This window comes from Mesorhizobium metallidurans STM 2683 (assembly GCF_000350085.1).
Lineage (GTDB): Bacteria > Pseudomonadota > Alphaproteobacteria > Rhizobiales > Rhizobiaceae > Mesorhizobium > Mesorhizobium metallidurans.
Genome location: NZ_CAUM01000011.1, coordinates 1 through 57,671 on the forward strand (window position 1 = coordinate 1; position 57,671 = coordinate 57,671).

The 57,671-nt window shown below is 63.1% G+C and carries 50 protein-coding genes, 1 tRNA gene and 1 pseudogene (1 of these 52 running past the window's edge); 20 read left to right on the forward strand and 32 right to left on the reverse strand.

Annotated features, from left to right (window positions below; translation table 11 throughout):
• On the forward strand, positions 1-407 hold a 407-nt coding region (locus tag MESS2_RS02525; RefSeq protein WP_040591907.1), incomplete at its 5' end, for an SDR family oxidoreductase.
• A gap of 147 nt (positions 408-554) precedes the next feature.
• Here the strand turns inward: MESS2_RS02525 and MESS2_RS02530 are convergent.
• The 9 genes from MESS2_RS02530 to MESS2_RS02565 form a co-directional block, all read right to left on the reverse strand.
• Positions 555-1,994, reverse strand: coding sequence for an aldehyde dehydrogenase family protein (locus MESS2_RS02530; protein WP_008872491.1), 1,440 nt, complete (start codon positions 1,992-1,994; stop codon positions 555-557).
• Positions 1,995-2,288: 294 nt separating this feature from the next.
• Positions 2,289-2,774: a hypothetical protein gene (locus tag MESS2_RS02535; protein ID WP_008872492.1), complete on the reverse strand. Its 486-nt coding sequence runs from the start codon at positions 2,772-2,774 to the stop codon at positions 2,289-2,291.
• Positions 2,775-2,924: 150 nt separating this feature from the next.
• Positions 2,925-5,633, reverse strand: coding sequence for a nitrate reductase (locus tag MESS2_RS02540; protein ID WP_008872493.1), 2,709 nt, complete (start codon positions 5,631-5,633; stop codon positions 2,925-2,927).
• Positions 5,634-5,637: 4 nt separating this feature from the next.
• Positions 5,638-5,967, reverse strand: a complete 330-nt coding sequence (gene nirD, locus MESS2_RS02545) for a nitrite reductase small subunit NirD (protein ID WP_008872494.1) — start codon at positions 5,965-5,967, stop codon at positions 5,638-5,640.
• 211 nt (positions 5,968-6,178) lie between these two features.
• Positions 6,179-8,629 (reverse strand): nitrite reductase large subunit NirB, encoded by a 2,451-nt coding sequence (nirB, locus tag MESS2_RS02550; RefSeq protein WP_040591922.1) that lies wholly within the window; start codon positions 8,627-8,629, stop codon positions 6,179-6,181.
• A gap of 20 nt (positions 8,630-8,649) precedes the next feature.
• Positions 8,650-9,951 carry an MFS transporter gene (locus MESS2_RS02555; protein ID WP_040591909.1) on the reverse strand — a complete coding sequence of 434 codons (1,302 nt, stop codon included), beginning with the start codon at positions 9,949-9,951 and terminating at the stop codon, positions 8,650-8,652.
• A gap of 46 nt (positions 9,952-9,997) precedes the next feature.
• Complete coding sequence (locus MESS2_RS32650) at positions 9,998-10,174, reverse strand: hypothetical protein (protein WP_167332423.1); 177 nt, start codon at positions 10,172-10,174, stop codon at positions 9,998-10,000.
• A 357-nt stretch (positions 10,175-10,531) separates the two neighbouring features.
• Positions 10,532-11,770: a CmpA/NrtA family ABC transporter substrate-binding protein gene (locus MESS2_RS02560; protein WP_008872498.1), complete on the reverse strand. Its 1,239-nt coding sequence runs from the start codon at positions 11,768-11,770 to the stop codon at positions 10,532-10,534.
• Entirely contained in the window at positions 11,767-12,369 is a 603-nt protein-coding gene (locus tag MESS2_RS02565; protein ID WP_008872499.1) for an ANTAR domain-containing response regulator, read from the reverse strand. The genes MESS2_RS02560 and MESS2_RS02565 overlap by 4 nt, the downstream gene beginning before the upstream one ends.
• 362 nt (positions 12,370-12,731) lie before the next feature.
• On the opposite strand from MESS2_RS02565, the gene MESS2_RS32120 reads away from it, so the two are divergent.
• A complete protein-coding gene (locus MESS2_RS32120; protein ID WP_008872500.1) occupies positions 12,732-13,502 on the forward strand; it encodes a hypothetical protein in 771 nt (256 codons plus the stop codon).
• Positions 13,499-15,643 carry a hypothetical protein gene (locus tag MESS2_RS02570; RefSeq protein ID WP_008872501.1) on the forward strand — a complete coding sequence of 715 codons (2,145 nt, stop codon included), beginning with the start codon at positions 13,499-13,501 and terminating at the stop codon, positions 15,641-15,643. The genes MESS2_RS32120 and MESS2_RS02570 overlap by 4 nt, the downstream gene beginning before the upstream one ends.
• A gap of 116 nt (positions 15,644-15,759) precedes the next feature.
• On the opposite strand, the gene MESS2_RS02575 is transcribed toward MESS2_RS02570, so the two are convergent.
• The gene (locus tag MESS2_RS02575; protein WP_008872502.1) at positions 15,760-17,193 is read right to left on the reverse strand and encodes an aldehyde dehydrogenase family protein; all 1,434 of its coding nucleotides are present in this window, start codon (positions 17,191-17,193) and stop codon (positions 15,760-15,762) included.
• 200 nt (positions 17,194-17,393) lie between these two features.
• Between MESS2_RS02575 and MESS2_RS02580 the strand changes: the two genes are divergently transcribed.
• The gene (locus MESS2_RS02580) at positions 17,394-17,924 is read left to right on the forward strand and encodes an MgtC/SapB family protein (protein WP_008872503.1); all 531 of its coding nucleotides are present in this window, start codon (positions 17,394-17,396) and stop codon (positions 17,922-17,924) included.
• A 52-nt stretch (positions 17,925-17,976) separates the two neighbouring features.
• On the opposite strand, the gene betI is transcribed toward MESS2_RS02580, so the two are convergent.
• Positions 17,977-18,639 carry a transcriptional regulator BetI gene (gene betI, locus MESS2_RS02585; RefSeq protein WP_008872504.1) on the reverse strand — a complete coding sequence of 221 codons (663 nt, stop codon included), beginning with the start codon at positions 18,637-18,639 and terminating at the stop codon, positions 17,977-17,979.
• A gap of 118 nt (positions 18,640-18,757) precedes the next feature.
• On the opposite strand from betI, the gene choX reads away from it, so the two are divergent.
• Positions 18,758-19,687, forward strand: coding sequence for a choline ABC transporter substrate-binding protein (gene choX / locus MESS2_RS02590; protein ID WP_008872505.1), 930 nt, complete (start codon positions 18,758-18,760; stop codon positions 19,685-19,687).
• On the forward strand, positions 19,688-20,761 hold the full coding sequence (locus MESS2_RS02595; protein WP_008872506.1) for an alcohol dehydrogenase catalytic domain-containing protein: 1,074 nt from the start codon (positions 19,688-19,690) through the stop codon (positions 20,759-20,761).
• 68 nt (positions 20,762-20,829) lie between these two features.
• On the opposite strand, the gene MESS2_RS02600 is transcribed toward MESS2_RS02595, so the two are convergent.
• Entirely contained in the window at positions 20,830-21,480 is a 651-nt protein-coding gene (locus MESS2_RS02600) for a LysE family translocator (protein WP_008872507.1), read from the reverse strand.
• A 148-nt stretch (positions 21,481-21,628) separates the two neighbouring features.
• Here MESS2_RS02600 and MESS2_RS02605 point away from each other — a divergent pair, with 148 nt between their 5' ends.
• Positions 21,629-22,012 carry a hypothetical protein gene (locus tag MESS2_RS02605; protein ID WP_157357588.1) on the forward strand — a complete coding sequence of 128 codons (384 nt, stop codon included), beginning with the start codon at positions 21,629-21,631 and terminating at the stop codon, positions 22,010-22,012.
• A gap of 135 nt (positions 22,013-22,147) precedes the next feature.
• Entirely contained in the window at positions 22,148-22,405 is a 258-nt protein-coding gene (locus tag MESS2_RS02610) for a hypothetical protein (RefSeq protein ID WP_008872509.1), read from the forward strand.
• Positions 22,406-22,526: 121 nt separating this feature from the next.
• On the opposite strand, the gene MESS2_RS02615 is transcribed toward MESS2_RS02610, so the two are convergent.
• Together MESS2_RS02615 and MESS2_RS02620 are read right to left on the reverse strand one after the other, a co-directional pair.
• Positions 22,527-22,602: transfer RNA gene (locus MESS2_RS02615), tRNA-Ala, on the reverse strand.
• A 180-nt stretch (positions 22,603-22,782) separates the two neighbouring features.
• Entirely contained in the window at positions 22,783-23,175 is a 393-nt protein-coding gene (locus MESS2_RS02620; protein ID WP_008872510.1) for a TIGR02300 family protein, read from the reverse strand.
• Positions 23,176-23,368: 193 nt separating this feature from the next.
• Here MESS2_RS02620 and aroA point away from each other — a divergent pair, with 193 nt between their 5' ends.
• The 3 genes from aroA (at position 23,369) to rpsA (ending at position 27,560) form a co-directional block, all read left to right on the forward strand.
• A complete protein-coding gene (aroA, locus tag MESS2_RS02625; protein ID WP_008872511.1) occupies positions 23,369-24,727 on the forward strand; it encodes a 3-phosphoshikimate 1-carboxyvinyltransferase in 1,359 nt (452 codons plus the stop codon).
• Positions 24,728-25,004: 277 nt separating this feature from the next.
• Complete coding sequence (gene cmk / locus MESS2_RS02630) at positions 25,005-25,655, forward strand: (d)CMP kinase (protein WP_008872512.1); 651 nt, start codon at positions 25,005-25,007, stop codon at positions 25,653-25,655.
• A gap of 207 nt (positions 25,656-25,862) precedes the next feature.
• The gene (gene rpsA / locus MESS2_RS02635; protein WP_008872513.1) at positions 25,863-27,560 is read left to right on the forward strand and encodes a 30S ribosomal protein S1; all 1,698 of its coding nucleotides are present in this window, start codon (positions 25,863-25,865) and stop codon (positions 27,558-27,560) included.
• An 89-nt stretch (positions 27,561-27,649) separates the two neighbouring features.
• Here the strand turns inward: rpsA and MESS2_RS02640 are convergent, their stop codons facing one another.
• The 3 genes from MESS2_RS02640 to MESS2_RS02650 all read right to left on the reverse strand — a co-directional run bounded on the left by MESS2_RS02640 (position 27,650) and on the right by MESS2_RS02650 (position 30,992).
• A complete protein-coding gene (locus MESS2_RS02640; RefSeq protein WP_008872514.1) occupies positions 27,650-28,357 on the reverse strand; it encodes an SDR family NAD(P)-dependent oxidoreductase in 708 nt (235 codons plus the stop codon).
• 111 nt (positions 28,358-28,468) lie between these two features.
• On the reverse strand, positions 28,469-29,260 hold the full coding sequence (locus tag MESS2_RS30145) for a capsular polysaccharide synthesis protein (RefSeq protein ID WP_157357591.1): 792 nt from the start codon (positions 29,258-29,260) through the stop codon (positions 28,469-28,471).
• Positions 29,261-29,414: 154 nt separating this feature from the next.
• On the reverse strand, positions 29,415-30,992 hold the full coding sequence (locus MESS2_RS02650) for a 5-guanidino-2-oxopentanoate decarboxylase (RefSeq protein ID WP_008872516.1): 1,578 nt from the start codon (positions 30,990-30,992) through the stop codon (positions 29,415-29,417).
• Positions 30,993-31,241: 249 nt separating this feature from the next.
• Here MESS2_RS02650 and MESS2_RS02655 point away from each other — a divergent pair, with 249 nt between their 5' ends.
• The 7 genes from MESS2_RS02655 (at position 31,242) to MESS2_RS02685 (ending at position 37,669) form a co-directional block, all read left to right on the forward strand.
• Complete coding sequence (locus MESS2_RS02655) at positions 31,242-32,054, forward strand: ABC transporter ATP-binding protein (protein WP_008872517.1); 813 nt, start codon at positions 31,242-31,244, stop codon at positions 32,052-32,054.
• Between the two features lie 48 nt (positions 32,055-32,102).
• Positions 32,103-32,897 carry a transporter substrate-binding domain-containing protein gene (locus MESS2_RS02660; protein ID WP_008872518.1) on the forward strand — a complete coding sequence of 265 codons (795 nt, stop codon included), beginning with the start codon at positions 32,103-32,105 and terminating at the stop codon, positions 32,895-32,897.
• Between the two features lie 228 nt (positions 32,898-33,125).
• Positions 33,126-33,791, forward strand: a complete 666-nt coding sequence (locus MESS2_RS02665) for an ABC transporter permease (RefSeq protein WP_008872519.1) — start codon at positions 33,126-33,128, stop codon at positions 33,789-33,791.
• Entirely contained in the window at positions 33,791-34,600 is an 810-nt protein-coding gene (locus MESS2_RS02670) for an ABC transporter permease (RefSeq protein ID WP_008872520.1), read from the forward strand. Before MESS2_RS02665 ends, MESS2_RS02670 begins: the two co-directional genes overlap by 1 nt.
• A 95-nt stretch (positions 34,601-34,695) precedes the next feature.
• Positions 34,696-35,697 carry an Ldh family oxidoreductase gene (locus tag MESS2_RS02675; protein WP_008872521.1) on the forward strand — a complete coding sequence of 334 codons (1,002 nt, stop codon included), beginning with the start codon at positions 34,696-34,698 and terminating at the stop codon, positions 35,695-35,697.
• A gap of 432 nt (positions 35,698-36,129) precedes the next feature.
• Positions 36,130-36,582, forward strand: a complete 453-nt coding sequence (locus MESS2_RS02680; protein WP_008872523.1) for a DoxX family protein — start codon at positions 36,130-36,132, stop codon at positions 36,580-36,582.
• Positions 36,583-36,694: 112 nt separating this feature from the next.
• Positions 36,695-37,669: a complex I NDUFA9 subunit family protein gene (locus tag MESS2_RS02685; protein WP_008872524.1), complete on the forward strand. Its 975-nt coding sequence runs from the start codon at positions 36,695-36,697 to the stop codon at positions 37,667-37,669.
• Between the two features lie 20 nt (positions 37,670-37,689).
• Here the strand turns inward: MESS2_RS02685 and MESS2_RS02690 are convergent, their stop codons facing one another.
• The gene (locus MESS2_RS02690; RefSeq protein WP_008872525.1) at positions 37,690-39,063 is read right to left on the reverse strand and encodes a cytochrome P450; all 1,374 of its coding nucleotides are present in this window, start codon (positions 39,061-39,063) and stop codon (positions 37,690-37,692) included.
• A gap of 252 nt (positions 39,064-39,315) precedes the next feature.
• Here MESS2_RS02690 and gyrB point away from each other — a divergent pair, with 252 nt between their 5' ends.
• A complete protein-coding gene (gene gyrB / locus MESS2_RS02695; RefSeq protein ID WP_008872527.1) occupies positions 39,316-41,787 on the forward strand; it encodes a DNA topoisomerase (ATP-hydrolyzing) subunit B in 2,472 nt (823 codons plus the stop codon).
• Positions 41,788-41,801: 14 nt separating this feature from the next.
• On the opposite strand, the gene MESS2_RS02700 is transcribed toward gyrB, so the two are convergent.
• The 4 genes and pseudogenes from MESS2_RS02700 to MESS2_RS02715 all read right to left on the reverse strand — a co-directional run bounded on the left by MESS2_RS02700 (position 41,802) and on the right by MESS2_RS02715 (position 44,902).
• Positions 41,802-43,301 carry a hypothetical protein gene (locus MESS2_RS02700; RefSeq protein ID WP_008872528.1) on the reverse strand — a complete coding sequence of 500 codons (1,500 nt, stop codon included), beginning with the start codon at positions 43,299-43,301 and terminating at the stop codon, positions 41,802-41,804.
• A 272-nt stretch (positions 43,302-43,573) separates the two neighbouring features.
• A pseudogene (locus MESS2_RS32655) lies at positions 43,574-43,701 on the reverse strand (NAD(P)(+) transhydrogenase (Re/Si-specific) subunit beta); the annotation flags it as partial.
• A gap of 75 nt (positions 43,702-43,776) precedes the next feature.
• A complete protein-coding gene (locus tag MESS2_RS02710; RefSeq protein ID WP_209436075.1) occupies positions 43,777-44,070 on the reverse strand; it encodes a hypothetical protein in 294 nt (97 codons plus the stop codon).
• Position 44,071: 1 nt separating this feature from the next.
• Positions 44,072-44,902, reverse strand: a complete 831-nt coding sequence (locus tag MESS2_RS02715; protein WP_008872530.1) for an NAD(P)H-dependent oxidoreductase — start codon at positions 44,900-44,902, stop codon at positions 44,072-44,074.
• A 169-nt stretch (positions 44,903-45,071) separates the two neighbouring features.
• Here MESS2_RS02715 and MESS2_RS02720 point away from each other — a divergent pair, with 169 nt between their 5' ends.
• Positions 45,072-46,016 (forward strand): LysR family transcriptional regulator, encoded by a 945-nt coding sequence (locus MESS2_RS02720; RefSeq protein WP_008872531.1) that lies wholly within the window; start codon positions 45,072-45,074, stop codon positions 46,014-46,016.
• Positions 46,017-46,094: 78 nt separating this feature from the next.
• Here the strand turns inward: MESS2_RS02720 and MESS2_RS02725 are convergent, their stop codons facing one another.
• The 10 genes from MESS2_RS02725 to MESS2_RS02765 all read right to left on the reverse strand — a co-directional run.
• Positions 46,095-47,492 (reverse strand): NAD(P)(+) transhydrogenase (Re/Si-specific) subunit beta, encoded by a 1,398-nt coding sequence (locus MESS2_RS02725; RefSeq protein WP_040591916.1) that lies wholly within the window; start codon positions 47,490-47,492, stop codon positions 46,095-46,097.
• A gap of 7 nt (positions 47,493-47,499) precedes the next feature.
• Positions 47,500-47,922, reverse strand: a complete 423-nt coding sequence (locus MESS2_RS02730; RefSeq protein ID WP_008872532.1) for an NAD(P) transhydrogenase subunit alpha part 2 — start codon at positions 47,920-47,922, stop codon at positions 47,500-47,502.
• Positions 47,922-49,229 carry a Re/Si-specific NAD(P)(+) transhydrogenase subunit alpha gene (locus tag MESS2_RS02735; protein WP_008872533.1) on the reverse strand — a complete coding sequence of 436 codons (1,308 nt, stop codon included), beginning with the start codon at positions 49,227-49,229 and terminating at the stop codon, positions 47,922-47,924. The genes MESS2_RS02730 and MESS2_RS02735 overlap by 1 nt, the downstream gene beginning before the upstream one ends.
• 86 nt (positions 49,230-49,315) lie before the next feature.
• Entirely contained in the window at positions 49,316-49,540 is a 225-nt protein-coding gene (locus tag MESS2_RS02740) for an aa3-type cytochrome c oxidase subunit IV (protein ID WP_008872535.1), read from the reverse strand.
• 147 nt (positions 49,541-49,687) lie between these two features.
• Complete coding sequence (locus MESS2_RS30555; protein WP_008872536.1) at positions 49,688-49,837, reverse strand: DUF3096 domain-containing protein; 150 nt, start codon at positions 49,835-49,837, stop codon at positions 49,688-49,690.
• Positions 49,838-49,966: 129 nt separating this feature from the next.
• Entirely contained in the window at positions 49,967-50,749 is a 783-nt protein-coding gene (locus tag MESS2_RS02745; RefSeq protein ID WP_008872537.1) for an N-acyl amino acid synthase FeeM domain-containing protein, read from the reverse strand.
• 147 nt (positions 50,750-50,896) lie between these two features.
• On the reverse strand, positions 50,897-53,218 hold the full coding sequence (locus MESS2_RS02750) for a putative bifunctional diguanylate cyclase/phosphodiesterase (protein ID WP_008872538.1): 2,322 nt from the start codon (positions 53,216-53,218) through the stop codon (positions 50,897-50,899).
• 135 nt (positions 53,219-53,353) lie between these two features.
• The gene (locus MESS2_RS02755; RefSeq protein ID WP_008872539.1) at positions 53,354-56,833 is read right to left on the reverse strand and encodes an indolepyruvate ferredoxin oxidoreductase family protein; all 3,480 of its coding nucleotides are present in this window, start codon (positions 56,831-56,833) and stop codon (positions 53,354-53,356) included.
• A gap of 221 nt (positions 56,834-57,054) precedes the next feature.
• Entirely contained in the window at positions 57,055-57,594 is a 540-nt protein-coding gene (locus MESS2_RS02760; protein ID WP_008872540.1) for a hypothetical protein, read from the reverse strand.
• Positions 57,587-57,671: the 3' portion of a CGNR zinc finger domain-containing protein gene (locus tag MESS2_RS02765; protein WP_008872541.1), read on the reverse strand. 527 nt of this gene lie beyond the right edge of the window; the window shows 85 of its 612 coding nt (coding positions 528-612); the start codon falls outside the window, past its right edge — the gene reads right to left on this strand; the stop codon is at positions 57,587-57,589. Before MESS2_RS02765 ends, MESS2_RS02760 begins: the two co-directional genes overlap by 8 nt.

The window sequence follows — 57,671 nt, forward strand, 5'->3', positions numbered from 1 at the left end:
ACATCAACGGCGTCTTCTATTGCAACAGGGCGCTGGTCCCGCATATGCTCGAACGCAGTTACGGCAGGATCGTCAACATCGCCTCGATCGCCGGCAAGGAGGGAAATCCCAACGCGTCGGCCTACAGCACATCGAAGGCGGCGGTGATCGGCATGACCAAGTCGCTCGGCAAGGAGCTGGCCAAGACCAAGGTGACGGTGAACTGCGTCACGCCGGCCGCCGTGCGCACGGCGATCTTCCAGCAGATGAGCCAGCAGCATATCGACTTCATGCTGTCGAAAATACCGATGGCGCGCTTTGGCGAGGTCGAGGAGGTGGCGGCGCTGATCGCATGGATCGCTTCCGAGGAATGCTCCTTTACGACCGCCGCCGTCTTCGACGTTTCCGGCGGCCGCGCCACCTATTGAGGCAAGGCAGCGACCTCCCAAAGAATGCCTGGCCTTTGCCATGGTAACAATCAGGCGCCTGACAAAAGCGCTATTCGGCTAAAGAGGTCAGGCCGGCATGCCGGATGTCATCCGGGCCTGTTCGCCTGCCTGACTCTCTAAGTTTGATTAGCCGGCAAACGTATAGGCGGTTTTCACGGTGGTGTAGAATTCCGCCGCGTAGCGGCCCTGTTCGCGCGGGCCGAAGCTCGATCCCTTGCGCCCGCCGAAGGGGACATGGAAATCGACGCCTGCCGTCGGCAGGTTGACCATCACCATGCCGGCCTCCGAATTGCGCTTGAAATGCGTGGCGTGCTTGAGGCTCGACGTGCAGATGCCCGAGGTCAGCCCGAAAGGTGTGTCGTTGGCCACGGCGAGCGCCTCATCATAGTCCTTGACGCGGATGACGCTGGCGACGGGTCCGAAGATCTCCTCGCGTGAAATGCGCATCGTGTTGCTGGCTCCGGTGAACAGCGCCGGCTGCAGATAGAAGCCGGGCGTTTCGCGATCGAGCCGCTCGCCGCCGAAAGCGAGATCGGCACCCTCCTTGCGGCCGAGGGCGATGTAATCCTCGTCCTGCTTCAGCTGGCTATCGTCGACGACGGGGCCGATCTGGGTTTTCGCATCGAGGGCATCGCCGACGACCAGCTTGCCCATGCGGTCTTTCAGCGCCTCGACGAAGCGGTCATGAATGGCGTCGGTGACGACCAGCCGGGACGACGCCGTGCAACGCTGGCCGGTCGAGAAGAAGGCGCCGTTGAGCGCGCAGTCGACGGCAACGGCCAGGTCCGCATCGTCGAGCACGACGAGCGGGTTCTTGCCGCCCATTTCGAGCTGGAACTTGCGCATGTGCTCGACGCTTGCGGCGGCGACGCGCTTGCCGGTGCCGACCGAGCCGGTGAAGGTGATGGCGTTGAGGTCGGGACTGTCGAGCATGGCCTGACCGACCACCGATCCCTTGCCCATGACGAGGTTGAGCACGCCCTTGGGCAGGCCGGCGCGATGCAGGATGTCGACAATGGTCCAGGCGCTCTCGGGGACCAGCTCGGCAGGCTTGAAAACGATGGTGTTGCCGTGGGCAAGTGCTGGAGCGATCTTCCACGCCGGGATGGCGATGGGGAAATTCCATGGCGTGACGATGCCGACGACGCCGACCGCCTCGCGCGTGACCTCGACGCCGACTCCCGGCCGCACGCTCGGAACCAGTTCGCCCGACAGGCGCAGCGCCTCGCCGGCAAAGAAATCGAAGATCTGGGCGGCGCGCACGGTCTCGCCGATACCTTCGGCCAGCGTCTTGCCTTCCTCGCGCGCCAGGGACCGGCCGATTTCATCTTTCCGCGCGGTGATCTCGTCCGATGCCTTCCTCAGCACTGCATGGCGCGCCAGCGGGCCGGAACGCGACCATGCCGCAAACGCTGCTTTCGCCGCCGCGATGGCTTGCCGGGCCTGCTCGGCGCCAGCGGAAGCATATTCGCCAACCACATCGCCGGTGTTGGATGGATTGATGTTGCGGGAACCGGGCTCGCCCACCCACTCGCCATCGATGAGGTTCTTTCGAAACAGGGTCATGTCGCAGTCTTCCTAGCCGTTCGGTTGCCGTCTATCTGGACCACCGGCCACCACACCGCAAGACCACGTCGCGGCAAACCTCACCAGAAACCGACGGCCGACCTCAGCATCGCTCCAGGGCCAGCCGCTTCCCGGCATGTTTTGCGGAACCCGGTTCGTCCTGTTGCGCTGATCACATCATCGTCGATGTCGCGTAGAATGGTCTTCGCGTTGCGCCACCCGATCCGGAACTGAATTTTTCAGTTTCGCGCCGGACGTCGTTCGCGGACGGCGAGATCTGCCCGGTTCTTGTCGTCAGATCGCGAAAGACCCGAACAGGCAGGCCAGCGTCGCCGCGGCGAAAACGACAAAGAACAGGCTTCTCAGCAGGATATTGCGGCGCAGCTCGTTCATGAAGAGATGGCATGCCACGACGGCCGCGACGAACAGGAAGCGCCAGTTCAGCAGCGCCGTCAGGACGCCGGCCTGGCCGAAAGCCCATCTGGCGGCGAGGCCGCCGATGATGGTCGCGAACAACACGATCACCGTCCAGAAGATGGCATCCGCGGCATTTGTCAGAACGATGCCGGCCGCCCTGATGGGCAGGATCATCATCAGCAGCGCACTGAAAAAATACACCGCGGCAAGCGGGATGAAAATCCCGGCATCGGCAATGTCGTCGAGGCGTTTGGCGCCGATCGCACCAAAGGGATAGCCATGCCTGGCCACCGCCAGGCTCAGCGCCATCAGCAAAGCCGTCAGCACGGCAACCAGTGCGAATGAAGTGAGAGCCTTGCTCATGCCTTGTCCCCGACGAATCGAACAGGAATGTTGGTAGCCCACCGTCTGTAAATGGCTGGTAAGCGTCAAGGAAGCGCGGTGACCAGGCTTTCGGGAATTGCCTTCACGGCAGAACCGTTCCCCGCCGCGGGAAGTTCAACGGCAGGCGCCTTACTCCGCCGCCTGAAGGCGGCGCGCGTCGATGATGGTCCTGATCTCGGCGCGGCAGGAGCCGCAATTGGTGCCAGCACCCAGAACGGCGCCGATCGCCGCGACGCTGGCGCAGCCGCCGCGCACCGCTTCCGCGATCTGATTGGCGCCAGTGCCGAAACAGGAACAGACGATGGCGCCGCGGTTGACGCCGTTGCCGCCCGGCCGTCCGGCGACGATCGCCAGCCGCCCGCGCCGGTCGGCATGGTCCGCGCCCAACTGCTCCACGGCCCAGCTGCGCGACACCGCGACCGGCACGGGCGCCAGATAGAGCGCGCCGACCAGCCGGCTGCCTGTGAAGCGGGCAAAGCGATAGTGCCCGCCGGCAGCGTCATGATAGGCGAGCGTCTCGCTCTGCGCGTCGGCGCCGAGGAGCGAGGCCGCGAAAGCTGTCCAGTCCCGGCCGGCTTGCAGCGCAAGCTCGAGCCGCCAGCCGGCGGCGCAGCGGGCGAGGCTCCAGTAATCGGCGTCGATCGAGGCCGGCCGTTCTGCAAGCACCGCGAAGCCGAAGGCAGCGGCAGCGAAGCGTTCCAGGCGCGCGGCGCCGTTCTTCGAGGCCGGCTGGCCTGAAATCGCATCGGTGATCGGCGCCACCAGCGCATCGACGCGGGCGCGGGCGGCGAACTGATCCGTCCAGTGCATCGGCACGAACACCGAGCCCGGCCGCTGCCGCGCTGTCACCAGCGCGCGCAGTAGCGCTTCGCCATGCACGGTCGAGACCCGCACGATATCGGCGTCGCCGATGCCGAAGCGCTGCGCATCCGCCGGGTGGATTTCGGCGAAGGGCTCAGCGATGTGCTGGGACAGGCGCGAGCTTTTTCCCGTCCGCGTCATGGTGTGCCAGTGGTCGCGGACACGGCCGGTGTTGAGGATCAGCGGATAGTCCGGGCTGGTGCGGGTTTCGACGGTTGGGCGGACGGCGATGAAACGCGCCTTGCCATCGGGCGTGTAGAAGTTACCGTTGGCGAAGAAGCGAACAGGGCCCTCCGGTCGCCGAGCCCAGGCATCCCCCTCTGGCGGCCAGAGGGGGGCGCCTGGGCTCGGCGCTGGCCACTGGAAAGGCTCGAGTGCGTCATAAGCTTGCGCGTCGACAGCGGCATAAGCGCCAATATCGAAATCCCGCGCGCCGTCATTCTCGAAGCCCGACAGCGCTGCATGCTCAGCAAACAGCTCCGTCGGCGACACATGCGAAAACGCCTCGGTAAAACCCATCCGTCTGGCCACTTCGGCGACAATCCACCAGTCGGGTCGTGCCTCGCCTGGCATCGCCATGAACGCCCGCTGGCGCGAGATGCGGCGTTCCGAATTGGTGACGGTGCCGTCCTTTTCGCCCCAGGCGGCGGCGGGCAGCCGGACATGGGCGTGGCGGACCGTATCGGTGCTTGCCAGCACGTCCGATACCACGACGAAGGGGCAGGCCTTGATTGCCGCCTCGACGGCATCGGCATCGGGCATCGAATCGACCGGGTTGGTAGCCATGATCCACAGCGCCTTGATGCGCCCGTCGGCCACCGCCTTGAACATGTCGACCGCTTTCAGGCCGGGCTTTTCGGCGATATCGGGCGCCTTCCAGAAGCGCTGCACGCGGTCGCGATGCTCGGGGTTTTCGATCTCCATATGGGCGGCCAGCATATTGGCCATGCCACCAACCTCGCGACCGCCCATGGCGTTGGGCTGGCCGGTCACCGAAAATGGGCCGGCGCCGGGTTTGCCGATGCGGCCAGTGGCGAGATGGCAGTTGATGATGGCGTTGACCTTGTCGGTACCCGAGGACGACTGGTTCACGCCCTGGCTGTAGACGGTGACGGTCTTCGCGGTTGCCGCAAACAGGCTGTAGAAGCGGACAAGCTCGTCCTCGCTCAGGCCGGTGGCGGCGGCGATGCCGGCGAGGTCGAGCTTCGAGGCGGCGAAAAGGGCTTGCCCGAAGCCGGTCGTATGCGCCGTGATATAGGCGCGGTCCAGCGCGTTATGCTGGCCAAGATACGCAAGCAGCCCCATGAACAGCGCGACGTCACCGTCCGGCGCGATCGCCAGATGCAGGTCGGCGATGTCAGATGTCATGGTGCGGCGCGGATCGACCAGCACCACCTTCATCTCCGGCCGTTTTTCCCGTGCCGCCGCGATGCGCTGGTAGAGTACGGGATGGCACCAGGCGAGATTGGAGCCGACCAGCACGATCAGGTCGGCAAGTTCCAGATCCTCGTAATTGCCTGGTACGGTGTCCGAGCCGAAGGCGCGGCGGTGACCGGCGACCGAAGAGGCCATGCACAGGCGCGAATTGGTGTCGATATTGGCCGAGCCGATGAACCCTTTCATCAGCTTGTTGGCGACATAATAGTCCTCGGTCAGCAACTGGCCGGAGACGTAGAAGGCGACCGCGTCGGGGCCGTGCTCGGCGATGGTTTGCGAAAAGGTCGAGGCGACGCGATCGAGCGCCTCGTCCCAGCCGGTTTGGCGGCCGTGGATTTCGGGATGGAGCAGCCTGCCGTCAAGGTCGATGGTCTCGGCAAGTGCGGAACCCTTGGAGCAAAGCCGGCCGAAATTCGCGGGATGATCGGGGTCGCCGCGGACGGTTACTTGCCCGTCCGCGGCGACCTTCGCCAGCACGCCGCAACCCACCCCGCAATAGGGGCAGGTGGTCCTCACCTCGCGCGCTTCGTCAATCTGCATGTGTTCAGGCCGCGCGGCTGGCCAGCGCTTCGAGCGCCAGGAACAGCCGCTCGCCGTCGACCTTCACGGGGATCGTGCGTACCGTACCTTCGTCGGCGCCGAGCGCCTTGCCGGTTTCCAGCGAGATCACCCAATTGTGCAAGGGGCACGTCACCGCCACGCCATGGACGATGCCCTGGCTGAGCGGCCCGCCCTTGTGCGGGCAATGGTCATCGATGGCGTAGACCTGATCGTCCGCCGTGCGGAAGACGGCGATTTTCCCCTCAGGAGTGTCGACGCAGCGCGCGCCACGGCGGGGGATGTCGGAGATGGAGCCGATGGCGATCCAGGTCATTGGGGCATCCCTGCCTTTGCTTGATAAGAATTCGCCGAGGCACCCCCCTCTGTCCTGCCGGACATCTCCCCCTCAAGGGGGGAGATCGGATGTCGTGACGGCTTTCGCCAATCGCCAACGTTGGCCGAAGGGCTAAGAGGCTGAAACTGCCAATCTTCCCCCTTGAGGGGGAGATGGCCGGCAGGCCAGAGGGGGGTGACTCGCGCCGACATCACTCGGCAGCCTCCGCAAACCCGACCGAAGCCATCGGCCGGAATTCGTGCTTGTCCTTGCCGGACACGCGCTCCGACCACGGGTCGACCTGGGCGAATTTCTGGCTGAAGACGAAGCGCTCGTAATAGGCCTTGCGCTTCTCGCCATCGTCCATGATCTGGCGCTTGATCTCTTCTATGCCGATGCGCTTGGCCCATTTGTAGATGCGCTCGAGATAGCGGCCCTGCTCGCGGTACATCTGCGTCAGCGCCACGATATGCTCCAGTGCCTCGTCCTCGGTCCTGACCAGGCCGAGCACTTCGGTGCCCTTGATGTCGAGGCCGGCGGCACCGGCGAAATGGATCTCGTAGCCACTGTCGACGCAGATGACACCGACATCCTTGCAGGTCGCCTCGGCGCAATTGCGGGGGCAACCCGACACCGCCATCTTGACCTTGGCCGGGGTCCACGAGCCCCACATGAATTTCTCGATGCGGATGCCCAGTCCCGTCGAATCCTGCGTGCCGAAGCGGCACCAGTCGGAGCCGACGCAGGTCTTCACCGTGCGCAGCCCCTTGGCGTAGGCATGGCCGGAGACGAAACCGGCATGGCCGAGATCGGCCCACACCGCCGGCAGGTCCTCCTTGCGGATGCCGAGCATATCGATGCGCTGGCCGCCGGTGACCTTGACCATCGGGATCTCGAACTTGTCGACGACATCGGCGATGGCGCGCAGTTCGGCGGCATTGGTGACGCCGCCCCACATGCGCGGCACCACCGAATAGGTGCCGTCCTTCTGGATGTTGGCGTGGACGCGTTCGTTGACGAAGCGCGACTGATAGTCGTCGGCATAGTCATCCGGCCAGTCGCAGACGAGATAATAGTTGAGCGCCGGCCGGCATTTGGCGCAGCCGCAGGAGGTTGTCCATTCCAGTTCCTGCATGACGGCCGGAATGGTCTTCAGGCCCTTGGCCTTGATCAGCCTGCGCACCTCGTCATGGCCGAGCGTGGTACAGCCGCACATCGGCTGGACGGCGGCCGGATTGTATTTGTCGCCAAGGGTCAGCACCATCAGCTTCTCGACGAGCCCGGTGCAGGAGCCGCAGGAGGCCGACGCCTTGGTGTGGGCGCGCACATCGTCCAGCGAGGTCAGGCCCTTGGCCGTGATCGCGCCGGTGATCTTTCCCTTGCAAACGCCGTTGCAGCCGCAGATTTCCGCATCATCCGGCAAGGCTGCAACGGCCGCCATAGGGTCCAGCGGGGCACCCCCCTGGTAGGATTGGCCGAAGATCAGCGTATCGCGCATCTCCGAAATGTCGGTCTGCTTCTTCTTGAGGTCGTTGAACCAGGCGCCGTCGCCCGTCTCGCCATAGAGCACGGTGCCGATGATGCGGTCGTCCTTGAGCACCAGGCGCTTGTAGACGCCGGCAGCGGCGTCGCGCAGCACGATCTCCTGGCGGTCCTCGCCCTCGGCGAAGTCGCCGAGCGAGAACAGCTCTATGCCGGTGACCTTGAGCTTGGTCGGCGTGTCCATGTGGACGAAGGCCGCTTTCTCGTCGCCGGCAAGCTGGCTGGCGGCAACGCGCGCCATCTCGTAGAGGGGGGCCACCAACCCGTAGACCATGCCGTTGACCTCGGCGCATTCGCCGAGCGCGTAGATGTCGGGGTCGTTGCTGCGCATGCCGGCATCGACGACGATGCCACGATTGACGGCTATGCCGGCCTCCTTGGCGAGCGCCGCGTTCGGCCGGATGCCCACCGCCATGACGACCAGCGTCGCCGGGATGACGGTGCCGTCGGTGAGCTCGACCTGCTCAACCTTGCCGTTGCCGGTGATCGCCTGGGTGTTGGCCTTGGTGATGACCTTGATGCCGCGCTGCTCGACGGCCCGCTGCAGCAGATAGCCGGCGGCCGGATCGAGCTGGCGCTCCATCAGCGTCGGCATGACATGCAGCACGGTGACGTCCATGCCTTGCGCGTTGAGGCCGGCCGCGGCCTCCAGGCCAAGCAGGCCGCCACCGATGACCACGGCCTTGGCGCGCGACTGGGCGGCGAGCAGCATCGCCTGCACATCGTCGAGGTCGCGATAGGTGAGTACGCCTGGCAGATCATGGCCTGGCACGGGGATGATGAACGGCACCGAACCGCTGGCGATGACCAGCTTGTCGTAGGGCTCGGTGACGCCATGATCGGAGGTGACGGTCTTCGCCTGGCGGTCGATGGCGACGATCTTGTGGCCCTTGTAGAGGGTGATGCCGTTGGCGATGTACCAGCCGTCGCCATGGATGATGATTTCCTCATAGGCCTTTTCGCCGGAGAGAACCGGCGACAGCATGATGCGGTCGTAGTTCACCCTGGGCTCGGCGTTGAAGATGGTGACCTGGTAGCGGCCGGGCGCCTTTTCCAGGAGGTGCTCCAGCATGCGCCCGGGGGCCATGCCGTTGCCGATGATGACGAGCTTTTCGGTCATGGTCCTGATCCGCTCCGGCCTCACTCAGCCGCGTAGGAAAGGGCTGGTGCTTCGTCAGCCGCCGCGCGCTCCATCCGCCGGATGGAGAAGTGCATCCAGGCAAAGCAGGCGGCGACGATTACAAAGAGCAGCATGAAGCAGCTCGACCACACGCCCGTGAGGTCGTTGAGCGCGCCGAAGGCGATCGGCAGGATGAAGCCGCCGAGGCCGCCGATCATGCCCACCAAGCCACCGACCGCGCCGACATTCTGCGGATAGTAGGCCGGAATGTGCTTGTAGACGGCGGCCTTGCCGAGGCTCATGAAGAAACCGAGCACGCAGGCGACGGCAATGAAGGCGAACGGGCCGATCTCGAAATGGAAGGGGATCGGCCCGTTGATGCCGCGCACGACATAGTCTGCCGAGGGGAGAGACAGAACGAGAGTCGCGACAGCGGACACTGCAAAAGTCCAGTAGAGCACGGTACGTGCGCCGATGCGGTCGGAGAGCGCGCCGCCGTAGGCGCGGAAGATGCTTGCCGGGATCGAATAGGCCGCACCGATCATGCCGGCGGTCGCGATGCCGAAGCCGTAGACGCCGATCAGGTAGCGCGGCAACCACAGCGACAGCGCCACGAACGCGCCAAAGGCGAAGAAATAGTAGAAGGCAAAGCGCCAGACCTGCAGGTTCTTGAGCGGCGCGAATTCCTGCCAGAAGCTTCTCGCCGGCGCGACCTTGCCGGCGCGGCGCTCGCGGATGACCGGATCGTCGCCGGTGGTGAACCAGAAGACGACGGCCATGACGACCAAGGCCGCCGCCCACATCTGCGCGACCGATTGCCATCCCCAGGAGAGAAGCACGAACGGCGCCAGGAACTTGGTGACGGCGGCGCCGACATTGCCGACACCGAAAATGCCAAGCGCTGTGCCTTGCCTGCCGGCGGGGAAGAAGCGCGAGACATAGGCGACACCGACAGCGAAGGAGCCGCCGGCGAGCCCGACGCCAAGTGCTGCGACCAGCATCTGCTCATAGGTCCGCGCATAAGCGAGCAGGAAGGTCGCGACCGCCGCTGCAAGCATGGTCGCGGTGTAGACCAGCCGTCCGCCATAGCGGTCGGTCCAGATGCCGAGCACCATGCGGACGAGCGAACCAGTGAGAATCGGCGTGCCGACGAGCAGGCCGAATTCCGTCTCGTTCAGCCCAAGTTCCTGCTTTATGCGGATCCCGATGATTGAAAAGATCGTCCACACCGCGAAGCAGACGGTGAAGGCGATGGTGGACATCATAAGCGCCTGCCGGGGATCATTATCGTGGCTGGACGCGGCTGGGAGATTTGCGGTCATGATAAGACTGCCTTTTCGTTGGCGATGATCAGCGGCGCGGCATAGGTCAGCGCGATGAGGCCGGGCTTGGCGCGGTCATTTCGGGGCCTTTTCCGCCGGGCTTGGCGCCGGCGGGAAACAGCATGAGCGCGGCGGCGAACAGAGCCGCGGTCAGCGCGCTGCTCGCCAGAAGATCGCGGCGCTTGAAATCCTTGAGCGTTCCAGTCCCGATCCGTTTCGTCATCGTCGTCTCCGGTTGGACGCGGCCTGGGAGGCGCGCCGTCGATTGCGTGTTCGGTCAAAACAAAAAAGCCGCCGGCCAGGTCTTCGCGCCCGAGAGACCGGGATCGCGTATTGACCTGAGCGGCAGCTTTGCCTGCGGCGCCCGCCATTGGACGCCTGTTTCGTGACCCATAAAGAGCCTGCCTATTGCAAAGCAGGAACCGTGCCAGTTTGGAGCGGGAGGAAAAATATCAATGAAATCAGCGATGCGTGCCGATCGGGACGCTCCGGGACCGCAAGCCGGACAGGCCAAAGATTGTTCATTGGCGCAATTGCACGCACAAATTTTGTGCAATGCACAAGAATGGCGCGGAAATGATCAGGCTTCGGTGCGGGCCGATTTTTGGCCGGCAATGTAGGCATCGATCTCGTCGGGATCGAAGATCTGACCGTCGAAGAAACCGTCAGGACCGAGCACCAGGCTTGCTCCCGCCGAACCGACCGGAGTCGCCACCTTCAGCGCACCCTCGACCTTGGAATTGGCGCCGGGCAGCGCGACACCGAGCGGCTTCAGCGCCGAACGGTAGAGGTCGGGCCGGTAGCAATCCCTGGCGATGGCGAGATTTTCCGGCGTATGCGCCACGTGCCCCCAGCGCACCATCTGCGTGTAGAACCAGAGCGCATGGCTCTTCCAGGGAAAGTTCGCCGCCTTGTCGAAGGGCAGGAAGAAGTCGTCGATGGTCTTTTCCGCTCCGCCGCCGAGATCAAGATGTCCGGTCAGGACCGGCATCTGCACCGCCGGCGGCAGGCCGAGGAAGCCTGGCTGCGCCATGACAGCGGCCAGTTCGCCGTGGTTGGCCGGATCCTGGCACCAGCGGGCCGAATGATGCAGCGCGCGCAGCAGTGCCGCCAGCGCCTCCGGATTCTGCTCAGCCCACGCCTTGCGCACGCCGATCACCTTTTCCGGGCTGTTGCGCCACAACAGCGCCTTGACGGTGACGATGCGGCCAGTGCCGGCGGCAGCCGAGGCGCTGTTCCAGGGCTCGCCGACGCAATAGCCATCGATGCGGCCGGCGGCCAGCGCATCGGCCATGAAGGGCGGCGGCACGATGACGATCTCGATCGCCTGGGTGGGGTCGATGCCGCAGGCGGCAAGCCAGTAGCGCAGTTCGTAATTGTGCCCGGAATGCGGATGCACGACCGCGAAGCGGAGCGGATCGCGCCCGGCCGCCGCCCGCTCGCGGATCAATGCTCCCAGGGCCTTGCCGGTCCGCGCCGGATCTAGGTCGGGCACGGCGCCATGCGCGGCCATGCCGGTCCAGACCGCATTCGAAACAGTGACGCAATTGCCGCCGAGCCCGAGCGAGAACGGCACGATGGTCTCTGAGGCGAGCGGCGTCAGCCCGAGATTGCAGGCAAGCGGCATCGGCCCCAGCATGTGCGCGAGGTCGAAATGGCCAATGGCGATGCGGTCGCGGATGTTGGCCCAGGAGGTCTCGCGGTGCAGCGTCAGCTCAATGCCCTCGCGCGCGGCAAAGCCCATCTCGCCGGCCGCCACCAGCACGGCGCTGTCGAAGAGCGGCATGAAGCCGGCGGTGATCTGGTGCGTCGCGCTCATTCGTCCTCCGCCGGTCCGAGCAGCCCGGCCGCCGTCACCAGGCTCTGGGCGATATCGCTGATCTTGCGGTTCTGGTTCATCGCCGTCTTGCGCAGCAGCGCGTAGGCCGCCTCTTCGCTGAGACCGCGCGATTTCATCAATATGCCCTTGGCGCGGTCGATGACCTTGCGGCTCTTCAGCTCGCTGCGCGCCTCTTCCAGCTCGCGCGCCATGCGCGAGAAGGCGTTGAAGCGACTGACCGCCATGTCGAGGATCGGCTTGACGCGCTCTTGCCTCAGACCATCGACGACATAGGCCGACACGCCGGCATCGACCGCCGCCTCGATCGAGGCCTGGTCGGAGCGGTCGACGAACATGGCGATCGGCCGCTTCACCGCGCGCGAAAGCTGGAACATGTTTTCCAGCATGTCGCGGTTCGGGTTTTCGAGATCGATGACGATGACATCAGGCTCGATCTCGGCGATGCGCCGCGCAATGCCGGTAACGTCATGAATGACCGTGACCCGCTCATGCCCGGCCTCGCGCAACCCCGCCTCGATGATCGAGGCGCGGATGCGGTTTTCGTCGATCACCAGAACGGCGAGTGAGGAGCGGACCATGACGGTATTTTGCCGATGCGGGGGGATTGTGCAATGCGGGATGGGAGCCGCCATGCCTCGCCCGGCCTATTTAGGCGGATGTTGGAAATGGACAGCTGTGATTTTGGAGCTTATCGGCGGAGGCGGCGAGGCACCCCGTGGCGACTTGCCGCCCGGTCACGTGGTTTCCAGAGTCGCGCCGGCTAAGGATGAGTTAACAATAGCTGCGGAACCTGACCCTTCAGGCGCTGATAGCATTTTCCAAGGCAGGAACGTCCGATTGCAATGCACATCCAACCTTAGGATTTACTTTCACTCTATACACTGATCCACAGGCTCGGTACATCAAACAGAATATTGCAAAATGCGATTGCTCGATCCCAATGCCTGTGACGCTTTCCGATTTCATTATGAGCTATGCTCCTGCAACAGGAAGTGAGCTTCACCTAGTTCACTGTACGAGCGCGGGTGCCAGCATTCAGATATTGGCAGATCGAATTCTGAGCCCAACCAAATGCCCCGTTTACGGAGACCACCTGCTATACCTGTTTTATGGTCGGCCGGCCTACAAGCCGGGTGCCGGTTCGGCCGCGAGTGGCATTGTCGAATTGGCGCCTGTCTGCCTTGTGTTAGATCCGGCACTGTTGGCAACTGCAGTGCGCCTTCTACCATTCGATAGTGGTGGTTTTTCACGCTATGAACCTCTTTTGGGGCCGAGCCTCAAATTACCTGAGTTCGAGCTGGGGAATGATCCGAGTGCTCCGCTTCGACTCGTGCGAGCCTTCTATGAAACGAACGCAAACTATTATGACCAGATCCCTGCGTTAGAGGAAAAAACTCTTCCGCTATCGCGACTTACACCGCGCGCATATGCTCGCCTAATCGCCGACCCTTCTATACGCGCCATGGATGATCGTTGTGGGACGATTGAAGTTCAATTCTCAACCACGATCTCGCTCAAGAGCGCCCTCAGAGCGATTGTCGGACCCAATGCTCTTTTTGACGATCCGGAGGTCAAAGCGGCCCTCGTAGATTGTCCTGATGCAGTCGCGCTCCCTTACAAAACATATGGCCGCTCAGAGCCAGACAATTTTGCTCATGCTCTCTATGAGCGGGTAGAAACATTCCTCCGTGACCACGGAGGTTTTCTATGAGCATTGAGACGGAACCTCACGATCTCGTTGGGGTGGCCGACCCGTTGGGCAAAGGGCTGGGCTTTCTCATTCCCGTTTTCACACGCGGGCGTTCCAATGCCCTGAGGGTCGAGCGCCAAGGTGACAATGGGTTGATTGAGGCGTTTGTCGATCTGCAACCTCAAGAAACGCCTATCATTGAGGTGGACGGGCCTGAAAGTAGCGTAGGCGCCCCTGCCCATTGGGCATTCGGGTTCGGGTTCGGGGATATCCTCCTAGGCCAAGGCGAAAATGGCCGAGATGCGTTGCAAGCTCGTCTTGGCGATAGTTTTTTTCTTGAGCGTCCCCTATTGGCGATGGAGGTTGCTGAGTTTCTCCGCCTGTCTACAGACAGGGTGAAGTATGCGGACTTAGCACTGCAATACCTAAGAAAACTTTCTCCAAAGACCGCAGATCGCTGGCGCGATCTATCCGTGCTGACACCGGACATTCGCGAGGCACTCGCCGCAATAAAAGATTGGCCACTTCAAAACCTGCAACGGCTAACCGCCCGTGTGGAAAGCAACATTATTCTGATCCGCGGCATTGATGTAGATCATGATGAAACCTTTCAAAAGCAGGCTTCGAGACACATCGCCCGGGTCGTGGAAAATCTCCAACCCCTGTATAATTCGCCAGCAGATGGTTGGCAGCTACGGTTTGTAAAGCCGGAGCTTCAGCCAGCAGATCGGTTGGTCGTAGGTTACGATCTTTCCAAACTTTCGGCTCTCGTATATGTCGCTGACGAGGACGCTGATGTGCTCAATCGGGTATTTTCACGCCCTGCTACCGATGGAATAGGGCTTTATACACCACGGCAGTGGAAAGAGTTTGCATATCAAAGCTCCGAGTTCTCAGGTGCGAGCTTCATTCTCTTCAGGGCAAATGGGCAGCTTGGCCAAGTCTGGTCTGACGACAACCGTAGAGCGGATCGAATGCCAATCGGCCTCGCGACTCGAACAAGCTCGGGCCTTAGCTTAGCGCCATCGGAGCGCGCCGGTCTCCGTCGCTATCAGCACCCGACCGTCGTAGTTTCAAAAAGAGAAATCGGAGCATGGGGCCCTAAGGATGGCTTCGCTGGTGAAACTCGAAATGCTATTCATCTTCTCTCCGCCGCCTGGCATCATGGTCTCCGTTCCCACCTTCGCGCCAGAACCAACTTCTTCTTAAGTGCTCGCGGGGCCGGCCCTCGATTGCAAGACGATGCTTGCGCCCAAATTTACGGACGTTGTTGGCGGCTCGGAGTGACTCGACCAGATGGTATTCTCTTTGACGTTGGACAGAGGGAGTTCGATACCGGTTTACATCAACGCTCGTTGGCAGAGATTCTATTCCACAATCTTCGTCCCTTGGATGTCCAGAATTATCGAGATCCGAGTAGTCGTGCAAGGATCGATGCTGCTGTACTGGTGACCGCAGACGACCACACTGCGGGCAAAGATTGGCGAGTTTATGGCGAAGTCGTTGCGTCTATGCTTGAGAATCAGAACTGGTCCATTTCGGGCGAGCGAAATAGTAGGGGCCCAGTCATTGCCCTAACGCTTTATGGCCAGCGCAATCAATTCAATATCTCGATTGGCATGGAAAGATACAAGCGCCGAGGGCGCTACCCTTTTGAAGGCCTACTTGAACGAGATTTAAGCGATGTGAAGCACATTGCCGTAACGGAGGATGCTGGAGCCAGCACGGTGCTTACACATCTATTCGAACGGCATGAACTCTTGGCAACCGTACGAGATCTATCTGTTTTTTCGGCCCAGAATGGCACCATATGGTCACTTCTTGGCTCTCAAATGCGGCGCTTTAGTAATTCTCTGCCTTCACGCCCACGCAGTCACTATTTTGCGATGTTGACTCAGGCCGCGATTCAACACGACAGCGTGAATTGGGAGCACGCCGGTCGCTTAGTGAGGGCAATACACGACCAAAATTTTGGTGAGGGAACCCATCTTCTATGCGGGCGAGTTCTCTACGAACCCGATCGCGCTGTTGCGATGATGCGGCTGGCACCTGGGCTTGGGCCTAGATCGCGAGAATTGTGGTCGGCAGGCGAACTCGATCTAAGATTCAAATTGACAATCTCACGCGACGGCCCAGAAATTACACCTGCAGACGTAAATTAGCCTGCTCTGGCAGCGCGTTTATTCCCACTTGGATCCAGCCCCGGTTTCTCACCGACGATGCACCGAAGGTCGGTCGCATCGTCGTCTGCTCCGAGCGTGGATCGCGGCCTCGCCCCCTACTCCGCCGCCTCGTACCCCGCGATGCCCTTGATCTCGAGGAAATCCTCCAGCCCATATTCGGCGTATTCGCGGCCGTTGCCGGACTGCTTGTAGCCGCCGAAGGGCAGACTGGCGTCCCACTGGGGATAGTTGATGTAGACGTTGCCGGAGCGCATGCGGGCTGCCACGTCGCGGGCCTTCTGGATGTCCTTGGCCTGGATGTAGGAGGCCAGGCCGTAGACGGTGTCGTTGGCCTGCTCGATCGCCTGCTCGACGCTGTCGTAGGGCAGGATCGCCAGCACCGGCCCGAATATCTCTTCCCTGGCGATGCGCATGTCGTGGGTGACGTCGGCGAAGACGGTCGGCCTGATGTAGTAGCCGCGGTTGAGTTCGGCGGGGCGGCCGGGGCCGCCGATCACCAGAGTGGCGCCTTCGTCGATGCCGCTCTGGATCAGGTCCTGGATCTTGTCGAACTGGATCTGGCTGACCACCGGGCCAAGCTTCGAACCGGCCGCGTCGGCCGGGCCGACGGTGAACTTTTCCGCCGCCGCCTTGGCATAGCCGGCCGCCTCGTCGTGGCGGTCGCGCGGCACGAACATGCGCGTCGGCGCGTTGCAGGACTGGCCGCTGTTGCTGAAGCAGCCGGCGACGCCCTTGCTGACGGCGGTCGACAGGTCGACATCCGGGAATAATATGTTGGCCGACTTGCCGCCGAGTTCCTGATGCACACGCTTGACCGTGTCGGCGGCGGTCTTGGCTACCAGTATACCGGCGCGGGTCGAGCCGGTGAACGACATCATGTCGACATCGGGATGGCTGGACAGCGCCTGGCCGACGGTCGGGCCATCGCCGTTGACGAGGTTGAAGACGCCCTTGGGAACGCCGGCCTCGTCCAAAATCTCGGCAAAGATGATGGCGTCGAGCGGCGCGATCTCGCTCGGCTTCAGCACCATGGTGCAGCCGGCCGCAAGTGCCGGACCGACCTTGCAGGTGATCTGGTTGAGCGGCCAGTTCCACGGCGTGATCAGGCCGACGACGCCGATCGGCTCCTTGACCACGAGATGGTGGCCTTTCACGTGGCGGAATTCGAAACGCTTCAGCACTTGCGCCATCTTCTGCAGATGCGCGAGGCCGATACCGACCTGGCTGTCCAGCGCCATCTGGCGCGGCGCGCCCATTTCGCGCGACACGGCCAGCGCCAGATCGGCGCTGCGCTTCTTGTAGACCGCGATGATGCGGTTGAGGAGATCAAGCCGCTCGGCGACTTCCGTAAACCCGAACGTGTTGAAGGCACGCCTGGCGGCGGCAACCGCCTTGTCGACATCGGCCTTGGTGCCGAGCGAGATCTGGGCGAAGGAATCTTCGTTGGACGGATCGATGACGTCGAAACTGTTCGGCACGACCGGATCCACCCAGGCGCCGTCGATATAGAACTGCAGATTGTGTGACATGGTTTCTCTCCTTCGGTCCGCCGAAGTTCTCAGATGTGATGAGGTTGGTCGTCGTATCGTGTCAGAGATAACGATGCGCCAAGGACGATGTCAAACGCAAGTGCCGGCGATTGAGCCAGTGCGCCGGACCGGTCAATCGCGCCGGCCGGGCGACCCTCTCAGGAACCTGATCCGGCCCGGGCACGTTGTAAACGTTGCCCATGCAACAAGTCTTCGAAGAATTCGGTCATCCGACATATGTCCCATTTGCGGTTATTGCGGCGAGGCTGCTGCTGGCGGCGGTCTTCGGCGCCGCAATCGGGTTCGAACGCGAGTGGCGCAATCGGCCCGCCGGGCTGCGCACCCATATCCTGGTCTGCGTGGCGGCGGCCACCTTTGCCATTTTGACGATCGAGATCGTCCACGCACCGATGTTCACGCAGGACTCGGTGAAGGTCGACCCAATTCGCGTTGTCGAAGCGGTTACCGCCGGCGTTGCCTTCCTTGCTGCCGGCGCCATCATGTTTTCGAGAGGCGAGATCCACGGGCTCACCACCGGCGCCGGCATGTGGCTGGCCGGTGCCATTGGCGTCGCCTGCGGGCTCGGCCTGTGGCAGGTGGCCGCGTTCGGCACGCTGCTGGTGCTGGTGGCGGAGGGGCTTCTCTACAGCTTTGTGGCCAAGTCCGGGATCGGTGATGGACAGGGAAAGCCGAAGTCGAATGACGATGTGGCCAAGCAGCGCAAGGGCTGACGAGCAGCGAAGGCCAGTTGGATCATGTCTCCCGATCGTCGGTGGTCATTGCCTATCTTTCGTCGATGATCGCCCGAGTCGCCTGCTGAGGTTCCCGCTCCGTCGGGCGGCGCAGCAGTTGCTCCTCCCCGTTGTTTAGCAAAGAGCGGATACCGCTGAGCACCAGGGTGATGGCTTCGTCGCGTCCGACATCGTCGGTCGCCGCCTTGCGCAGCCAAAGTCCATCGATCAGGGCAGCGATGACAAGGCTCGCGTGGCGAAGGCGTGTCGCATCGAACATCCCGTCAAACACCGAAGCCAGATTCGAGCGCAGCCGCTGGTAAAACAATCGCTGGAGCCGGGCATATTGCGGGTTTACGCCTGCCTCGGCGCAGACCGACAGCCAGGCGTTGGCGATGGGGCGGGTGAAAGCCGAGGCGGGAAAGTTTCCTTCGACGATCGCCTCCAACCGCGCCCAGGCGGTCCGTGCCGCGCGCAGCCGCGCGATGACATCTTCCATCAGCAGGCGGTTGTTGTAGCGCACCATGCCGAACAGAACCTCGTCCTTGCCCTTGAAATAATAGGCAAGAATGCCGGGCGACATGCCGGCCTCGCGGCATATGCGGGCCGAGGTCATGCCTTGCAGCCCGTTTTCGAGGAACACACGGTGCGCGGCCGCGATCAGCTCGATGCGCCGGATGTCCTCGATTTTCGTTCGCTTGCGTTGAGTCGCCATTCGCCTTTCTAGCAAATAAGAGTTTTGTATTCATATACAAGATTCTATATTGACATACAGCGAGAAGGCCATAGCGTCGACGGGCAAGCCGTCTCACGGAGAAAACTGGGGAACAAAAATGCGCACCGCTGTCGTATTTGCCTTGCTTTCGGGCCTCGTCGTTTCGCCCGCCATGGCCGCCGATGCGGCACAATGCCAGAAGGTCCGCATGGCGGATCTCGGCTGGACCGACATCGCGCTGACCAACACCACCGCCGAGGTGATCCTCGACGCTCTGGGATATGACGCCTCACAGACCCTGCTCGGCCTTGGCGTTGCCTATTCGGCGCTGAAGGAGAACGACATGGATGTCTTTCTGGGCAATTGGCGGCCGGTCCAGGACGAGGAATACAAATCCTATTTCGATGAGGGATCGGTCGAAGTCCTGGGCGTGAACCTGGAGGGCGCCAAATACACGCTTGCCGTTCCGCAATATGTTGCGGACCAGGGCGTCAAAAGCTTCGATGATCTCGCTGCCCACGCCGACAAGTTCGGCGGCAAGATCTACGGCATCGAGGCGGGTTCGAACAAGCCGCTGCTCGACATGGTGGCAGCCAACCGGCACGGACTGGGCGACTGGCAGATTATCGAGTCCAGCGAGGCAGCAATGCTGACGCAGGTCTCAAATTCCATGGCGGACAAGGACTGGGTCGTGTTCCTCGGTTGGGAACCGCATCCGATGAATCTCGACTACAAGATAAGCTACCTGTCGGGCGGCGACGTCGAGTTCGGGCCGAATTTCGGCGGCGCCACTGTCCGCACCATCGCCCGCAAGGGCTTTTCGGCGGAATGCCCCAACGCGGCCAAGCTGTTCGCCAATCTGGCATTCGATCTCACTTATGAAAACCATGGCATGCGGATGATCCTGGGCGAGGGAAAATCCGCCGACGAAGCCGCCCGCGAGATGATCAAGCGCAACCCGGACAAGCTGGCGAAATGGCTGGACGGCGTCTCGACCCTTGACGGTCAGCCGGGCTTGGCGGCCGTGAAAAGCGCCCTGGGCCTGTAAATGAACCACACGATGCTCGCAGCCGTGCTGGAATGCGCGGGCCAGCCGTTGCGCATTATGTCTGTGCCACGGCCGGAACCGGGTGCCGGAGAAATACTGGTTCGCCTGGAGGCGAGCGGCATCTGCCATACCGATGTGCATGTGTGGCAAGGGCATCTGCTGCCGGCGTCGGGCCGACAGCCAGAAATTCTCGGCCATGAGGGCGTTGGCCGGGTGGTGCAGGTGGGCGCCGGCGTCACAAGCTGGCGCCTCGGTGAGCGTGCCGGCATCGCGTGGCTTCACGATACATGCGGCCACTGCGATGAATGCCACTCCGAAATGGAGTCTTTCTGCCAGCACCAGCGGGCCCACGGCTTCGACGTCGCGGGCACTTTTGCCGAATACGTCGTTGCCGACGCAGGTTTTGCCGCGCGAATGCCGGATGAGGGCGATGCCGCAGTTTTGGCACCGTTAATGTGCGCGGGCCTGACCGCTTTCGGCGCCGTGAGGCGGGCGGAAATAGCCGCGGGAGAGACCTGCGCCGTATTCGGCTGCGGCGGCTTGGGCCTCTACGCGGTCCAGATCGCCCGGCGGCTCGGTGCAACTGTCGTTGCCGTTGACACCGATGAAGCCAAGCTCAACCTTGCTGCTTCGCTTGGCGCCGAGCACACATTGCTGGCCTCGCCTGGCCTCGCCGATGACTGGCCGGCGAAATTGCGTGCCCATGTCTGCATCAATTTTGCGCCGACACCGGCAACCTGGGATGCCATGATCGCGGCAATCCGTCCGCGTGGCAGGATCATCGCGGCGGCGATGGTCTCGCAACCGGTGCCCCTCAGCCAAGAGTGGCTTACCGCGAGCGGGGTCTGGATAACGGGCACCAGCGTGGGCACGCGAGCGCAGATGCAGGAACTGATGCAACTGCATGAGGCGCAGCCGTTCGAGGCACGGGTCGAGCGCGTCACGCTCGCCGAGGCGACCAGCGCACTGCACCTGCTGAAAGCCGGAAACGCCGAAGGGCGGCAGGCGATTGTCTTTGGAGCCGACAAACAGCTACCTTACCGCGAAAAGGTCGCGGCCGATAGCGAGGGCTGACCGTCCCTCGTTGGAGCTGGCCGAGCCTGCGCAGCGGCTAACGCGCCGCGCAGCCGGCGATTGCGCCTTCATCCGCCCGCTCTTCGCGCCGCGCCCATTCCCTCGATCACGAGCTTTACGCCAAGCGCGCCGACGACGGCGCCGGCGGCGCGGTCGATCCAGTGCTTGGCCCGTAGATAGATAGAGCGCGGTCTGCTGGACGAAAAGGCGAAAGCGACGATCGCGTACCAGACGAATTCGTTGCAGAAGAGCAGCGGCGGCAGGACGAGAAGCATCCACAGCGGCGGCGAGGCCGGCAGCATGGCCGCGAACATCGATGCATAGAAGATGGCGGTCTTCGGGTTGGCGAGCTGCACAAGAAGCGCCCGCATAAGCGCCTTCCGGAACGATCCCGGCCGCGCCGACGCGTCGCTGGTGATCTCGACCGGTTCGGTGGCGCCGCGCCAGATCCGGATGCCAATCCACAGAAGATACAGGCCGCCCGCGATGCGCAGCCCGATGTCGAGCCATGCGACCTGGACAAGAAGCGCGGTCAAGCCGGCGACGGCGATGGATGCGAAGATGAGGCCGCCGATACCCATGCCGATCGCGGCCGCGAGCCCGTCCATGCGCTCGCCTGAAATCGCGATGCGGGAGACGACCACGAAACTCGGCCCCGGGCTCATCGCGCCAAGCAGAAAGACACCCAGTATGGAAAAGATCGTCAAGACTTCAGACAAGGTTTCTCTCCTGATTCGAGGCATTGCGTAGGGATCGCCTGTGCTTCCAGGTCGCCGGATCGGTCATTGCCGACTTACCTCGATCCCGACGAAATATGACGGCTCATTCCAGCACGACAAGGTCGCCGTTTAAACAATGTAACAATTGTTGTCCGTTCGCGCGACGGTTGCATCGTATAAGGCTGGCCTGAGTGCATCGCATAACCGTACCGCGCATGGCGGAACCGACACGAATGACAGTACGGCAAAGGCTTTTGCTTTCATGATCGCCGGCCTAGGTGGGCTGGCCGCATCGGCGATCTCGTTTTCGATGACGCTGTACGAGGCTGCCCATCCGCCGAAAGTGCCTGTCATGCAAGCAGGCCAGCGGATCGATACCGGCCGCTGGTTCGTGACATTGCGGACGGCGCGCATCGGAACCGTGCCGCCGACCGGCGTTAACGGGCGAACAGGCATCCGACGCCAAGTTCCGGAGCCCATGCGAGAGAACGGCTGTGTGAAACTCTTCACTGAAGGATTTCGTAAAGCATGATTGGACGGGTGCCATCAGGTCTGTTTGTGAACGCGCGGCAGCATGGGGCGCTGCGGCGGAACATGACTGACTGACGAGCGGGAAACTTTTCGCCGGCTGAAGCGTTACTTCTGCGGGCTGCATGGGCGGGCTTACATGGCATTCAAACGCAGTACGACGGATCATTTGTCCGATGATCCTATAATCCGCGGCGATATAGCAAACAGGGTTTCAACGGCGGTCCAGAGCAACGGAAATGCGCAACTTGGTGGAATGGGGACGGATCGTCCCGAGTTGCACAAGCAACTTGTCAAACCTGAACGGCCCCCTGCTTCATCTGTCAAAATAACCGTTTTCGTCGGTGCCTTTCTCGTCCTCGCGCTCGTGGTGCTTGGTTTCTTCGTTCTCTACTGATTGAGGGAGAGCGGCGGAGCATCCCGACGCAGCAGGTCTGCAACTTCCATGCAGCGCTGAAGTTTTCGAATTAACGATCTAGTGCGGGCCGCATACTGAGATTGCCAATGGTGGGACTGTTTGGTGGAGCCAATCGGAATCGAACCGACGACCTCTTGAATGCCATTCAAGCGCTCTCCCAACTGAGCTATGGCCCCACTCCCGGCAGTCAACCGGCGCCGTTGCCGGCGAAGAGATCCGGCGCGGGTTCTAAACCGCGCCGTTAGTGCAGGCGGCTTCTAACCCCGCCTTCCCTTAATATCAAGCCTTCAAGAACCGCTTTTTCTCGACGGCGCAACGAAAGCCGGCGAATGCAGTTCGCACCCGCCTGGCCCGCATCAAACTTCGTCGTCGTCGTCGCCGACGCCGATCATGTCGGCGACATCGTCGTCCTCTTCCTCTTCGTCGGCAAGGAAAGTGTCGTCCTCTTCGTCGCCGAGGTCGACATCGTCCTCGTCATCGCCAAGATCGGGAAGATCGTCGCCACTTTTCGCCTCGTCGTCCGCCTCTTCGAGCGAGACGACCTCGACGCCCTCTTCCTCCTCGGTGTCGACTTCCTTCTCGGCGACTTCCTCTTCCTCCTCGATGGCGGCGGCCTTGCCTTCCTCGAAATAGGAACGCGGATAAGTCTTGCCGGTATAGGGCGAGACAATCGGGTCCTTGTTCAGGTCATAGAATTTTCGACCCGTTTCCGGATCTATGCGTTTGGTGCCAAGTTCAGGTTTTGCCACAGCAAGCCTCGTAGATAAAAGGTTGGTCCCCTTAGCGGCAGTTTAAGGCGCTGTCAAAGCCTAAAGCCGGCGTCGCAAAGCCCCGCATCGGACGGTCTCGCGCAAGGGGATGACCATTTCGACGCGCCATGGTACGAGACCGCCGCAACGAACGAAAAAAGCCGGTCGGCCGGCATTTCATCCAGGGTATACAATGTCGCATTCCGCCGCCGCCAAGCCGGCCACCGCTCGCAAATCTCCAGCCCTTTCCGGCACTGCCCGCGTGCCCGGCGACAAGTCGATCTCGCATCGCTCGTTCATGTTCGGCGGGCTGGCTTCCGGCGAGACCCGCATCACCGGCCTGCTGGAGGGCGAGGATGTGATGCGCACGGGTGCGGCGATGAAGGCGATGGGCACGCATATCGAGAAGCGCGGCGCTGAATGGGTGATCCACGGCACCGGCAATGGCGCGCTTTTGCAGCCGGAAGGTCCGCTCGATTTCGGCAATGCCGGCACCGGCTCGCGCCTCACCATGGGCCTGGTCGGCACCTATGACATGGAAACGACCTTCATCGGCGACGCGTCCTTGTCCGGCCGGCCGATGGGCCGCGTGCTCGAACCCTTGCGCCAGATGGGCGTGCAGGTGCTGAAAGCGACGCCCGGCGACCGCATGCCGATCACGCTGCGCGGCCCCAAGCATGCCGCCCCCATCACCTACCGGGTGCCGATGGCCTCGGCGCAAGTGAAGTCGGCGGTGCTGCTTGCCGGGTTGAACACGCCTGGCGTCACCACCGTGATCGAACCGGTGATGACGCGCGACCACACCGAAAAGATGCTCAAGGGTTTCGGCGCCAATCTGTCGGTCGAGACCGACGAGCGCGGCGTGCGCCACATCTTCATCGAAGGCCAGGGCAAGCTCACGGGACAGACGATCGCGGTGCCGGGCGACCCCTCCTCGGCCGGTTTCCCGCTGGTTGCCGCACTCATCGTGCCGGGCTCCGACATTGTCATAGAGAATGTGCTGATGAACCCGACCCGCACCGGGCTTTTGCTGACCTTGCAGGAAATGGGCGGCAGGATCGACATCTTGAATCCGCGCAATGCCGGCGGCGAGGATGTCGCCGATCTGCGCGTGCGTTACTCCGAACTCAAGGGTGTCACCGTGCCGCCCGAGCGGGCGCCGTCGATGATCGATGAGTATCCGGTGCTGGCGGTGGCGGCGAGCTTCGCCGAAGGCGAGACGCTGATGCAAGGCCTGGAAGAATTGCGGGTCAAGGAGTCGGACAGGCTGTCGGCTGTCGCCAATGGGCTGAAGCTCAACGGCGTCGACTGCACCGAGGGCGAGGCGACGCTTGCCGTGCGCGGCAGGCTTGGAGGTAAAGGCCTCGGCGGACACCCCAACGGCCAGGACACGACGGTGAAGACGCATCTCGACCATCGTATCGCCATGAGCTTTCTGGTGATGGGGCTGGCAACGGAAAAGCCTGTCACCATCGACGATCAGGCGATGATCGCGACGAGTTTTCCGGAATTCATGGGGCTGATGAAGGGGCTCGGCGCGGAGATCGGGTGACAGTCGATGGCAATCGCAGACCTTCGAGATTGGGCGCCGACATCCTTCCCTTCGTCATCCTGGGGCGAAGCAAGGAGCGAAGCGACGCGGCGCAGACCCCAGGATCCATGCCGTGACGTCAAAGCGCCGCGACGGTGCAGAATTCTGATCCGCAGCATTCCTCGGCCAATGTCACGGCATGGATCCCAGGGTCTTCGCTCCGCTACGCGTTCGCTGCGCCCTGGGATGACGAAGGCGCGAGGGCCTGTTGCCAAGCAGACGAGGCGTTGACCTACCAATGAGCCCGACCTTCACCATCGCCATCGACGGACCCGCCGGCGCCGGTAAGGGTACGCTCGCCCGCCGGCTCGCCGACCATTACCGGCTGAACCTGCTCGACACCGGCCTCACCTATCGCGCGGTGGCGCATGCGCTGCTACAGCTTGGCCTGCCACTCGACAATGTGTCGGCCGCCGAGACCGCGGCGCGGCAGGTCGACCTCAACAAGCTGGACCGCGCCATATTGTCGGCGCACGCGGTCGGCGAGGCTGCTTCGAAAGTCGCGGTGTTCCCAACGGTGCGGCGCATCCTGGTGGAAAAGCAGCGTGAGTTCGCCAAGGCGCCGCCTGGCGCCGTCCTCGACGGCCGCGACATCGGCACCGTGGTCTGCCCCGACGCCGACATCAAACTCTATGTGACGGCGAGCGCCGAGGTGCGGGCGCGGCGGCGGCTGGCCGAGATCGAGAGCATCGGCGGCACCGCCAATTTCACCGAAATCCTCGCCGATATCCTGCGCCGCGACGAGCGCGACATGGGCCGCGCCGACTCGCCGCTGAAGCCGGCCGCCGACGCGCACTTGCTTGATACGTCCGAAATGGCTATAGAGGCCGCGTTTCTGGCGGCAAGAGCGATCATCGACGACGTTCTCGCCAAAAGAAACAACGCCTGAGCCGGGTTTTCCCGCTGTTGCCGATTGCCGGCGGCGCAAAAGATACCCATATCGGGCACGAACCAGCCTGCCAGCATTCTTCATGCGCCGGAATTGCCGCTCAGGCGGCCAAGGGCTTTTTGGAAAGCCCGGAACGCCGGCAGGCCAACGCAACGCTAACCCACGGCGCCCGCCCCGCTTGAGATGCGGGGCATTCCAGGAGAAAATATGTCAGCTGCAAATCCCACTCGCGATGATTTCGCGAGCCTGCTCGAAGAATCTTTTACCGCCGGCCATTCCGGCGAAGGCCAGGTCGTCAAGGGCACGATCACCGCGATCGAAAAAGACATGGCCATCATCGATGTCGGCCTCAAGGTCGAAGGCCGCGTGCCGCTGAAGGAATTCGGCGTCAAGGGCAAGGATACCACCCTCAAGGTCGGCGACACGGTCGAGGTCTATGTCGAGCGCATCGAAAACGCGCTTGGCGAAGCGATGCTTTCCCGTGAAAAGGCCCGCCGCGAAGAGAGCTGGGTCCGCCTCGAAGAGAAGTTCACCAAGGGTGAGCGCGTCGAGGGCGTCATCTTCAACCAGGTCAAGGGCGGCTTCACCGTCGACCTCGACGGCGCCGTGGCCTTCCTGCCGCGCAGCCAGGTCGATATCCGTCCGATCCGCGACGTCTCGCCGCTGATGCACAACCCGCAGCCCTTCGAGATCCTCAAGATGGATCGCCGCCGCGGCAACATCGTGGTGTCGCGCCGCACCGTGCTCGAGGAGAGCCGCGCAGAACAGCGTTCGGAAATCGTGCAGAACCTCGAAGAAGGCCAGGTGGTCGAAGGCGTCGTCAAGAACATTACCGACTATGGTGCGTTCGTCGACCTCGGCGGCATCGACGGCCTGCTGCATGTCACAGACATGGCATGGCGCCGCGTCAACCATCCGACCGAAATCCTCAACATCGGCCAGACGGTCAAGGTGCAGATCATCCGCATCAACCAGGAAACCCACCGCATCTCGCTCGGCATGAAGCAGCTCGAGAGCGATCCGTGGTCGGAGATCGGCACCAAGTTCCCGATCGGCAAGAAGATCAAGGGCACCGTCACCAACATCACCGACTACGGCGCGTTCGTCGAGCTGGAGCCGGGCATCGAAGGCCTCATCCACGTTTCGGAAATGTCGTGGACGAAGAAGAACGTGCATCCCGGCAAGATCCTGTCGACGACGCAGGAAGTCGACGTGGTGGTGCTCGAGGTCGATCCGGCCAAGCGCCGCATCTCGCTCGGCCTCAAGCAGACGCTCGAGAATCCTTGGCAGGCTTTCGCCAGCAGCCATCCGGTCGGCAGCCAGGTTGAGGGCGAGGTCAAGAACAAGACCGAGTTCGGCCTGTTCATCGGCCTCGAAGGCGACGTCGACGGCATGGTGCACCTCTCCGACCTCGACTGGACCCGTCCGGGCGAGCAGGTCATCGAAGAGTACAATCGCGGCGACATGGTCAAGGCGCAGGTGCTCGACGTCGACATCGACAAGGAGCGCATCTCGCTCGGCATCAAGCAGCTGGCCAAGGATACGGTCGGCGAAGCGGCGACTTCGGGCGAACTGCGCAAGAACGCCGTCGTCACCTGCGAAGTCATTGGCGTCAAGGATGGCGGCCTGGAAGTGCGGCTGGTCGACAGCGGCATCGAGACCTTCATCAAGCGCTCCGATCTCAGCCGTGACCGCGACGAGCAGCGCCCCGAGCGCTTCACCGTCGGCCAGAAGGTCGACGCCCGCGTCATCGCCTTCGACAAGAAGACCCGCAAGCTGCAGGTCTCGATCAAGGCGCTGGAAATCGCCGAGGAGAAGGAAGCGGTCGCCCAGTACGGCTCGACCGACTCCGGCGCTTCGCTGGGCGACATCCTGGGTGCCGCGCTGAAGAAGCAGGGCAGCTAAGAACGCCTACGCCGCGTTTGTGCGCGGTCTCGAAACAAACCCCGCCGGATCGCTCCGGCGGGGTTTTTCTTTGGCCGGTGCTGAAGCGCTCAGGCCCTGCCGTAAAGCGGCACCAGCGTACCGCTCATCGCCAGATTGGCCGGCGATACGAGATAGGCGATGGCCTCGGCCGCTGCTTCGAGGCTGACCCATTTGGCGAAATCGGCATTCGGCATGTCGGCCCGGTTGGCCGGCGTGTCGAGCGTCGAGGGCGCAACCGCATTGACCAGTATGCCCTTGCCCTTCAGCTCTTCCGCCATCGCCAGCGTCATCGCCGCGACCGCCGCCTTGCTGGCGGCATAGGCGACCATGCCGGAGCCGCGCCTTGGGTCGAGCCCGGCGCGCGCGGTGATATTGACGATGCGGCCGGATGTTTCGGCCGCCAGCATCGAGCGTATCGCGGCGCGGCAGCACAGGAAGGTGGTGCGGGCGTTGGTGTCCATCATTTCGGCGAAGGACGCGGATTCGATCTTTTCCACCGGTGCGGCGGTAAAGCCGCCGGCCAGATGGATGGATGCCCACAGATCCGGAACGCCGTCATAAAACGCATCGACCTTGGCGGGGTCGGCGAGGTCGACATTGTGCGCCAGCTTGACGCGCTCATGTGCCGGATAGGGAAAATGCCCGGGCGCGGCGGCATGGGCATTGGGCACATGGCAGATCGCGCCCTCACCCAGCAGTTTGCCGACAACCGCGCCGCCAAGCGCCCCGGTGCCGCCAGTGACCACAATATGCCTGCCGTCCAGTGTTTGCGTCATCTTCGACCGCTCCAGTCATTCTCGTACTTGCGCCGCGCCGGTGGCGAACGTCGCGCCTTTCGCGTCGTCACTCAACTGAAATTTCGTTGCCGCTAGATCATTCGGCCCAGATCAAGCAGCCGGCCATCCCTCGATGATCGCGTCCCATAGCAGGCGCTCCCCTGTCGCCGGCCGCGGATCCCTGTGGGTCAGCTTGTGCAGCCAGAAACGATCGAAGACCGCGCGATGGGCGGCTTCATTGAACGGGGTGAAAAGCAGCCATTGCAGCTCATGCGGCTGCTCCGCACTGATTTGCGGCATGCGCAGGAAATCGCGCCGAAGCCGCCGGTGCAGAAGCAGGGAGGCCTCGAAATGGTAGGGGAACATGAAGTACTCATGAATCCTGTCATATTTCTTCCAGTAGTCCGCCAGGCCGTGAAACACGGTTTCTACCAGCGGGTGTCCTTTGCGGGCGTGCATGAACCAGGTTTCCACCAGCCTCGGATGGCGGGTCGTCTCCCGCAGGATGTAGAAATCCTCGCGCTCGATTTCGGCTGGAACCGGCTGCCGCAACAGGATTGTGGCGTCGAGCCATGTTCCGCCGTGCCGATGAAGCAGGCTCAAGCGAATGAAATTGGAGAAATGTTGCCGGCTCATCAGGGCGCGTTTGTCCCAGATGTGGCCGGGCAGGTCGATATGGCCCTCGATGGTCTTGTCGTCGAGGACGATGAGTTGGCGATCGCCCCTGTTGCGCTGCACGGAGCGCAAGCATGCCTTGACCACCGGCGGAGCCTCGTCGGCGCCTTGCCCCCAGTACTGCCAGATCGGACCGAGGCCGCCGGTGGGCGTGCTGGCGGAGCACCATTGCGAATGGTGGACAGCAATGTGGCGAGCCCGCCAAAGGCTCTTGCGCGCATAACTCATGCAAAGCTTCGCGGCACGTTTGCGCAATGGCCAGGGCAAAGTCGATGAGGATGCGGCCCAGCGCGCCGGGGCGAGATACGCGGATGTCAGCGGATCGCGGTTCGGCTTGTGTTCGCCGGAAATCATCCGGCAGTCATGGCATTTCCCGCCATGGTCAGTCGACGGTGATTTCAATGACGTGCGGCTTGCCCGTCGCCCGCGCGCGTTTGAGTGCGTCCGCCAGATGCCCGATATCGGCAAGCCGTTCGGCGGTGATGCCATAGGCCTCGGCCAGCTTGCAGAAATCCGGCGGCGCGGGCGAGACGCCGACTGGCTCGACGCCGACATCGAGCATCGAGGTTTCGATTTCGCGATAGCCGCGATTGTTCCAGACGACGAAGATCACCGGTGCCTCGGCATCGAGTGCAGCACCCAGTTCCGGCAAGGTGAACTGGAAACCGCCATCGCCGGTGAGGCAAACGACCGGAGCGCCGGGCACGGCAAGCGCGGCGCCGATGGCCGCCGGCGGGCCGAAGCCCAGCGCGCCGAAGCCGGTGGCGGCATTGAACCAGCCGCCCGGCCGGTCGTGATCGTAATAGAGGTTGGCGGCGTAGACCGGCTGCGTCGAATCGCCGACGATGATGGCGCCCGGCAAGGCATCGCGGATCACTTCCACCGCGCGTATCTGGGCAGTGAAGGCCGGGCTGAGTTCGGCAAGGGCCGCTTTTCGCGTGGCGGCGGCACGAGCCTGGCCGTCGCCCGACGCGGCCGATCCGCCGATCCGGCTGAGCAGGGCCTCGATCGCCTCGGCGCAATCCGCCTGGATGGCAATCGTTGCCGGGCGTCGCGCCAGCTGGTCGGCGCCGATATCAATGCGGATCAGATTGGCCGGTGGGACAAAACCGCCGTCGCCATAACCATCATAGTCGGTCGGACCGAATTCGGTGCCGGCCGCGATGACAAGGTCCGCCTCGGCGATCAGTGCGCGCACAGCCTTCAGGCTGGGACTTGCCGGCACGCCGAGGGGATGGCGGTACAGCAGGCCGCGCGCATTGGTCGTCTGGACAACCGGCGCCCCCAGCCTTTCGGCAAGACGCTTCAGCGGCACCTCGGCCTTCTTGGCGCCGCCGCCGGCAAGGATGAGCGGGCGGCGGGCAGAAGCGCAAAGTTTTGCTGCCTCCGTTATCGCCGCCGCATCAGGCTCCGGCGGCCCCGCATTTGTCGAAAGATGGGAAATACCGTCGGCAGGCTTGACCATGACATCGGTCGGGATCTCGATATGGACCGGGCCGGGACGCGAGGACGAAAACAGCGCAAAGGCCCGCGCCAGCACGCCGGGCAGTTCGTCGGCTCCGGCGATGCGGTGCGAAAACAGCGCGACCTTCTCCATCATGCCGCGCTGGTCGGGCAATTCATGTAGATGGCCAAGCCCCTTGCCCAGCGTCGGCGTGGCGTTGACGCCCGATATCACCAGCATCGGCACCGAATCGGCGCGCGCCTGGCCCATGGCGGTAATGGTGTTGGTCAGCCCCGGTCCGGTGATGACGAAGGCGACGCCCGGCCTGCCGCCGGCGCGCGCGTAGCCGTCGGCCATGAAACCGGCGCCCTGCTCGTGGCGCGGCGTGACGTGGCGGATCTTCGACCGGGCCAGGCCGCGATAGAGTTCGACCGTATGCACGCCGGGAATGCCAAAGACGGTGTCGACGCCGTGGGCTTCGAGCAAATTGATGAGCGCTTCGCCGACTGTCGTCATTGCGCGGCCTCCAATTGCGACCCGTCTGTTTCGCCCACCCTGTCTGTTTTGCCCACCATGTGCTCCTGCGATGTTCCCTGCCGCCAATAACCACTACAGCAAGCTGTGATCAATGGTCCAAAAACCATGGTTGACGGAGGCAAGCGGAACGGTCCATCCTGAGAATGGGAATTCGGTACAGTGACGGTTAATGGGTAAAAGATTTCACCAGCGACGGGTCCGGCCGTCCGACGAGGCGCCGGCAAGGTGATGGCGCCGGGCGCAGCACCCGCACTGAAGCATTTGGCGCAAAACGGCGCCGCCGAAGCCATCCATGTCGAGAACCTGCACAAGAAATTCGGCGAACTGCATGTGCTGAAAGGCGTTTCGCTGTCGGCGCGCGACGGCGAGGTCATCGCCATCATCGGCGGTTCAGGTTCGGGCAAGTCGACGCTGCTGCGCTGCATCAACTGCCTGGAAAACCCGACCAGCGGCATCATCCGCGTCAATGGCGAGGAGATCAAGCTGAAGGCCGACAGCCATGGCCACACGGTTCCCGCCGACCGCAAGCAGATCGAACGCATCCGCTCCAAGCTCGGCATGGTGTTCCAGAATTTCAATCTGTGGAGCCATATGACGCTGATCGAGAACGTCATCGAGGTTCCGGTGCATGTGCTCGGCGTCAAGCGCGAGGTGGCGATCGCCGAGGCCGAAAAGCTGCTCACCCGCGTCGGGCTCGCCGAAAAGCGCGATGTCTATCCAGCCTATCTGTCCGGCGGCCAGCAGCAACGCGCGGCGATCGCCCGGGCGCTGGCCATCAACCCGCGCGTCATGCTGTTCGACGAGCCGACCTCGGCGCTCGATCCGGAGCTGGTCGGCGAGGTGCTGAAAGTGATCGGCGACCTGGCGCGCGAGGGCCGCACCATGGTGCTGGTCACCCATGAAATGAAGTTCGCCCGCGAGGTCGCGACGCATGTCGTCTACCTCTACAACGGGCTGGTCGAGGAAGAGGGGCCGCCGGAGCAGATCTTCGGCGCGCCCAAATCCGAAAGGCTCAAGCAGTTCATCCGCAACATCGGCTAGATCGAAGCGGACGAAAACCGGGAACAACAACAAACTGGGAGATATGACATGAAGACTATTCTCAAAACATTCGCCGCAGCGCTTCTGCTCGGCGTCGCCGCGATGGGCGTGGCCAAGGCCGATCCGATCAAGATCGGCGTCGCCGCCGAACCCTATCCGCCCTTCACTTCACCGGATGCCTCCGGCAAATGGGTCGGCTGGGAGATCGAGTTCATCGACGCCGTCTGCGCCGAGGAAAAGCTCGACTGCGTCATCACCCCCGTCGCCTGGGACGGCATCATCCCGGCGCTGACGACCAAGAAGATCGACCTCATCGCCAGCTCGATGTCGATCACCGCCGAGCGCGAGAAGACGATCGCCTTCTCGGACAAATATTATAACACCCCGACCGGCATCATCGGACCGAAGGACCAGAAGTTCGGCGCCACGCCGGATGACCTCAAGGGCAAGGTGATCGGCGTCCAGGTCTCGACCGTGCATGCCGTCTACGCCAAGAAGCACTTCACCGAAGCGGCGGAAATCAAGGAATACCAGACCCAGGACGAAGCCAACCAGGATCTCGCCGCCGGCCGTGTCGACGCGGTCCAGGCCGACTCCATCGCACTTGGCGAATTTCTGAAATCCGATCAGGGCAAGGCGTGCTGCGACATGAAGGGCACGGTGGCTCCGGACCTCGAAGTGCTCGGACCCGGCGTCGGCGCCGGCATCCGCAAGGAGGACACCGAGCTGAAGGAGAAGATCAACGCCGGCATCAAGGCTATCCGCGCCAACGGGAAATATGACGAGATCTCGAAGAAATACTTCGATTTCGACATTTATGGCGACGACGCGCAGTCGAACTGACGGCCGGGATCCATGAGCGAATAACCACGTGGCGCGGACAGCGCGCCGCGTGGTTCGCCTGAACTCATCCACGCACGCTTTCCGCTGGCGGAGATCACCAGTGGTCTGCGCCAGCAATTCGGGGCGCCAGCAATTCTGGGCGCCAGCAATTCGGGGGCGACGCTAATCGACGCGGCCAGCATCTTCGAACTTCTCTCGCCCACGCCGCCGGGCTGGGGCGGAACGCTTTTGGTCGGTCTGCTGCACACGATCGAGATCGCGATCGGCGCCACCTGCCTCGGCCTGCTGATCGGCATAGGCGGCGCCTATGGCAAGCTCTATGGCGGTCCGGTGGTGCGCGATCTGCTGGCGGTCTATACGACGGTGGTGCGCGCCGTGCCGGAACTGGTGCTGATCCTGCTGCTCTATTATGCCGGCACCGACCTGATCAACCAGGTGCTGGCGGCGCTCGGCTATCAGCGCATCGACATCAGCGGGCTGGCGGCCGGCATCGCCGTGCTCGGCTTCGTCCAGGGCGCCTATTCGACCGAGGTGATCCGCGGCGCTATCCTTGCCATTCCACAGGGCCAGATCGAAGCCGCACGCGCCTACGGCATGTCTCCCGGCCTGCTGCTGCGGCGCATCACGCTGCCGGCGATGCTGCCCTTCGCGATCCCCGGCCTTGCCAATCTCTGGCTGATCGCCACCAAGGATACCGCACTGCTGGCGGTCGTCGGCTTCTACGAGCTGACACTGGCCACACGGCAAGCGGCCGGCGTGACCAAGGCCTATCTTACCTTCTACCTGGCCGCGGGCGCGATCTACCTTCTGGTGACGCTGATCTCCAACCTGATCATCGGCCGCATCGAAGCCAGGGCCCGGCGCGGCATGCCGTCGCTCAAGGAGGCGCGCTGATGGCTGGTGAAGCGGCCATCGTCAACGTCGCCGCGCGAACGTCGCTGTGGCTTCAGCCGCATCGCATCGTGCTCATCCTGATGGCGCTTGGACTGGTTCTGGCGGCTGCCTTCTTCATGCGCTGGGACTGGCTGCCGCAATATTACGAGGCGGGATTGCTTGGCATCTGGCGGTCGCTGTGGATCCTGGCCGTTACCTGCGTTCTGGGCTTCCTGCTCGCCGTGCCGCTCGGGCTGGCGCAGGCTGCCGGCTCCTTCTGGTTCGCAGCGCCCGCCAAGGTCTTCTGCACCATCATCAGGGGAACACCGCTGCTGTTGCAGCTCTGGCTGCTCTATTATGGGCTGGGTTCGCTGTTTCCGCAGTATCCCTGGATACGCGAATCCTGGATGTGGCCGTATCTCAGGCAAGCATGGCCCTATGGCGTGCTGGCGCTGACGCTGTCCTTCGCCGGCTATGAGGGCGAGGTGATGCGCGGTGCCTTTGCCGGCGTGCCGAAAGGCCAGATCGAGGCCGCCCGCGCCTTCGGCATGAGCCGCTGGAAAGCCTTCCGGCGCATCTGGCTGCCGCAAGCCTTCTACCGGGCGCTGCCGACGCTGACCGGCGAAACGGTTTTGCAGTTGAAATCGACGCCGCTGGTGGCGACCATCAGCGTGATCGACATATTTGCCGTCTCCTCGAAGGTGCGGCAGGACACCTACCTGACCTATGAACCCTTGCTGCTCCTGGCCTTGATCTATATGGCGATCACCGGCATCCTCGTCTTTGCCTTCAGCAGGATCGAAGCGCGGATCCCGAACAAGATCGGTTAGAAGCGAGTAGCGAATAGGGAGTAGCGAATAGTGAAGGTTCGCTGATTTCCCCCTACTCGCTACTCCCTATTCGCTAGAATTTCAGGGCAACGACAATGCAACTCAGTCTCGATCAGGCAACAGAACTGTGCCGGATGGCGGCGCTCGGCGCCGGCGCCAATGAGGAAGCGGCGCAGTCGCTTGCCGCCTCGATCGTTGCGGCCGAGGCGGAAGGGCTCGCCACGGTCGGGCTGACGCATTTCATCGACTATCTCGAAGCGCTGGAAGCCGGCCGCATCGACGGCAAGGCCGAGCCGGTCATCACCAGGCCGGCGCTCGCGGTCTATCTCTCCGATGCGCGCGGCGGTCTCGCCCATACCGGCTTCGACCGGACGATCGACGATCTCGCCAAGGCGGCGCGCTTGTTTGGTGTGGCCATCTTTTCGCAGAAGAATTCCTATACGTGCGGCGCGCTCGGCTATTTCACCGGGCGCCTGGCTGCACTTGGGCTGGTGTCCTTCGCCGCGACCAACGGGCCGGCCGTGCTTGCCGGCTCGGGCTCGGTCAAGCCGGTCTACTGCACCAACCCGATGTCGTTTGCCGCACCCGCCGCCGACGGCGCGCCGCTGGTCATCGACCAGTCGTCGAGCGCCACAGCTTTCGTCAACATCCGCAAGGCGGCCGAGGACGGCAGACAAATTCCGGAAGGCTGGGCGCTGGACGCCAGCGGCAACCCGACCACCGATCCCGCCGCCGCCATGAAAGGCGCCATGCTTGCCTTCGGCGGCCAGCGCGGCGCCAACATCGCGCTGATGGTCGAAGTGCTGGCGGCCGGCCTGTCGGGCGCCAATTGGTCGCTCGACGCGCCGTGGTTCAGCGGCGGGCCGGACAGTCCGGGAACCGGCCTCTTCGTGCTGGCCGTCGAACCGAAGCTGCTCGATCCCGATTTCGAAAAACGCATGAAGAACCAGCTCGACCGCTTGCGGCGGCGCTTCGGCGTGCATGTGCCCGGCCGCGCCCGGGCCGAAGCGGCGGAGAAGGCGGCGGCGCGCGGCATTACAGCGCCCAAGGCCGTGGTGCAGCGCATTTCGGAATTCGCCGCCCGCTATTCGTTCTGACAGAACCAGCATTGGATGAATGACTGCCGGCTTTCCAGTCGGAACATCGCGACGCGCGACTTCTCCGCTCTTGCTGAACCTTTTCCCGGCCGACTGCGACAAATCCGTGTCGAGGGCAAAACTAAATTCGTCCTGCGCTCGTTGCTTAAGGTGCGCGCTCGATCAGCCGCGGACGAGATCGGCGGCACCCGTGTCGATGCCAGGGCTGGGATGGGCGTACTTGCTTGACGCCCTCCTGATACCGTCTCAGGTCAGGCCGCTCCGTCGGCCCCTGGCTTTGCATGGATGTCGCCCGGAAAACCCCGCTTCGGCGGGGTTTTCTGCGTTTCAGTATCCAAAGCAGAAAACATGCTGTCTGCTGTCAACTTTTGTTCATTTGACATGGCCGGACCCGTCGGGCGTTTGCAAGGACCGTCAAAAAGAGGAGTCCCAATGTCTGCAACCACCGACAATTCCGGCAAAAGCCTTGTCATCCCAGCCCTTGGCGGCCTGTATTCGGCATTGCATGACGCCGGCGAAACACTGCTGCGCGTCGTGGCCGGCTTGTTCCTCGCCATCCACGGCTCGCAAAAGATCACCAACCCGTTCGGCGCGGCCGAGATGGTCGAGGGCCTCGGCTTTTACCCCGGCGCCTTCTGGTCGCTGCTGCTGGCCTGCACCGAGTTCTTCGGCGGCATCCTCATCGCCATTGGCTTGCTGACCCGCCCGGCGGCCTTTGCCGGGATGTTCGTGCTTCTGGTCACCGTCTGGTTCCACTGGGTCACCATGGGCCAGGGTTTTTTCGGCGCCGAAAAGTCGCTGCTGTGGGCGGCGATCCTGCTGTTCTTCGTCATCCGCGGCGGCAACCGCCATTCCGTCGACGCGCGCATCGGCAAGGCGTTCTGAACCGGCTAAAGCAAGGACATCGGCGACGACACGCCACCCTTTGCCTTTGGCGCGAAACGGACTATGAAACGGCTTCAGCCAAGCCAATCTGGAAAGCGCGCCGGAGCCAGCCATGACCGAAATCCTGCAGACCCCAAAGCTCGTCGTCGTGTTCGGCGGCTCAGGCTTTGTCGGCCGCCATGTCGTGCGGGCGCTGGCCAAGCGCGGCTACCGCATCAGGGTTGCCGTCCGCCGGCCCGATCTTGCCGGTCATCTGCAGCCGCTCGGCAATGTCGGCCAGATCCAGCCGGTGCAGGCCAATGTGCGCGTGCGCTGGTCGGTGGACCGCGCCGTGCAAGGCGCCGACCACGTCATCAACCTGGTCGCCATCTTGCATGAGAGCGGCCGGCAGAAATTCAGCTCCGTGCACGAGTTCGGCTCGCGCGCCGTCGCCGAAGCGGCGCGCGCCGTCGGCGCCGGCCTCACGCACATTTCGGCGCTTGGCGCTGATCTGAATTCGCAATCGGACTATGCACGCACCAAGGCGCTCGGCGAGAAGGCGGTTCTGGAGACGATCGAGGATGCCGTCATCTTGCGACCGTCGATCAATTTCGGGCCGGAGGACGCCTTCTTCAACCGCTTCGCCAACATGGCGCAGCTTTCGCCGGTGCTGCCGCTGATCGGCGGCGGGCAGACCAAATTCCAGCCGGTCTATGTCGGCGACGTCGCCGAAGCGGTGGCGCGCTCGGTCGAGGGCAAGGTCAAGGGCGGCCAGATCTACGAACTCGGCGGGCCGCAGGTGCTGACCTTCAAGGAGTGCATGGAGGAAATGCTTGCCGTGATCGAGCGCAGGCGGCTTCTGGTGCCGGTGCCATGGTGGGTGGCGAATATGCAGGCATCGATCCTCGGTCTTTTGCCCAATCCGCTGCTGACCAAGGATCAGGTGCTGCAGCTGCGCGAGCACAATATCGTCTCCGACAAGGCCGCCAAGGAGAACAGGACGCTGGCCGGCCTCGGCATCCAGCCGCAATCGATCGGAACGATTCTGCCGAGCTACCTCTGGCGCTTCCGCGCCGCCGGCCAGTTCCAGCGCAAGTCCGCGGCTTAACGCGGGCTCAGTCGCTCTGCCTATGAACCGCGCCGCGTGACCTGCATCGGGAGGCCGCCCTGCGGCTGCGTCGTCAGTTTCTGCACAGGCCACGGCCTGGTCTCGGCCGTCGTGTCGAAACGGAAACGCGACAGCATGATGGCCAGCGCGATGATCGCCTCCTGCATGGCGAAGCTGGCGCCGATGCACACACGCGGCCCGGCGCCGAACGGCAGATACTGGAAGCGGTCGATCTTCTCGCGATTTCCCGGATGGAAGCGTTCCGGCATGAAGGCGTCGGGCCTGTCCCACAGCTTGCGATGGCGGTGGACGACCCACGGCATCACCAGCACGGCGGCATGCCGCGGTATATAGAGGCCATTCCAGGTTTCGGGCTCGATCGGCTCGCGGTTGATCGACGGCGCCGGCGGATAGAGCCTCAGCGCCTCGTCGAAGGCGGCGCGGGTCAGCGGCATGGCGTCGAGCCATTTCGTCGGATCGGGTTCGCGTGCCAGCACCGCATCGACCTCACGCTCGATTTTCTCGCGCTCCCACGGCGCCTCGGCCAGGCAGTAGAGCGTCCAGCCGAGCGCGCGCGCCGTGGTCTCGTGGCCGGCGCCGATGAAGGTGATGATGTTGTCCTCGACCTCGGCGCGCGTCAGCCCGTCCGGACCTTCGGCACGCAGCAGAAGCGTAAGGAAATCCTGCGGCACCGTGTCCGGATCGCGCTTCAGCCTCTCTTCACGCATCTTGACGGTGTCGGTGACGATCTTGCGGAAATAGGCCATGGTCTTGCGGCCGCGGATACGGGTCAGGCGCGGCAGCCATTCGGGCGCCCGCAACAGGTCGAGCGGATCGACCCGGCCCATGGTCTCGAACAGGCGGTCGATCTCCTTGGCGAAACTGCCCGGCTCGCCTGATATCTCGCCGGAAAACAGCGTCTCGGCCAGGATGTCGTAAGTGAGCAGCGTCATGTCATGGGCAATGTCGGACACACCGCCGTCCTCGTAGCGGGTGACGAACTCCAGCGTGCGCCTCAGCATCGGCTCGGCGAAGCCGAAGATGTGGCGCGGCGTGAACACCGGCGCCATCGCCTTGCGCGAGCGCTTCCACACCTCGCCCTCGGCGGTCAGCAGACCGTCGCGCAGGATCGGGCGCAAGATCAGCTGGCGCACAGTCGCCATCTTGTAGTTCTTCGCATTGTCGACCAAGACGTGGCGGATGAGGCCGGGATCGTTGGCGACGACCAATGGCCCGCCAACGCCGGTCACCGATATCCAGGGTTCGTTGTAGGTCGGCTCGCCCCACAGTTCGAGCGGATTGCGGTAGACGATGCGGATCATCTCCAGCGTCGAAGGCGGCGAGGTGCGCGGCTTCGGCGCCGGCGGGACGAAGGGGGCGGGCTGACTGTCCATGGCGTGCTCCGCTGGCGATCCTCAATGTAGCGACTGGCAAGGCGGGCGTCCATGTGACCGAACGCGGACGCCAATTTTCGCCGGGACAGCCGGCTCGCTCGCGCTGATCGTGCTCGACCGCCTCATCCCCGCCGGAAATGCCTGCAAACCTTGGAAAAACCGCCTTTTGTGCCTATATCTAGGACATCAAAGCGGCGCGATTCGCAGCCACATTCTCGCGCTGGACAAGCGGCATCAATCAGACAGGTTTTCATGAGCGACCAGATCGACAACGCCAACGGCGCTGAGGCCGAGTACGGCGCCGATTCCATCAAGGTTTTGAAGGGGTTGGATGCCGTGCGCAAGCGGCCCGGCATGTATATCGGCGATACCGACGACGGCTCGGGACTGCATCACATGGTCTATGAGGTGGTCGACAACGCCATCGACGAGGCTTTGGCTGGCCATGCCGACCTCGTCACGGTGACGCTCAACCCCGATGGTTCGGTGACGGTTATCGACAATGGCCGTGGCATTCCGACCGATATCCACACCGGCGAAGGCATTTCGGCGGCCGAAGTGATCATGACGCAGCTGCATGCCGGCGGCAAGTTCGACCAGAATTCCTACAAGGTGTCCGGCGGCCTGCATGGCGTCGGCGTCTCGGTGGTCAACGCGCTGTCGGCCTGGCTGAGGCTGAAGATCCGCCGCAACGGCCAGATCTTCGAGATGAGCTTTACGCATGGCAATGCCGACGCGCCGCTGAAAGTCACCGGCAGCTATGAGCAGCACAAGGTTGCCGGCACCTATGAGGGGCGCAGCGGCAGTGAGATCACTTTCTTTCCGTCGGCCGAAACCTTCACCATGGTCGAGTTCGACTTCGCCACGCTGGAGCACCGGCTGCGCGAACTTGCCTTCCTGAATTCGGGCGTGCGCATCGTGCTGACCGATGCGCGCCATGCCGACATCGTGCGCCACGAGCTGCATTATGACGGCGGGCTGGAGGAGTTCGTCAAGTATCTCGACCGGGTCAAGAAGCCGCTGATCGACAAGCCGGTTGCCATCAAGGCCGAGCGCGACGGCATCACCGTCGAGGTCGCCATGTGGTGGAACGACAGCTACCACGAGAATGTGCTGGCCTTCACCAACAACATCCCGCAGCGCGATGGCGGCACGCATCTGGCCGGCTTTCGCGGCGCGCTGACGCGCCAGATCACCGGCTATGGCGATTCCTCGGGCCTGACCAAGAAGGAAAAGGTCTCGCTGATCGGTGACGATTGCCGCGAGGGCCTGACAGCGGTGCTTTCGGTCAAGGTTCCCGACCCGAAATTCTCCTCGCAGACCAAGGACAAGCTGGTCTCGTCGGAAGTCCGCCCGGTGGTGGAAGGGCTGGTCAACGAGGCGCTCGGCACCTGGCTGGAAGAACACCCGACCGAGGGCAAGGTGGTCATCGAGAAGGTGATCCAGGCCGCGGCGGCGCGCGAGGCCGCGCGCAAGGCGCGCGACATCACCCGCAAGAGCTCGCTCGGCGTCACCTCGCTGCCCGGCAAGCTGGCCGACTGCCAGGAGCGGGACCCGGCGAAATCCGAAATCTTCATCGTCGAGGGTGACTCGGCCGGCGGCTCGGCCAAGGGCGGCCGCTCACGGCAAAACCAGGCCATCCTTCCCTTGCGTGGCAAGATCCTCAATGTCGAGCGCGCGCGTTTCGACCGCATGCTTGGCTCCGATATGATCGGCACGCTGATCACCGCGCTCGGCACCTCGATCGGCAAGGACGAGTTCAATGCCGACAAGCTGCGCTACCACAAGATCATCCTGATGACCGACGCCGACGTCGACGGCGCTCATATCCGGACCTTGCTGTTGACCTTCTTCTTCCGGCAGATGCCGGAACTGATCGAGCGCGGCCACCTCTACATCGCCCAGCCGCCGCTCTACAAAGTGACGCGCGGCAAGAGTTCGCAATACATCAAGGACGAAGGTGCCTTCGAGGAGTTTCTGATCAATTCCGGGTTGGAAGAAGCCTCGCTTTCGCTTGGCTCCGGCGAGGTGCGGACAGGACAGGACCTGCGCGCCGCCATCGACGATGCGCTGGCGGTGCGGCAGCTGATCAACGGGCTCCACACACGCTATAATAGAGGCGTGGTCGAGCAGGCGGCGATCGCCGGCGCGCTCAACCCCGATGTGCTTGCCGATCTCGGCCGCGCCAACGCCATGGCCGACCGTGTCGCCAAGCGCCTCGACATCATCGCCGAGGACACCGAGCGCGGCTGGAGCGGCCGCATGTCGACCTCGAACGAAGGCGTCGGCGGCTATGTGTTCGAGCGCACGGTGCGCAGCGTCAAGGAATTCGCGCAGCTCGATCTCGGGCTGATCAATTCGGCCGACGCGCGCCAGCTCGACCGCTATGCACCGCGGCTGGCCGACGTGTACGGGACGCCGCCGGCGCTGCGCCGCAAGGATGTCTCCGAGACCATCTCGGGACCGCTGGCGCTGCTCAACGCGGTCTTTGCCACCGGCCGCAAGGGCCTGACCATGCAGCGCTACAAGGGCCTCGGCGAAATGAATGCCGAGCAGCTCTGGGAAACCACACTGGACCCGAACGTGCGCTCGCTGCTGCAGGTCAAGGTCAATGACGCAACCGACGCGGACAGTCTGTTCTCGCGGCTGATGGGCGACGAGGTCGAGCCCAGGCGCGAATTCATCCAGGACAACGCGCTGTCGGTGGCCAATCTGGATATTTGAGGCGCGATCCGTTTCTACGCCTGCGGACTTGTCATCGACACCGCCTGGCTTGCCTCCAGCTTGCGGCCGAGATCGACCGCGTCGCGTAGCACGGCAAGATGCGAGCGCGGCGGAGTACCGGCGGGCGCGGCGACCTCCACGCCGGTCGCCTTCAGCGACCAGTAGAGCGTGTGCGTGAAGACGCGGCCACGCAAACCGCGCAACTCGACCTGGATACTCTCCACGCCCGGACCGAAATTTTCCGCCATCGGTCCGGAGATCGGATCGCCTGTCAGCCAGCCATTGCCCCGGTCGAAGATATTGGTCCAGCGCGTCGCGGCAAACACTGCGCCATGATGCACCGCCCGCTGCCGCTTGCCTGACGGGCTGTGGCCTTCCTCATAAAGCATGGTGCCGGTCGCTCCTTCGCCGACCGGAGGGCAGGCGGAGAACAGCCGCTCGGCAATGCCGCGCCTGAATTCGGCGAGATTGTAGGTCACCAGAAATTCGCTGTGGGTCAGCGGGCTGCCGAGCGTGACGAAATCGCTGATCTTCCACGGCATCGGATGGTCGGCACTCCTGATCCGGAGTTGCCTGTAGAGTTCCCATTGATCGCGCCGGAATCCGGAAAGGTCGTCCAATCTGTCGGGCCAGGCGGAGCCATCTGCCTTAAGCGTAGCCTTATCGATGGCGCGGATCGCCTTCAATCTCGCCTTGTCGCGGGCGGCTTCCAGCTTTCGCGGCCTGAAATCGGCCCACAAAATCTGCAGCAGATCATAGGCGATGACCGATCCGAGGCTGTGCGAGACCAGCACGATGCGGTCGTAGCTGTCGTCCGTCATCAGTTGCTTCAGCAGCGTCAGGCCACGTTCGCGGACAAGCGCCCGCTTCTCGACCGTCGCCGCTTCGGCACGCACATAGGCGGCGACATCGCCGAAGTAGGGCAGGCCGAACCGGTCCACGGCCCAGATGACCAACGATGCCAGGATGGTGACGACCATGCCGGTGGCCCAGGAGATGTAGCCCTGCCAGGCCGAGGCCGCGAGCGCGAAAGACGCTGCGAGGACGGCTATGACGGCCAAAAACGTGACGACATAGAGCCCGCGGGCGTCGCGCGGAATGTCGGCGGGTTTGCGCCAGAGCAGGTTTGTCACCCAGGCCGCAAGCCGGCCCCGCGTCGTGCCTTGCGTGATGTCGGCCCAATAAAGCTCATAGAAATCGGTACGGCGGCCATCGACATCGTAAGGAGTGGTGATCCGGCGAAGCTCGTGCGAGTTCGTCCGGCTGTCGGGCGTGATCCAGCTCTGGTTGATCTTCTCGCCTAAGGGGTCGGCCGGATCGGCGACATGGGCATAGAACGGCGCGCGGGCGGGGTCATGGCTCCAGACAGCCTGGGCAAACGCTCTCAGCGTGTCCATGGGCCGCTGTTCACCCATGCCATGCACGATGACCACCGCCTGGCTAAGCTTGCGCGGCGCCTTCGCGGAAGCCGGCGGGTTGGTGACCGGCGATGCGACAGGCTGAGAGTCGGGCACCGGCACCTCCGTCGGTGATGCTATCGACGAGAACTTGCCATCGTAGCTTCAAAACCGGCGGCAGGCCAAGAAAAAGCCCTGCTTCTTGAACTGACCCCCGAAAGTTGGACACAACCTTCGGGGGTCAGTTCATCTCCGCCGGGCTTTTTCTTGAAGTGCGTCTCGTGCGATTCACGCACTTTAAGCCTTTGTTTTTATGCATGTCGTTGCCACCAAAAACCGCTGCACACTTTTGGGCGGCATGCATTGGACCGATTGGATTTGCTTCCAGATCAGTGGTCCATGGCCTTGACGATCTCTTCCGTCATTTTCTTGGCGTCGCCGAGCAGCATCATGGTGCCGTCCTTGTAGAACAGCGTATGTCGATGCCGACATAGCCGGAGCCGAGCGAGCGCTTGACGCACGGGGCGGACAGGCGCGCCCCGCGAAAAAGGCGACGGCATCGAAGCAGCCATAGAGAGAGGGGATTCGGGGCTCAGGCGGGTGCGAAAAGATCCGCGAAGCCCACAAACGGCTTGAGCGGGCAATACCGCACGTCAAGCAACGCCTGATCCACATAGGGCAAGGACTCGACGAAGCTCTTGACCTCGTCCATCGTGCTCGTCTCCATCTCCAGTACCGCGCCGCCTCCTTCCTGCAACCCATGGATCGCACGCACGGAACCGGTCGCGATGCCCGTCCACGCAGCCAGAAGCTCTGCCCGGTGAAGCCTCGCCAGGTCGTCCGTGGCGGCACCTGGCCGCCTGGTCAATATCACGACGGTCTTCACATCACGCTCCAATATCAATAGGTTGAAGGGCCGTCTCAGCGGATCGCGGGGCAAGTTGCCTGCCCGCGATATGCGCTAGCAATCCGCTTTGACCTACGGCAACATGACTGGCTAGGACGTGGGCGTCCGGATAATCCCCGCCATTTTGCGACCGGAAGGGAATGAGCGCGTCCTCGAAAAGACCTTCGAGACGAAGACGCCAACCTTCCTCCGCCGCTGTCACTCCTTCCGCCGTGATGCTTCCGGTTCCATAGACGGCATGGGTGGGCAGCACGCCCATGCCGGGGAAGAACAGCGTGCCGTGGGTGATGGGAAAGAGCAACTGCTCGAGCGGCCCGTTGATGCCTCGCGGCGAATAGTCTTTCTCCGGACCGCCGACCATCACGGACAACATTGCCCGCTTGCCCTTGAGGGCACCATCGCCGTAGCGATACTTGTTGCCGGCGCCCTTGAAGCCATACGCTAGGCCGTATGCAAAGACGCGGTCGACCCAGCCCTTGAGGATCGCCGGCATGCCGAACCACCAAAGCGGAAACTGCAGTATCACGGCGTCAGCGGCGCTGATTTTTTCCTGTTCGGCTTCGACATCCGCGGTCTGCAGCCCGTTGCCGTAGGCATGCTCGGACTCGGCAATGAACCCAAGCCGGCTCGGGTCGAGGCGGGACTGAAAGTCATGCTCATCGAACGTGGCCTTCCAGTTCATGCCGTACAGGTTCGACAGCAGGACTTTGTGCCCTTGCCCCTCAAGCGCCTCGACACCGACATTGACGAGGTGGCGGGTCAGCGATGTGGGTTCAGGTTGTGCATAAACGATCAGAACGGTCTTCTTCATGATTTCATTCTCCATTTGAGACCGCCGGGATGAAAGGAGCCGTTTCGTGCACTCCTGCCTAATGCAGCCGGAGCGCCCAACCGGGTCGCCTTTTACTCTTGGCCCATGGAGTTTCCGTTGCCCTGAGCTATATTGGAAATCGCAAGAATATTTGGCTACCATCCAAATTATGGATAGCAAACGCCTCGACCTGAACCTGCTGATCACCCTGGAAGCGTTGCTGGTAGAGCAGAACGTGACCAAGGCGGCCGCGCGCCTGCACCTCAGTCAACCGGCGGTCAGTGCCCAGCTCAATCGCCTTAGGCATGTGTTCGATGACCCGCTGCTCATTCCCGTGCAGCGCGGGATGACGCCGACCGCCAAGGCAGTCGAACTGCTCGACCCATTGCGCCATGCCCTTGATCAAGTTCGCTCGACTGTCGCCACCAACCGAAACTTCGACCCATCAAGGGCCAGGTTGACGGTCACCATCGCCTGCACCGACTATCTGCAGGCGGCGATCGTCAGACCGCTTGTCATGAAACTCAGGGCGAGTGCGCCCGGGGTGCGTGTGGCGATGCGCAATCTTGATTTGCCGCAACTGGAAGCACAGATGGGGCGCGGCGATGTCGACCTGGCGCTCATGACGCCGCAAGCCGCGCCGCCAAGTCTTCGCACGAGACACCTGTTCGACGAGCGCTATGTGCTTATCGGCCGTCGCGACCATCCGCAGCTGCAGGACCGGATCACGGTCAAGGAATATGCTCGATTGGAGCATGTGATCGTGTCCCTGATCGGAGGTGACTTCATCACCCCGGTTGACACCGCCATGGCTGCGCTTGGACACAGTCGCAATGTGGTGCTGTCGGCGGCTTCATTCCTGTTCGTTCCCGAGATCGTGGCCCAGTCCGACTTCGTGGCCCTGGTCCCGGAACAGCTGGTCCACGACCGGGCCGACAAGCTGAAACTGATCGACTGTCCGTTTCCCGTGGAAGGGTTCGCGGTGGGCATGGTGTGGCACGAGCGCGGTCACGGACATAGCGGCCAACGCTGGATCCGGGAGGCTATTGTCTCGATGATCAACGCTTGGACCAGCGAGCGCGGCAGTGTTGCCGCGAAAGCTGACCGCCGGTGACGATGGAGGGGCCAATCGATTTCGTGAATTCCTCGACTGCATCCCTCATTGTGAGCCATGTTTGTCGGCCCATCCAGATCAGTGATCCATGGCTTTGACGATCTCCTCGGTCATCTTCTTGGCGTCGCCGAGCAGCATCATGGTGCCGTCCTTGTAGAACAGCGTGTTGTCGATGCCGGCATAGCCAGAACCGAGCGAGCGCTTGACGAACAGGCAGGTGCGGGCCTTGTCGACGTCGAGGATCGGCATGCCGTAGATCGGCGACGACTTGTCGTCGCGGGCCGAAGGATTAGTGACGTCATTGGCGCCGATGACATAGGCGACATCGGCCTGCGCGAATTCGGAGTTGATGTCCTCGAGTTCGAACACTTCGTCGTAGGGCACGTTGGCTTCCGCCAGGAGCACGTTCATGTGGCCGGGCATGCGGCCGGCGACCGGGTGGATGGCGTATTTGACGTCGACGCCATTGGCCTTGAGCTTGTCGGCCATCTCGCGCAGCGCGTGCTGCGCCTGGGCGACCGCCATGCCGTAGCCGGGCACGATGATGACCTTCTGCGCGTTCATCATCAGATAGGCGGCATCATCGGCCGAGCCCTGCTTGACGGTGCGCTCGATGCCGTCATCGGCCGCCGCTGCCGTTTCGCCGCCGAAGCCGCCGAGGATCACCGAGATGAACGAGCGGTTCATGCCCTTGCACATGATGTAGGACAGGATGGCGCCCGACGAGCCGACCAGCGCGCCGGTGATGATCAGCGCCAGGTTGCCGAGCGTGAACCCAAGCGCCGCCGCTGCCCAGCCGGAATAGGAATTCAGCATCGAGACGACGACCGGCATGTCGGCGCCGCCGATCGGGATGATCAAGAGGATGCCGAGGACCAGCGAAGCCGCCACGATCAGCCAGAAGATCAGCTTGGATTCGGTGGTGACCAGCAGCACGATCAGCACGATCAGCGCGATGCCGAGTGCTGCGTTGATGAAGTGGCGACCACCGATCATGATCGGCTTGCCCGACATGCGGCCGTCGAGCTTCAAAAAGGCGATGACCGAGCCGGTGAAGGTGATGGCGCCGATGGCCACACCAAGGCTCATCTCGACCAGCGCCTGGGCATGGATGTCGCCCGCCGTGCCGATGCCGAAACTTTCCGGCGCGTAGATGGCGGCCGCGGCCACCATCACGGCGGCAAGGCCGACCAGCGAGTGGAAGGCGGCGACCAATTGCGGCATCGAGGTCATGGCGATGCGCCGCGCGGTGACCGCGCCGACACCGCCGCCGATGGCGAGGCCAAGCACGATCAGGCCGAAGCGGCCGACAGATGGGGTGGCCAGCGCCAGCGTGGTGGCGATGGCAATACCCATGCCGATCATGCCGTACATATTGCCCTGGCGGCTGGTGGTCGGATGCGACAGGCCGCGCAGCGCCAGGATGAACAGGATGCCGGAGACCAGATAGAGGAAGGAGGCGAAGTTGGCGTTCATGGCGCTCTTACTTGTCCTTCTTCTTGTACATGGCCAGCATGCGCTGGGTGACGAGGAAGCCGCCGAAGATGTTGACCGAGACCAGCATCAGCGCGACGAAGCCGAAGCCGGCGGCAATGCCGGAGGCCGCGATGCCGACGGCAAGCAGCGCGCCGACGACGATCACCGAGGAGATGGCGTTGGTGACCGCCATCAGCGGCGTATGCAGCGCCGGCGTCACCGACCAGACGACATAATAGCCGACGAAGATCGCCAGCACGAAAATGGCGAAGCGGAAGACGAAGGGGTCGATGGCGCCGCCGGACAGCGCATACGCGGCGTCACCCGCGGCATCAGCGCCGGGCGCATTGGCCAGGTTCTGCACCGCCAGCCGGACGGCGGCACTTGCCTGGTCGAGCTGGTCGAGGGCTTTCTGCAAGGTCTGGTCCATCACGCGATCCCCTTCGGCTTACCGGCGGACTTCTGGGCAGCGGACTTGCCCGTGGCGGATCTTTTGTCGGCTGTCTTTTTCGGCGCGGTTTTTTTCACGGATGCATCGGCAACCATTGTCGTTGCCGGGATCGCCGCCGGTTCGACATGTTGGCCCTTTGGCGGCTCCACCGTCGCCTTGGCGAAGGCCGGATGCACGACCTTGCCGCCGTCGGTCAGCATCGTTGCCTTGACCAATTCGTCGTCACGTTTGATGGAAAGCTGCTTCGTCGTCTTGTCGACCAGCGTCTCGAGGAAGGCAAACAGGTTCCTGGCATAGAGCAGCGAAGCGGAGGCCGCGACACGGCCCGGCACGTTGAGATGGCCGACGATTTTTACGCCGTTGGCCGTGGTCACCACTTTACCCGGCACGGCGCCCTCGACATTGCCGCCGCGCTCGACCGCGAGGTCGACGATTACCGAACCCGGCTTCATCGACGCTACCATCGCCGCCGAGACCAGCTTCGGCGCCGGACGGCCCGGGATCAGCGCCGTGGTGATGACGATATCCTGCTTGGCGATGTGCTCGGCGGTCAGCGCCGCCTGCTTGGCCTGATACTCCTTCGACATCTCCTTGGCGTAGCCGCCAGCGGTCTCGGCCGCCTTGAACTCCTCGTCTTCGACCGCCAGGAACTTTGCACCGAGCGACTGCACCTGTTCCTTCACCGCCGGCCGCACGTCGGTGGCGGTGACGACCGCGCCAAGCCGTCTTGCCGTGGCGATCGCCTGCAGGCCGGCGACGCCGACGCCCATGATGAAGGCTTTCGCCGCAGGCACCGTGCCCGCGGCCGTCATCATCATCGGCAGCGCCCGGTCATATTCGGCAGCGGCGTCGATCACCGCCTGGTAACCGGCAAGGTTGGCCTGCGAGGACAAGACGTCCATCGACTGGGCGCGGGTGATGCGCGGCATGAATTCCATCGAGAAGGCGGTGACGCCTGCCCTGGCCAGCGCGGCGACGGCGACATCGTTGCCATAGGGATCCATGATGGCGATGACGGCGGCGCCGGATTTATAGCCCTTCAGTTCGGCGTCCGTCGGGCGGCGCACCTTCAGCACCACGTCGGCCCTGGCGACATCGCCGGCCTTGCCGATCGCGGCGCCCGCCTTGGCGAACTCCTCGTCGGGAATGCGCGAGGCAGTGCCGGCGCCGCTTTCGACGACCACGTCGAGGCCCAGCCCCGCCAGGCGCTTCACCGTATCGGGCGATGCCGCGACGCGCGGCTCGTTCGCATCGAGCTCACGAGGGATGAAAACCGTCTGTCCCACCGCATGATCCTTTCGGCTGGAACCTGTTTGCGCAACACGCCAGCCGGGTTGCCGGCGACGTCACGGCAAGGGTTTTTTTGAAAAATCTACCGGAGAATGAAGGCGCCGACGGCGAGGATCAGAACGAACAGGATGGTCGCCGAGAAGAAGCCGCCCGCAAAGAAGCCGAAAGCCATCGCCAGGAGCACCGCAGCGCAAAAGAGCGACCCATATTTGGCGAGCGTGACAAAGCCCGCATAGGTGCGGTCGTGCTCGGCATAGTCCATCTTCGCGCCCAGTTCGACAGGACCGGTCGGCGTGTGATCAGCCATAGGAATAACCCCTTCGAAGACATCTTTCAGGCACATAGCGAAAAGCCGGGCCGAGGGCAATGGCGCTATTGCCGCATCGCCGGCGACAACTGCCTCAAAGGAAAGTTGAAGCTGCCTGCGAAGGATCTTCCGCGAAGGCCCGGTGTCTCAACCGGCGAGCTGCGGAAACAGCCCGAGCAGGCCGACGACGATCAGATAGAGGGCGACGATATAGTTCAACAGCCGCGGCATGATCAGGATCAGCACGCCGGCGATCAGGGAAATCAGCGGGGTAAGCGCGAGCGTGGAGATGGTCATGTGGGATCCTTTCGATCGACTAGCGCGAAGCGGGCAGATTGATGTCGTCCATCGCGCCATCGGCGCCAGCTAAAACGCCGAAGCAGCCGGAAGGCTCCACAACCGCACCGCAAAAAACCGTGAAGAACCTCAGGCGGCTTCGCGAAAATATTTGGCCGTAGGCAGGATGGTGAGCGGCGCGAGCTCGCCAGCCGGCGGTTTGCCGAACATCAGGCGCCGTTCCATGGGCGTCGAGCGGAAAAACGGGAACCGGGCGTAGGTCTCATTCTTGATCGCCAGGACGTCGGCTTGATAGAGCAGCGCGAAACAATTGATCACGCCGGCATAAGGACGTGCATCACCGATAGGCCGCGCTCGATAGATACGCTTGTAGAAAGCCGCGTGATCTTCACGGATCATGGATATGCAATAAGGCGCGCCAAAATGGAAGCACGCCATGCCGGCAAGGCGCAAGGTGACATAGGGGATCTGCGGATAAAGCCGCGACCATTCGGCGTCCACGGCAAAACGGCTTGGGTCGATAAAGACCTCGCCGGCCGCCAGACGCGGCGTCAACAAATCCCTGTAGACACTGAGTGCCGGCGACGCCGGGTTGTCGGCTGACACATTGTGCAGGCGCATCGTGCTGACCAACCTGTCGTCGATGTAGATACCGAACGTATGGCAATTCGGAAGCTCATCGAATTCGTCATGGACCTGGCGGGACGCATTCTCGGGCACCAAATCGTTCATCCGATAGGCGTTATAGCGCAGCCTGTAGATGTTTTCGAAATCCTCGCCGGTTTCACAGCGGCGGTATTCTGTCCTGTCGAGCAGCGCCAAAACATGCCTGGCAAAGCTTGACATACTATCGGACGCATCTTTCCCGCCCGCCCCGGCCGTCTGGCCAAGCGAAGTCAACTGGGCACACATGAACTCAATCCCCGTACTGCCGCCGCGATTAAGACACTACGACAGGGTCAAAAGATGTAAAGGTGAAAATAAGTAGGAGACCGTTTACCGGTCGTTAAGGTTAACAATCGGTAAAATTAGACTAAAATATGGGGGTTTTTGCCAAAATCAGCGACGCGTCGCCTTTCTGGCCGTCTTGATGTCCTTGGCGAAAGGCCAGACCGTGCTCGACATGGTCTCGATGCCGGAGGCGCTGAGCGCCGAGCCGAACAGGAAGCCCTGAACCAGATCCGGCTTGACCTGCAATGCCAGGATCTTGAGCTGCTCGAAGGTTTCGACGCCCTCGACGGTCACCGAAAGCCCCAGCGGCCGCGACAGGTTGACGATGCCCTTGAGCAGTTCGAGCGAACGGGTGTTCTGGGTGACGTCCATCAGGAACGAACGGTCGATCTTGATCTTGTCGAGCGGCAGCTTGTGGAGATAGCTCAGGCTCGAATAGCCGGTGCCGAAATCGTCAAGCGCGATGCGCACACCAAGCCGCTTCAATTCCTCGATATACTGACGTGTCAGCGATTTGTCGTCGAGCAGCGCCGTCTCGGTGACTTCGATCTCCAGGCGGTCCGCGGCCAAACCGGAGCTGGCCAACGCATCGCGAACCTTCTGGATGACGTCGCGGTTGCGGAAATCCTTGGCCGACAGATTGACCGAGACGCTGGTCTGGGCCGGCCATTTGGCGCATTCGGTGCACGCTGCATTGAGCACGAAGGCGCTGATCTCCGAAATGATGCCCATTTCTTCCGCCAGGGGAATGAAGACGTTGGGCGAGATCGGACCGAGATCGGGGTGGTCCCAGCGGCACAGCGCCTCGCAACTGGCGATGCGCATGGTGCTCATCGCCACGATCGGCTGATAGACCACCCGCAACCCCTTGCCTTCCACCGCGCTGCGCAGGTCCGCCTTCATCAGCTGGCGATTGCGGAACGCGGCATCCATCGATGCCTCGAACAGCCGCCAGCTGTTCTTGCCAAGCTCCTTAGCCTTGTAGAGCGCGAGATCCGCCTTGACGATCATGGCGTCGACATCGGTATCCTTCACCCGCGACAGCACGGCGCCGCCGCTGGCCTGGATGCGCAGCCCGTGGCCGGCAACATCGACCTCGCCCTGCATGTCGAGGAAGATCTCGTCGAGCTTGCTTTTCAGATGGCTTTCGTCCTCGACGCGATCGAAGAAGACCATGAACTCGTCGCCGCCAAAGCGGCTGACGGTGATGCCTGGTCCCGCCACCGCCGCCAGACGTTCCGCCACGGCATAGATCAGACCGTCGCCGATCGGATGGCCAAGCGTGTCGTTGACACTCTTGAAATCGTCGAGATCGAGCACGGCGAGCCCGCACAGACGATCATGGTCGCCGGACGCCATGGCCTCTCCCACCAGCTCGTGGAAATAGGCGCGATTGGGCAGGCCGGTGAGGTTGTCGTAACGCGCCATGAAGCGGATCTTGTCTTCCGCCTCAACGCGGGCCGTCACATCCTCGAAGGTAATGACGCCCAGTTCCTGGCTGCCTTCGCGGGCCGAGAACTCATAGTGCTGGCCGTTGGCGAGCGAGACGAGAACCTTGCGGTCGCGGCCCTCGCGCAGGGCGCGCGTCAGCTGGGCTTCAATATAGCGGCAATCCTTCGGCGCCAGCATGCCGCCGGCAACGCCGCGCATCAGGAGACCATGGATCGACCGCCCAAGCAGCGCGTCGGGCGATTTGAGCGACATCAGATGCGCGGCTTCGGCATTGGCCACCGCCACCCGGCCATCGGGACCGAGCATGACAAGGCCATGCGACATGGTGTTCAGCGCGCGATTGAAACGCTGGGCGATGCGGTTCGCCTTCTTTTCCTCGGACAGGGCGGTAAACAAGACCTCACGGACAACATCGGCGAAACGTTTGATCGCGAACAGAAAGGGAGCTGACAGCAGGCCGAGTACAACGTGGTAGACATCGCCGCGAAGGATGAAACCGAGCGATATCGGCCATGTGGTGGTCACGATGAAGATCATGACCATTCGTGGCGAACCATAGTTGCGGCCGGCAATCGACGTAATCGACGCCAGGGTGACACAAATGGCGGCAATCTCGGCATAGTTGTCGGGGTTGTCGCGTGCCAGATAGATGGCGATGAAACAGAAGGCGCCTAGCATGAAGCCATGCATCGCGCCGAAAACAATATAGTCGTTTTCGCGGCGATGTGCTTCCTCCCAGCTCTTCGGAGAGGAAAGCCTTCTATATTTCCGGATGTTGCGAAGGCGCAGCGTGCCGACGATGATTAGCCCGGCGGCGACCAGAAGATACGCCGGGTGCATAGTCTTCCAGTAGACCAGAATGACCAGAAGCGTCTGCGCCACGATACCGATCGAAAGCGTCAGCCCGTCGCGAAACAGAGTTTCCACGAACGGGATGTAGACGTCGACCGGGATCTCGTTTTTTCTTTTCAGATTCACGCCTGAATCCCAACCCTGGGGAGCCAAGCAGTGTCACATTCGCCTTAAGAAAGGTTTAGAGAGGCCATTTTTGGCCGCCGCCGCCAGCCGGTTGACGCAAGGGAAACTATCGATCAGGTAAACAAGCCGTATCGATCACTCGGCGGCCTCCAGTTCCGGCCGCGCCGGGGTCTTTGCCAGGCGTTCGAGCAGCCTCAGGCGCTCGCCAGCGGCCTTTTCGGCACTGGCCTGCCTGACATGGCCATAGCCGCGAATGAGCGCCGGCACCGAGGCAAGCGCTGTCGCCGCCTCGATCCTGCCGGGCGCCAGTGCTGCGGCGATCAACTCCAGATCGGCCTCATACTGGGCCAGAAGATGGCGCTCCATGCGCCTCTCGGCGCTATAGCCGAACAGATCAAGGGCAGTGCCGCGCAGGCCCTTCATCGCTGCCAGCACGCGAAAACCCCTCATCATCCAGGGACCGAAGCTCGACTTCCTCGGCTTGCCGTCATTGCCGCGCCTGCCCATGATCGGCGGCGCGAGATGGAATTCGAGCTTCTCGTAGCTCTGAAACTGCTTTGAGAGTTCCGCGGCGAAGGAACCGTCGCTGTAGAGCCGCGCCACCTCGTACTCGTCCTTGATCGCCATCAGCTTGAACAGGTTCCTGGCGGCGGCCTCGGTCACATCGCTGGAGCCGGGCACCGCCCTCGCCTCGGCCTGGCGCAATGCGGCCAGTCTGCCGGCGTAACGCTTGCCATAAGCGGCGTTCTGATAGGCGGTGAGGAAAGCGACGCGGCGGGCAATGACGTCGTCCAGCGTGCCGGCAATCGCGGTCGTCTGCGCAGCCTTGCCGGGCTGGGCAATCAGGCGGCGGACGAAATCCGGCTGATGGGCGGCACGACGGCCCCAGCGGAAGGCCGAGACGTTCATCGCCACCGCTTCGCCGTTGAGCTCGATCGCCTTTTCGACCGCCTCGGCCGACAGCGGCAACCCGCCATGCTGGAAGGCGAAGCCGAGCATGAACATGTTGGCGCCAAGCGAACTGCCGAACAGTGCTGCGGCGGTGCGGGTGGCGTCGAAGAAATGCGCCTTGTCGTCGCCGGCGGCGGTGCGGATCGCCTTTTTCAGCCGCTCGACAGGCAGCGAGAAATCGGCCGAGCGGGTAAACTCGCCGGGCATGATCTCGGCGGTGTTGGCGAGGAAGATGGTGTGGCCCTCGCGCACCGCGGCGAGCACCTTCTGGGCGCCCGACACGACGAGATCGCAGCCGAGCACCAGATCGGCCTTCCCCGCCGAAACGCGGATCGCGTGGATGTCGTCCGGACTGCGGGCGATGCGGACATGGGTGAACACCGAGCCGCCCTTCTGGGCAAGGCCGGCCATGTCGATCATGCCGCAGCCCTTGTCCTCGATATGGGCGGCCATGCCGAGCACCGCGCCGATAGTGACGACGCCGGTGCCGCCAACGCCGTCGATGATCGCCGCCCAGCCTTGTTCGCCAAGCGGGAATTCGGCCGGTGCCGGCACGCCGTCGAGCGGATCGGCGGTGCCGGCAATGCCTTCGGCCTTCCTGATCCTCGCGCCGTGGACGGTGACGAAGGACGGGCAAAAGCCGTTGACGCAGGAGAAATCCTTGTTGCAGCTCGACTGGTCGATCCTGCGCTTGCGGCCGAATTCGGTCTCGACCGGCTGGATCGAGACGCAATTCGACTGCACGCCGCAATCGCCGCAGCCCTCGCAGACCAGTTCGTTGATGAAGACGCGCTTGTCGGGGTCGGGAAACGTGCCGCGCTTGCGGCGGCGGCGTTTTTCGGCGGCGCAGGTCTGGTCGTAGAGCAGCACCGATATGCCCCGGACCGTGCGCAGTTCGCGTTGGACGAGGTCGAGGTCGTCGCGGTGATGGATGGCGGCGCCAGCGGGGAATTCTGCCTTGCCGGCATATTTGTCCGGCTCGTCCGTGACGATGGCGATGCGCTCGACGCCTTCGGCCCGCACTTGCCTGGCGATCATGTCCACGGTCAGGCCGCCTTCATGCGGCTGGCCGCCGGTCATGGCGACGGCGTCGTTGTAGAGGACCTTGTAAGTGATGTTGGCGTCGGTCGACAGCGCGAAACGGATCGCCAGCGCACCGGAGTGATTGTAGGTGCCGTCGCCGAGATTCTGGAAGATGTGGTCGCGCTTCGAGAACGGCGCCTGGCCGACCCATTGCGCGCCCTCGCCGCCCATGGCGGTGAAGCCGACGGTGTTGCGGTCCATCCACAGCGCCATGAAATGGCAGCCGATGCCGGCGGCGGCGAGCGAGCCGTCCGGCACCTTGGTCGAGGAATTGTGCGGGCAGCCGGAGCAGAAGAAGGGCGTGCGCGAGGCGATATCCCTGGTGTCGGCGAGCATCGCCTGGAACTGGCGCAGTTTCGCCACCCGCGCGGCGATCTCTTCCGACGGACCGATGGTGCGCAGGATGCGTTCGCCGAGCGCAATGGCGATATCGTTGGGGTCGAGCGCGCCCTTGGCCGGGAACAGCCAGTCGCCGCGCTCATCCTTCTTGCCGACGATAATCGGCTGCGTGGCGGTACCGTAGAGGTTCTCGCGCAGTTGCACTTCGATCAGCGAGCGCTTCTCCTCTATGACGACGATGGTATCGAGGCCGCGGGCAAAGTCGGTGATGTGCTGCAGGTCGAGCGGCCATGGGCAGCCGACCTTGAACAGCCGCACACCGATGCGGTTGGCAGCGGCCTCGTCGACGCCGATGTCTTCCAGCGCCTGGCGAACGTCGAGATAGCTCTTGCCGATGGTGACGATGCCAAGCTTCGGGTTGCGGCCGCCCGAATAGACGATCCGGTTCAGCCCGTTGGCATGGATGAAAGCCGATGCGGCGGCGCGCTTGTACTCATGCAGCCGCTCCTCCTGGCCGAGCATGTCGATCTCGTTGCGGATGTTGAGGCCGCCGGGCGGCATGTCGAAATCCGGGACGACAATGTCCAGCCGCTCGAGCGAGGCATCGACCGAGGCCGTCGATTCGATGTTGTCCTTGACGCATTTGATCGCCGCCCAGGTGCCGGCGAAACGCGACATGGCAAAGCCGTAGAGCCCGTAGTCGATGATCTCCTGGACGCCGGCCGGATTGAGGATCGGCACCATCGTGTCGACGAACAGGAATTCGGTGGCGTGCGCGTTGGTCGAGGATTCGGCCATGTGGTCGTCGCCCATCAGGGCAAGCACGCCGCCGTGTTTCGACGAGCCGGCAAGGTTGGCATGGCGGAACACGTCGCCGGAGCGGTCCACGCCCGGTCCCTTGCCGTACCAGACCGAAAAGACGCCGTCATGCGTGCCCTCGCCCAGCAGTTCGGCCTGCTGCGAGCCCCAGCAGGCCGTGGCGGCGAGTTCCTCGTTGAGGCCGGGCTGGAAGACGATGCCGGATCGGGCGAGATGGTTCCTCGCCTTCCAGAGCTGCATGTCGAGGCCGCCGAGCGGCGAGCCGCGATAGCCGGAAACGAAACCGGCGGTGTTCAGGCCAGCCCGGCGGTCGCGCTCACGCTGTATCAGAAGCATGCGGATGACCGCCTGCGCGCCGGAAAGGAAGATGCGCTCCTTTCCGAGGTCGAACTTGTCGTCGAGCGCAACTTCAAGCAGCGTCATCAGGCACTTCCTCTGCGGAGGCCACACTTGCAAGCGCAGCCAACGTCGGAGCTGGAGGGCACAGTGTTTCTTCCCTTGCCGGGCAGGTCAAACAAAATCGAAGCTGCCAGGCAATGCGCAACGAACAATCCTGTCCGCGCCCGATGCTATAAGAAACCGCATACGATTTGCCCAGCCGGCGCACGAAAATTCCGGCTTTGGCTCGAACCGGCGCAGCGGCGTCAGATGCCCTTCGAACAATCCGGCTTCGGCTCACCCGGCAATTTGCCGTCGGGATGGCCGGCAAGGTCGGGATTGGCGGTATAAAGCTGGTCGATGACCAGCGGCCGGTCGGGCAGGATCGACTGGTCCTCCGTCGACATCAGCGTGGTGTCGATCTTTTGCAGAACGGCGCCGTCGGAGCCCTTGATGCTGATGGCGATCGCATAGGGCTTGTTCTTGATGACGCAGGTCAGCGCCGGGCTTTCCAGGGTCACCTTGTCAAGCTTCGGCCAGACCTTCTGCTCGACCACCAAGGGCGCGCCGCCGGCGGGATCCTGGAAGCTGGCGACGGCGACCTGGCCTTCCCCCATCGGCTGCAGGGGCCGCAGCGTCACGACATAGGTCGCCCTGGCGAGACGGTAGTTGAAGACGAACAGCTTGCCGGAAATCTCGAACAGTCTGCCTTCACCGTCCTTGCCGGTGTCGCGGCAGGCGCCGAGCGCAACGGCCGCAATCAGCGTCGCCGCCAGCAGGATCGAGCGCGAACGATATCTAGACATTGTCGACCTCATTGGCCGCCGTCCGGCGGCGGCGATAATGGCGGCTTGCCTTCTGACGGTTGCCGCACACCGCCATG

Bases quoted from the DNA above. Each gene is read 5' to 3' on its own strand.
- MESS2_RS30555 (WP_008872536.1), bottom strand. From the start codon at position 49,837: ATGACCATCTCCACGCTCGCGCTTACCCCGCTGATTTCCCTGATCGCC.
- MESS2_RS32120 (WP_008872500.1), top strand. From the start codon at position 12,732: ATGCCTGTGACGCTTTCCGATTTCATTATGAGCTATGCTCCTGCAACA.
- MESS2_RS02655 (WP_008872517.1), top strand. From the start codon at position 31,242: ATGGCGCCGGGCGCAGCACCCGCACTGAAGCATTTGGCGCAAAACGGC.
- MESS2_RS02535 (WP_008872492.1), bottom strand. From the start codon at position 2,774: ATGAGCAAGGCTCTCACTTCATTCGCACTGGTTGCCGTGCTGACGGCT.
- betI (WP_008872504.1), bottom strand. From the start codon at position 18,639: ATGGCGACTCAACGCAAGCGAACGAAAATCGAGGACATCCGGCGCATC.
- MESS2_RS02560 (WP_008872498.1), bottom strand. From the start codon at position 11,770: ATGAGCGCGACGCACCAGATCACCGCCGGCTTCATGCCGCTCTTCGAC.
- MESS2_RS02530 (WP_008872491.1), bottom strand. From the start codon at position 1,994: ATGACCCTGTTTCGAAAGAACCTCATCGATGGCGAGTGGGTGGGCGAG.
- MESS2_RS02610 (WP_008872509.1), top strand. From the start codon at position 22,148: ATGGCATTCAAACGCAGTACGACGGATCATTTGTCCGATGATCCTATA.
- MESS2_RS02575 (WP_008872502.1), bottom strand. From the start codon at position 17,193: ATGTCACACAATCTGCAGTTCTATATCGACGGCGCCTGGGTGGATCCG.
- MESS2_RS02685 (WP_008872524.1), top strand. From the start codon at position 36,695: ATGACCGAAATCCTGCAGACCCCAAAGCTCGTCGTCGTGTTCGGCGGC.
- MESS2_RS30145 (WP_157357591.1), bottom strand. From the start codon at position 29,260: ATGAGTTATGCGCGCAAGAGCCTTTGGCGGGCTCGCCACATTGCTGTC.
- MESS2_RS02565 (WP_008872499.1), bottom strand. From the start codon at position 12,369: ATGGTCCGCTCCTCACTCGCCGTTCTGGTGATCGACGAAAACCGCATC.
- MESS2_RS02670 (WP_008872520.1), top strand. From the start codon at position 33,791: ATGGCTGGTGAAGCGGCCATCGTCAACGTCGCCGCGCGAACGTCGCTG.
- MESS2_RS02760 (WP_008872540.1), bottom strand. From the start codon at position 57,594: ATGTCTAGATATCGTTCGCGCTCGATCCTGCTGGCGGCGACGCTGATT.
- MESS2_RS02680 (WP_008872523.1), top strand. From the start codon at position 36,130: ATGTCTGCAACCACCGACAATTCCGGCAAAAGCCTTGTCATCCCAGCC.
- MESS2_RS02740 (WP_008872535.1), bottom strand. From the start codon at position 49,540: ATGGCTGATCACACGCCGACCGGTCCTGTCGAACTGGGCGCGAAGATG.
- nirD (WP_008872494.1), bottom strand. From the start codon at position 5,967: ATGACCTGGATCGCCATCGGCTCCATCTCCGACATCCCCCGCCGTGGC.
- choX (WP_008872505.1), top strand. From the start codon at position 18,758: ATGCGCACCGCTGTCGTATTTGCCTTGCTTTCGGGCCTCGTCGTTTCG.
- gyrB (WP_008872527.1), top strand. From the start codon at position 39,316: ATGAGCGACCAGATCGACAACGCCAACGGCGCTGAGGCCGAGTACGGC.
- MESS2_RS02725 (WP_040591916.1), bottom strand. From the start codon at position 47,492: ATGAACGCCAACTTCGCCTCCTTCCTCTATCTGGTCTCCGGCATCCTG.
- MESS2_RS02745 (WP_008872537.1), bottom strand. From the start codon at position 50,749: ATGTGTGCCCAGTTGACTTCGCTTGGCCAGACGGCCGGGGCGGGCGGG.
- MESS2_RS02595 (WP_008872506.1), top strand. From the start codon at position 19,688: ATGAACCACACGATGCTCGCAGCCGTGCTGGAATGCGCGGGCCAGCCG.
- MESS2_RS02570 (WP_008872501.1), top strand. From the start codon at position 13,499: ATGAGCATTGAGACGGAACCTCACGATCTCGTTGGGGTGGCCGACCCG.
- rpsA (WP_008872513.1), top strand. From the start codon at position 25,863: ATGTCAGCTGCAAATCCCACTCGCGATGATTTCGCGAGCCTGCTCGAA.
- MESS2_RS02755 (WP_008872539.1), bottom strand. From the start codon at position 56,833: ATGACGCTGCTTGAAGTTGCGCTCGACGACAAGTTCGACCTCGGAAAG.
- nirB (WP_040591922.1), bottom strand. From the start codon at position 8,629: ATGACCGAAAAGCTCGTCATCATCGGCAACGGCATGGCCCCCGGGCGC.
- aroA (WP_008872511.1), top strand. From the start codon at position 23,369: ATGTCGCATTCCGCCGCCGCCAAGCCGGCCACCGCTCGCAAATCTCCA.
- MESS2_RS32650 (WP_167332423.1), bottom strand. From the start codon at position 10,174: ATGACGAAACGGATCGGGACTGGAACGCTCAAGGATTTCAAGCGCCGC.
- MESS2_RS02540 (WP_008872493.1), bottom strand. From the start codon at position 5,633: ATGCAGATTGACGAAGCGCGCGAGGTGAGGACCACCTGCCCCTATTGC.
- MESS2_RS02555 (WP_040591909.1), bottom strand. From the start codon at position 9,951: ATGACCGCAAATCTCCCAGCCGCGTCCAGCCACGATAATGATCCCCGG.
- MESS2_RS02675 (WP_008872521.1), top strand. From the start codon at position 34,696: ATGCAACTCAGTCTCGATCAGGCAACAGAACTGTGCCGGATGGCGGCG.
- MESS2_RS02715 (WP_008872530.1), bottom strand. From the start codon at position 44,902: ATGAAGAAGACCGTTCTGATCGTTTATGCACAACCTGAACCCACATCG.
- MESS2_RS02650 (WP_008872516.1), bottom strand. From the start codon at position 30,992: ATGACGACAGTCGGCGAAGCGCTCATCAATTTGCTCGAAGCCCACGGC.
- MESS2_RS02690 (WP_008872525.1), bottom strand. From the start codon at position 39,063: ATGGACAGTCAGCCCGCCCCCTTCGTCCCGCCGGCGCCGAAGCCGCGC.
- MESS2_RS02720 (WP_008872531.1), top strand. From the start codon at position 45,072: ATGGATAGCAAACGCCTCGACCTGAACCTGCTGATCACCCTGGAAGCG.
- MESS2_RS02640 (WP_008872514.1), bottom strand. From the start codon at position 28,357: ATGACGCAAACACTGGACGGCAGGCATATTGTGGTCACTGGCGGCACC.
- cmk (WP_008872512.1), top strand. From the start codon at position 25,005: ATGAGCCCGACCTTCACCATCGCCATCGACGGACCCGCCGGCGCCGGT.
- MESS2_RS02730 (WP_008872532.1), bottom strand. From the start codon at position 47,922: ATGGACCAGACCTTGCAGAAAGCCCTCGACCAGCTCGACCAGGCAAGT.
- MESS2_RS02660 (WP_008872518.1), top strand. From the start codon at position 32,103: ATGAAGACTATTCTCAAAACATTCGCCGCAGCGCTTCTGCTCGGCGTC.
- MESS2_RS02580 (WP_008872503.1), top strand. From the start codon at position 17,394: ATGCAACAAGTCTTCGAAGAATTCGGTCATCCGACATATGTCCCATTT.